Source organism: Streptomyces sp. NPDC111520 (genome assembly GCF_055635295.1).
In genome coordinates this window covers 108399-165287 of the sequence record NZ_JBVKBW010000011.1, presented here as the reverse complement: position 1 = coordinate 165287, position 56889 = coordinate 108399, and the positions used below count along the sequence as shown (strand labels likewise).

Below are 56889 nucleotides of genomic sequence, written 5' to 3'. Positions count from 1 at the left end.
GGGCGTCCCCGTCGCCCCGCCGATCATGCCCGGCTGGGACGGCTTCCCGGTCCGCGAGGCACTCAGCCAGGAACTGGGCTGCCCCGTCATGGTCGACAACGACGTGAACCTGATGGCCATGGGGGAGCAGCACGCCGGGGTCGCCCGCTCCGTCGGAGACTTCCTCTGTGTCAAGATCGGCACCGGCATCGGCTGCGGCATCGTCGTCGGCGGTGAGGTGCACCGCGGTGTGACGGGCAGCGCCGGCGACATCGGCCACATCCGGGTCGAGGCCGACGGACGTGCCTGCGCCTGCGGCAACAAGGGCTGCCTGGAAGCCCACTTCAGCGGCGCCGCGCTCGCCCAGGACGCCCTGGAGGCGGCCAGGGCGGGACGGTCCGCCGCCCTCGCCGCCCGCCTCGAGGCAGCCGGGCAGCTCTCCGCCGTCGACGTCGCCGCGGCGGCCGCGGTCGGCGACGCGGCCGCACTGGAACTCATCCGTGAGGGGGGCAACCGCGTCGGGCAGGTCATCGCCGGACTCGTCAGCTTCTTCAACCCCGCGCTGGTCGTGATCGGCGGCGGCGTCACCGGCCTCGGCCACACGCTGCTCGCCAGCATCCGCAGCCAGGTCTACCGCCAGTCGCTGCCGCTCGCGACCGGCAACCTGCCCATCGTCCTGGGTGAACTGGGCCCCACCGCCGGTGTGATCGGCGCGGCCCGGCTCATCAGCGACCACGTGTTCTCCCCGGCCTGATCCCCCCACCGGCCGCACGCTCCACCGGCACCACGGCACCACCGGCTCCACCTGCACGCTCCGCACGCGCACGTGTCACCCGCACCCGCCGAGGGGATCGTCATGGCACCTGAACCACCGGCACCGCCGCCGCCCCCGACAGCAGCGCCGCTGCTCACCATGTCCGGCATCACCAAGTCCTTCCCCGGCGTCCGCGCCCTGGACGGCGTCGACCTGGACGTCCAGGCCGGCGAGGTGCACTGCCTCCTCGGCCAGAACGGCGCGGGGAAGTCCACCCTGATCAAGGTGCTCGCCGGGGCCCACCAGCCCGACGGCGGCGAGATCACCTGGCGCGGGGAACCGGTGGCGCTGAAGTCGCCGATCGCCGCCATGCGGCTCGGCATCGCCACCATCTACCAGGAACTCGACCTGGTCGAAGGGCTGTCGGTGGCCGAGAACGTCTTCCTCGGCCACGAGCCGACCACCGCCGGGTTCGTCGTGCGCGGGGGTGACGCCCGCCGGGAGGCCGCCGTCCTGCTGCGCCGGCTCGGCCACGCCGAGATCGACCCGGCCCGCCACGTCGGCGACCTCTCGGCCGCCCAGCAGCAGATCGTCTCGATGGCCCGCGCGCTCTCCCACGACGTGCGCCTCATCGTCATGGACGAGCCGTCCGCCGCGCTCGACCCGGAGGAGACCGACAACCTGCTCCGCATCGTCGGGCAGCTGACCGCCGACGGCGTCGCGGTCGTCTACATCTCCCACCGGCTCGAGGAGATCCGCCGCGTCGGCGACCGGGTCACCGTCCTCAAGGACGGCCGCGCGGTCGCCGGGGGGCTCCCCGCCAAGTCCATGCCGACGCGGGACATCGTGGCGCTCATGACGGGCCGTGACGTCGAGTACGTCTTCCCGCCGCGCCCCGTGGGACCGCGCTCCGGCGACCCCGTCCTGCGGGTCGAAGGGCTCGCCAGGGACGGCGAGTTCGCCGCCGTCGACCTGGAGGTGCGCCCGGGCGAGATCGTCGGGCTCGCCGGACTCGTGGGCTCCGGACGCTCGGAGATCCTCGAGACGCTCTACGGCGCCCGGAAGCCCACCGCCGGCCGGGTCACCGTCGACGGCCGTCCGCTCAAGCCCGGCAGCGTCCGCTCGGCCGTCCGCGCCGGGCTGGGACTGGCACCCGAGGAGCGCAAGGCCCAGGCGCTGCTGATGCTGGAGTCCGTCACGCGCAACGTGTCGGTCTCCACCCTCGCCCGCTTCTCCCGGGCCGGCTGGCTGGACCGCAAGGAGGAACGGCGGGCCGCCCGGGAGTCCACCCGGTCGCTGTCGCTGCGGCCCGACAACCCCGACGCCCGGGTGCGCACCCTGTCCGGAGGCAACCAGCAGAAGGCCGTGCTGGCCCGCTGGCTGCTGCGCGGCTGCCGCGTCCTGCTGCTCGACGAGCCGACCCGCGGCGTCGACGTGGGCGCCCGCGCCGAGCTCTACGCGGTGATCCGCAGGCTCGCCGACGACGGCCTGGCCGTACTGCTCGTGTCCAGCGAGGTCCCCGAGGTCCTGGGGCTCGCGGACCGGGTGCTGGTGCTCCGCGAGGGACGCGTCGTGCACGCGGCGCCCGCGACGGAGCTGGACGAACACCGCGTACTCGACCTCGTCATGGAAGGGAGCCCGAGCCGATGACGCAGCCCGCCTCCGAGGCCCCGCAGGCACCGAAGCCGCCCGCGGAAGCGCCTCCCGTCACGAAGGGCGGCGACCGGCGCCCGGCGCTGGGGTTCCACGCCGACCTCCGGAACCTGTCCCTGCTCGGCGTCCTCGCCGCCCTCGTCCTCGTCGGGGGCATCACGCAGCCCGACAGCTTCCTGGACGTCTCCAACCTCCAACTGGTCCTCACCCAGGCGTCCGTCATCGGTGTCGTCACCGTCGGCATGACCTTCGTGATCACCAGCGGGGGCATCGACCTGTCCGTGGGCGCGATCGTCGCCCTCGCCTCCGTGTGGGCGACGACGCTCGCCACCCAGGAGTACGGCTTCACGGGCATCCTGTTCACCGCGGTCGTCGTCGGCGTCGGCTGCGGGCTGGTCAACGGGGTGCTCATCGCCTACGGCGGCATGGTGCCGTTCATCGCGACCCTGGCCATGCTCGCCTCGGCGCGCGGGCTCGCCCTGTACCTCACCGACGGCAAGACGCAGATCGTCACCGTGTCCTCGGTGCTCGACCTCGGCCTTCCCGACAGCTACGTCCTCGGCGTCCCACCGCTGGTGCTGGTCTTCGCCGCGGTCACCGTCGTCGGCTGGCTGGTGCTGAACCGGACGACCTTCGGACGCAGGACGGTGGCCGTCGGCGGCAACGCGGAGGCGGCCCGCCTGGCCGGCATCGACGTCCGCCGGCAGCGGCTCTACCTCTACCTGCTGTCCGGGCTGTGCTGCGGCATCGCGGCCTTCATGCTGATCATCCTGTCCGGCTCGGGCCAGAACACCAACGGCAACCTCTACGAACTCGACGCCATCGCCGCGGCGATCATCGGCGGCACGCTGCTCAGCGGCGGCCGCGGCACGATCGTCGGCTCCGTCCTGGGCGTGCTGGTGTTCATCACCATCCAGAACATCTTCGCCCTCAACAACCTGGAGAGCGCCGTCCAGCAGATCGCCAAGGGAGCGATCATCGTGGCCGCCGTCCTGGTCCAGCGCAGCACCGTGCGCAACGGCGACGGCTGACAAGGCCCGTCGCACCCCGCTCCACCCGACAACCCGCACGCGCCCCGCACCGCCCTATCCCGGAGGGTTTCACCGCCATGCCACGAATCCCGGTCACCAGCCGCAGAGGACTGCTCTTCGGCGCCGCCGCCGTCTCCGCCGGAGCGGCCCTCACCGCCTGCACCAGCAACGAGCCGAAGAAGGCCGGCACGGCAGCCACCACGGCGGCCGCCGCCGACGACAAGCCCGGCACGCCGGTCACGATCGGCTTCGCCGGTCCGCAGGCCGACCACGGCTGGCTCAACGCCATCAACCAGAACGCCAAGGACCGTGCCGCGAAGTACTCCGAGGTGACGCTGGAGATCACCGAGGGCTCCAACGACACCGCCGCCCAGATCGGGCAGATCCAGACCCTGATCAACAAGAAGGTCGACGTCCTGGTCATCCTGCCGGCCGACGGCAAGGCCCTCACCCAGGTGGGCCTGCAGGCCATGAAGGCCGGCATCCCGGTGATCAACCTGGACCGGATCTTCGCCTCCCCGCAGGCGTACCGCTGCTGGATCGGCGGCGACAACTACGGCATGGGACTCAACGCCGGCCGCTACATCGGCGAGCAGCTCAAGGACAAGCCGGACGCCAAGGTCGTCGAGCTCGCAGGCATCGACAACCTGGAGCTCACCCGGCAGCGCACCCAGGGCTTCGACGACGCCCTGAAGAACTACCCCAACATCAAGAAGGTGGCCCGGCAGGCCGCCGAGTTCACCGTCGAGACCGGCCAGGCCAAGATGGCCCAGCTGCTGCAGGCGCAGAAGCAGTTCGACGCGCTGTGGAACCACGACGACGACCAGGGCGTCGGCGCCCTGCGCGCCATCGCGCAGGCGGGCCGCGACGACTTCTTCATGGTCGGCGGCGCCGGTTCCAAGGCGGCGATGGACGCCATCAAGGCCGACAACGGCGTGCTGAAGGCCACCGTCCTCTACCCGCCCACCATGGCCGCCTCCGCCATCGACCTGGCCCGCGCGCTCGGCCAGAAGAAGGGCGTCGGCGGGATGGCGGAGCTGGAGATCCCCGCGTCGATCACCCTGTACTCCGCCGTCGTCACCAAGGAGAACGTCGACGAGTACCTGCCGACGGGCTTCATTTAACGGATCCGCCCGCCCGTCCGAACCGAGCAACCGACGAGGAGCAACGGCATGGCTGATATGGCCGGCAACGAAGACAGTGAGGCAGGGGCCGCTTCGCCGGCGCTCGGCATCGGCATGGTCGGCTACGCCTTCATGGGCGCCACCCACTCCCACGCGTGGCGCACCGTGGGCCACGTGTTCGACCTGCCGATGAGGCCCGTCCTGGCCGCGATCGGCGGCCGGGACGAGGGGGCCGTCCGGGCCGCGGCCGCCCGGCACGGCTGGGCGGCCGCGGAGACGGACTGGCGGGCCCTGGTGGACCGGGACGACGTCCAGCTGGTGGACGTGTGCACCCCCGGTGACAGCCACGCCGAGATCGCCGTCGCGGCGCTCGAGGCGGGCAAGCACGTGCTGTGCGAGAAGCCGCTGGCCAATTCGGTCGCCGAGGCCGAGGTCATGGTGGCGGCGGCCGAACGGGCCGCCGCCCGCGGTCAGGTGGCCATGGTCGGCTTCAACTACCGGCGGGTGCCGGCGGTCGCCTACGCCCGCCGGCTCATCGCGGACGGGAGGGTCGGCGCGATCCGCCACGTGCGGGTGACCTACCTCCAGGACTGGCTGGTCGACCCGGACTTCCCGCTGACCTGGCGGCTGAAGCGCGAGTACGCGGGTTCGGGGGCGCTGGGGGACCTCGGCGCGCACGCCGTCGACCTGGCCCAGTACCTGGCGGGGGAGCTCCTGGTGGGCGTCTCGGCGCTCACCGAGACCTTCGTGCGGGACCGGCCCGAGCTGGACGGCGCCTCGTCGGGGCTGTCGGGTTCCGGGGGCGGACGGCGGGGGCCCGTGACGGTCGACGACGCGGCGCTGTTCACCGGGCGCCTCACCTCGGGGGCGCTCGCCTCGTTCGAGGCCACCCGGATGGCGTCGGGGCGCAAGAACGCCCTGCGGCTGGAGATCAACGGCGAGCGCGGCTCGCTCGCCTTCGACCTGGAGCGGCTGAACGAGCTGTCGTTCCACGACCACACCGAGCCCGCCGAATCGGCCGGCTTCCGGCGGATCCTGGTCACCGAGCCGGGCCATCCGTACCTGGAGGCCTGGTGGCCGCCCGGCCACGCGCTCGGCTACGAGCACACCTTCACCCACCAGGCGCGCGACCTCGTCGTCGGCATCGCGGAGGGGGTCGCCCCGGCGCCCTCCTTCGCCGACGGCCTGCAGGTGCAGCGCGTCCTGGCGGCGGTGGAGGAGAGTGCGGAGAAGAACGCCGTCTACACCCCCGTCCACACTCCTGTCCCGTCCTGACCACGCCCGCATCGAGGAGGTCCTCGCCGTGCCACGACCCTTCACCCTCTTCACCGGCCAGTGGGCCGACCTGCCCCTGGAGGAGGTCTGCCGGCTCGCCCGTGACTTCGGTTACGACGGGCTCGAACTCGCCTGCTGGGGCGACCACTTCGAGGTCGACAAGGCCCTCGCCGACCCCGCGTACCTGGACGGGCGGCGGGCACTGCTCGACAAGTACGGACTGAAGTGCTGGGCCGTCTCCAACCACCTGGTCGGCCAGGCCGTCTGCGACAACCCGATCGACGAGCGCCACAAGGGGATCCTGCCCGCCCGCATCTGGGGCGACGGTGAGCCGGAGGGCGTGCGGCAGCGCGCCGCGCGGGAGCTGGCCGACACCGCGCGCGCCGCGGCGGCCTTCGGGGTGCGCACCGTCATCGGCTTCACCGGATCGTCGATCTGGCACCTGGTCGCCATGTTCCCGCCGGTCCCGGAGCGGATGATCGAGCGCGGCTTCGAGGACTTCGCCGAGCGGTGGAACCCGGTCCTCGACGTCTTCGACGCCGAAGGGGTCCGCTTCGCCCACGAGGTCCACCCGGCCGAGATCGCCTACGACTACTGGACCACCCACCGCGCGCTGGAGGCCGTCGGCCACCGGCCGGCCTTCGGGCTGAACTTCGACCCGAGCCACTTCGTGTGGCAGGACCTCGACCCCGTCGGGTTCCTGTGGGACTTCAAGGACCGCATCTACCACGTCGACTGCAAGGAGGCCCGCAAGCGCCTCGACGGCCGCAACGGACGCATGGGCTCCCACCTGCCGTGGGGCGACCCGCGGCGCGGCTGGGACTTCGTCTCGGCCGGGCACGGCGACGTGCCGTGGGAGGACGTGTTCCGGATGCTGCGGTCGATCGGATACGACGGCCCGATCTCCGTCGAGTGGGAGGACGCCGGGATGGACCGCCTCGCCGGTGCGCCGGAAGCGCTTTCCCTCCTGAAGCGGTACGACTTCGACCCGCCGGCGGCTTCCTTCGACGCCGCGTTCGGAGGCAACGACTAGGGCGTCACCGCAGGTCACAGCAGACAGTCCACAGCCCGGCGGCTCACCGCCGCCGGGCCTGTCGGGCTGTCCGGACACCTCTTTGTCCTGAGCCTGGAGAAAGTTCAACTTATCTGCCGCACAAGGGCTTTCGGTCCCGGACGAACCCGGCTACCGTCCCTGAGGTGTACAGGACACGGGCCTGAAACACGAGGCCGGTCCTGACGTGGCACCCCCGACCAGCGTGACGGCGCACGCCGGTCCCCGGATCTTCCGCACGGCAGCTGCATCCGCCCGTACGACCTTCCCGGAGGACACACGTGCACAGAAAACGGCCCGGAGCACCCAGGACCCGATTCCGGCAGGGGCTCGCGCTCCTCACCGGCGGCCTCCTCGCGGCCACGTCCCTCGTCGTCTCCGCCCCCTTAGGCGCCTCGGCCCGACCTCTCGACACGGAGCCCGCGGCCGCGGCGGCGGAGGAGTTCCAGCAGGTCACCCTCGCCAAGGGGGAGCCCGAGACCGGCGAGCCCATGTCGCTCGCGGTCCTGCCCGACCGCAGCGTGCTGCACACCTCGCGGGACGGCGAGCTGCGCAGGACCGACGCCGCCGGCGACACCACCGTCATCGGCACCGTCCCCGTCTACACGCACGACGAGGAGGGCCTGCAGGGCGTCGGCATCGACCCGGACTTCGACGAGAACCGGGCGATCTTCCTCTACTACGCGCCCCCGCTCGACACCCCCGCGGGCGACGCCCCCGACCAGGGCACCGAGGCCGACTTCGCCAAGTTCGACGGTGTCAACCGCCTCTCGCGCTTCACGCTGAACGCCGACTGGACCCTCGACCTCGGCAGCGAGAAGAAGGTCCTCGACGTCTCCACCACCCGCGGCATCTGCTGCCACGTCGGCGGTGACATCGACTTCGACGCCCAGGGCAACCTGTACCTGTCGACCGGCGACGACTCCAACCCCTTCGCGTCCGACGGCTTCACGCCCATCGACGACCGTGCGGGCCGCAACCCCGCCTACGACGCCCGCCGCACCTCCGGCAACACCAACGACCTGCGCGGCAAGCTGCTGCGGATCAAGGTCGCCGACGACGGGTCGTACACCATCCCCGAGGGCAACCTCTTCGCCCCGGGCACCGAGAAGACCCGGCCCGAGATCTACGCCATGGGCTTCCGCAACCCGTTCCGCTTCAGCGTGGACAAGGCGACCGGCATCGCCTACGTCGGCGACTACGGTCCCGACGCCGGCGCGGCCGACCCCGGGCGCGGCCCCGGCGGCCAGGTCGAGTTCGCCCGCGTGACGGAGGCCGGCAACTTCGGCTGGCCGTTCTGCACCGGGGACAACGACCCGTACGTCGACTACGACTTCGCCACCGGGCAGTCCGGCGCGACCTTCGACTGCGCCGCCCCGAAGAACGACTCGCCGTACAACACGGGCCTGACCGACCTGCCGCCCGCGCAGGCCGCGTGGCTCCCCTACGACGGCGGCTCCGTGCCCGAGTTCGGCTCCGGCTCCGAGTCCCCGATGGGCGGCCCGGTCTACCGGTACGACCCCGAGCTGGACTCCCCGGTGAAGTTCCCCGAGGCCTACGACGGCGACTTCTTCGCCGGCGAGTTCGGGCGCCGCTGGATCAAGCGCATCGAGCAGGGCGGGGACGGCACCGTCCAGTCGATCAACGACGTCCCCTGGACCGGCACGCAGATCATGGACATGGCGTTCGGGCCGGACGGCGCGCTCTACGTGCTGGACTACGGCACCGCCTGGTTCGGCGGCGACGAGCACTCCGCCCTCTACCGGATCGAGAACGCCACCGACGGCCGCTCCCCGACCGCCGAGGCGTCCGCCAACAAGACCTCGGGCGTCGCACCGCTGAAGGTCACCTTCTCCTCGGCCGGCACCACCGACCCCGACGGCGACACGCTCGCCTACAGCTGGGACTTCGGTGACGGCGGCACCTCCGCCGCGGCGAACCCCGCCCACACCTACCGCAAGAACGGCACCTACACCGCGACCCTCACGGTGAAGGACCCGACCGGGCGCACCGCGACCGCGAGCGTCCAGGTCGTCGTCGGCAACACCGCGCCCAAGGTGACCCTGGACCTGCCCGCCGAGGGAGCGCTGTTCAGCTTCGGCGACGAGATCCCGTTCAAGGTGACCGTCACCGATCCCGAGGACGGCACCGTCGACTGCTCCAAGGTCAAGGTCACCTACGTCCTCGGCCACGACAGCCACGGCCACCCCGTGACGTCCGTCAACGGCTGCTCCGGCACCATCAAGACCTCCGCCGACGGCGGCCACGACCCCAACGCCAACATCTTCGGCGTCATCGACGCCGAGTACACCGACGGCGGGGGCGGCGGCCAGGAGGCGCTCGCCGGCCACGACCAGGCGCAGCTGCAGCCGCGCCACCGGCAGGCCGAGCACTTCACCTCCTCGTCCGGCGTGGACCTCTTCGACAAGGCCGAGGCCCACGGCGGCCGCACGGTCGGCAACATCGACAACGGCGACTGGATCTCCTTCACGCCGTACAACCTCACCGGCTCCGTCCGGCTGACCGCACGGGTCTCCTCCGGCGGCGCGGGCGGCTTCCTCGAGGTGCGCACCGGTTCGGCGACCGGCCCGATCCTGGGTTCCGCCCCCGTTCCGGTGACCGGCAGCTGGGAGACCTTCCAGGAGATCGACGTACCGCTGCGCGCCGTGCCGAAGAAGACCACCGAGCTCTTCCTGGTCTTCAAGGGCGGCTCCGGAGCGCTCTACGACATGGACGACTTCGAGCTCTCCGACGTCCCGGCCGACCGCGCCGCCAAGCGCGTGCTGGTCTTCTCCAGGACCGCCGGCTTCCGTCACGACGCCATCCCCACCGGGATCGCCGCGCTGAAGGAACTCGGCGCCACCGCCAACATCACCGTCGACGCCACCGAGGAACCGCGCCAGTTCACCAGCAACAACCTGGCGCGCTACGACGCGGTGGTCTTCCTGTCGACCACCGGTGACGTCCTCAACGCCGAGCAGCAGACGGCGTTCGAGAACTACGTCAAGGGCGGGGGCGCCTACATGGGTGTCCACGCCGCAGCCGACACCGAGTACGACTGGCCCTTCTACGGCGGCCTCGTCGGCGCCTACTTCCAGGGGCACCCGCAGATCCAGAAGGCCACCGTCCGCGCCGAGGACCACGACCACCCGGCCACCGCGCACCTCGACGAGGCCGGCTGGGAGCGCACCGACGAGTGGTACAACTACCGCACCAACCCGCGCGGTCAGGCCCGCGTCCTCGCCACCCTGGACGAGACCACCTACCAGGGCGGCACGATGAAGGGCGACCACCCCATCGCGTGGTGCCAGACCTACCAGTCCGGCCGCTCCTTCTACACCGGTCTCGGGCACACCAAGGAGTCCTACGCCGAGCCGGCCTTCCGCCAGCACCTCCTGGGCGGACTGCGCTACGCCGTCGGGCAGGTCAAGGCCGACTGCAAGCCGCAGACGGGCTACCGCGACCTGTTCAACGGGCACACCCTGGAGGGCTGGAAGCAGGCGGGCCCCGGCAAGTTCAACGTCGTCGACGGTGAACTGCGCACCGAGGGCGGCATGGGCCTGCTGTGGTACCAGGCCAAGCAGTTCGGTTCGTACTCGCTGACGCTCGACTGGAAGATGGACGGCGACGACAACTCCGGTGTCTTCGTGGGCTTCCCGGCCTCCGACGACCCGTGGTCCGCGGTCGACAAGGGCTACGAGATCCAGATCGACGCCTCGGACGCCCCCGACCGGACCACCGGCTCCGTCTACAGCTTCAAGTCGGCCAACCTCAAGGCCCGCGACCAGGTGCTGCGTCCGCCGGGTCAGTGGAACAGCTACGAGATCAAGGTCCAGGGTGAACGGCTCCAGGTCTTCCTCAACGGAGTGAAGATCAACGACTTCACCAACACCGACCCGGTCCGCAGTCTGAAGGACGGCTACATCGGCCTGCAGAACCACGGGGCCGCAGACCAGGTGTCCTTCCGGAACGTCAAGATCAAGGAACTGCCCTCCTCGTAGGGCGGGTCCTGCCGGCACCCACGAGCCGGCGGCGGGCGGGGAGACGCCGTGCCCCCGCCCGCCGCCCCCCACCACTCGCACCAGGGAGGCAGCCGTGACGAACCCGCCCGCCCCGGCACCGGCATCGGACAACCAGTCGCCCCCGCGCACCGGGGTGTGGCTGATCGGAGCCCGCGGCTCCGTCGCCACCACCGCCGTCGCGGGATGCGCGGCGGTCACCGCAGGGCTCCACCCGGCGACGGGCATGGTGAGCGAGACCGCGCCCTTCGCGGCGGCCGGGCTCCCACCGCTGCCCTCCCTGGTCTTCGGCGGCCACGACACGGCCGCCTGCCCGCTGGGCAAGCGGGCCGAACAACTCGCGGAGGGCGGTGTGCTGCCGCACGGCCTGCCGACCGCACTCCGCGCCGAACTCGCCGCCGCCGACCGGGAGATCCGTACCGGCGGCCCGCTCCCCGGCGACACCCGCGGCGACGCGGAACTGATCGCCGCGTTCGCGGCGGACATCACCGACTTCACCCGGCGCCACGGCCTGGCCCGGACCGTGGTCGTCAACGTCGCCTCCACCGAGCCCGTCCCCGGGCCCGGCAGCGACCGCATGCCCGCGAGCTCCCTCTACGCGGCGGCGGCCGTCGAGGCCGGATGCGCCTACGTGAACTTCACCCCCTCCACCGGGATGAGGACGCCGGCCCTCGCCGAGGCGGCCTCCGCCCGCGGCCTGCCCCACGCGGGACGGGACGGCAAGACGGGGCAGACCCTGCTGCGCTCCGTCCTCGCCCCGATGTTCGTGCAACGCGCCCTGACGGTACGGGCCTGGTCCGGCACCAACCTGCTCGGCGGCGGCGACGGGGCGGTCCTGGCCGACCCCGCGGCGGCCGCGGCGAAGAACGCCGGCAAGGAACGCGTCCTCGCCGACGCCCTCGGCGCCGCCCCCGAGGGCGAGGTCCACATCGACGACGTCCCGGCCCTCGGCGACTGGAAGACGGCCTGGGACCACATCGCCTTCGACGGCTTCCTCGGCACCCGGATGGTCCTGCAGACCACCTGGCAGGGCTGCGACTCCGCCCTTGCCGCGCCGCTCGTCATCGACCTCGCCCGCTTCGCGGCCCGCGCCCACGAGGTGGGTTTGAGCGGCCCCCTCCCGCAACTGGGCTTCTACTTCAAGGACCCCGACGCCGGCGCCCCCGCGGCGCTGTCCGAGCAGTACGGCGAGTTGCTCGACCTCGCCGCCAGGCTGGGGGAGTCCCGGTGAGCGTTCCGGGAGCACGTGGGCTGCGGGCCCTCGCCGTCGTGGCGGCTCTCGGAGTCCTGACCGCCTTCGCCACGCGCCGCCCACCGCGCGGTACGGCGCAGGACTGCGTCGCCCCGCCGGGCGGCGCGGGCGGCACCCGTCGGCCCGGGGCGGAGGAGGGGGCCGCTCCGGGGGCGCACGCCGACGCCGCCCCGGCCGGTGCCGCCGGCACGGGGGACGCCGTGGGCGCCGTGGGCTCCGCCGGGGCGCAACGGCCCGCGCCGGGCGCAAGGCTGTGGGACTGGGCCGAACTCCTCCGCGTCTCCGCGCTGTTCACCGTCCCGGGTGACGCGCTCGCGGGCGCCGCCGCGACCGGACGGGGCCCCGGTCGCGGCACCTTCCTCGCCATCGGCAGTTCGCTGTGCCTCTACCACGCGGGCATGGCCCTCAACGACTGGGCCGACCGCGACGAGGACGCCGTCGACCGCCCCCACCGCCCCCTGCCGTCGGGCCGGATCAGCCCGGCCGCCGCGCTGACAGCCGCCGCGGCGCTCACCGGGGCCGGTTTGTCGCTGGCCGCCCGCGCGGGCCGCGCCCCGCTCGCCCTCGCCACGACCCTCGCCGCGACGGTCTGGGCGTACGACCTGCGCCTGAAGCACACGGCGGCGGGCCCGGCCGCCATGGCGACGGCACGCGCCCTCGACCTCGTGCTCGGCGCGACGGCCACCCGCCCCCGGGCGGTCGCCGCCGCGCTGCCCCACGCAGCCCTGCTCGGCGCGCACACCTACGCGGTCACCATCGTCTCCCGCAACGAGACACAGGGCGGCTCCAGCACGGCACCGCTCGCCGCGCTGGTCACCACCACGGCGATCGCCGCCGTCACCGGCGACGCCGTCCGGACGCTGCGCCGGGCGCGCGCCTCCGCACGCCCGCCGTCGCCCACCGCCCGTCACGGGGCGGGCGGTGGCCGACGCGGGCGACCGGTCCCGGGCACCGAGCGTCCGGCGGCCCTGCCCCACGCCATGACGGCACTGGCCTCCGCCGCCTACGCGGGCACCGCGCTCACCCCCTTCCTCCACGCGGTCCTCAACCCGTCCCCACCGCTCACCCAGCGCGCGGTCGGCGGCGGGATCCGCGCCATGATCCCGCTGCAGGCCGCCCTGGCGGCCCGCTCCGGCTCCCCGGCGTCGGCGGTGGCAGTCCTCGCCCTCGGCCCCGTCGCCCGCCGGGTCGCCAGGAAGGTGAGCCCCACATGAGCCTGCGCCTCGGCTACGGAACCAACGGCCTCACCGACCTCCGCCTCGACGACGCCCTCGCCCTCCTGGCCGACCTCGGCTACGACGGCGTCGGACTCACCCTCGACCACATGCACCTCGACCCCCTCGCTCCCGACCTGGGCGCCCGTACCCGCCGCCTGGCGCAGCGGCTGTCCGCGCTCGGCCTCGAGGTCACCGTCGAGACCGGCGCCCGCTACGTCCTCGACCCGCGCCGCAAGCACGGACCCTCCCTCCTCGACCCGGACCCCGACGCCCGGGGCGCCCGCACCCGGCTCCTCGAACGCGCCGTCCAGGTGGCCGCCGACCTCGGCGCCCACGCCGTGCACTGCTTCAGCGGGATCACGCCCGCCGGCACGTCGCCCGCCACCGCCTGGCAGCGGCTCCAAGGCGCCCTCGCACCCGTCCTGGACGCCTCCTCCTCCGCGGGGGTCCCGCTCGCCGTCGAGCCCGAACCCGGTCACCTCCTCGCCTGCCTGGACGACTTCCACCACCTGCGCGGCCTGCTCGGCGACCCCGAATCCCTCGGACTCACCCTCGACATCGGCCACTGCCAGTGCCTGGAGCCGGCGCCTCCCGCCGACTGCGTCAAGCAGGCCGCTCCCTGGCTGCGCCACGTCCAGATCGAGGACATGCGCCGCGGCGTCCACGAACACCTCCCCTTCGGCGACGGGGAGATCGACTTCCCGCCCGTCCTGCGGGCCCTGGCGGAGACCGGCTACCAGGGCCTGACCGTCGTCGAACTTCCCCGCCACTCCCACGCCGGACCCGAACTGGCCCGCACCTCCCTCGACTTCCTGCGCTCCCACACCCCCACGAACGGAGCCATGGCATGACGACACCCACCCGCGAGGGCCTCCACGGCCTGCTGGGCGACGCCGCCCGCGCCTGGCTCGACGCGGCCCTCGCCGAAGCCGGAGCCGCCCCCGGCGCGGCCGCGGACGACGACACCCCCACCGCACCCTCCTCCCCTCCCGCCTGGGAACGGCACTTCGCCGCCGCCGGCCGCCACTGCGGACAGGAACACGCCGACGCCGCCCGCGTGCTGCTCCTGCGCGAGGCCCGTGCCGACGCCGACACCCTGACCCGGCTGTACCGGCAGGGCACCGCCGCCGAGCGCCGCGCCGTCCTCCTCGCCCTGCCCCACCTCGAGCCGGACCCCGCCGACGGGGTCGCCCTCGTCGAGGACGCCCTGCGCACCAACGACACACGGCTGGTCGCCGCCGCCGTCGGCCCCTACGCCGCGGCGCACCTCGACGCGCACACCTGGCGGCACGCCCTCCTCAAGTGCCTCTTCACCGGTGTGCCCGTGGACGCGGCCGCGCGGCTCGGACAGCGGGCGCACGGCGATGCCGAACTGGCCCGCATGCTCGGCGACTACGCCGCGGAACGCACCGCCGCGGGCCGGCCCGTCCCCGCGGACCTCCACCGCGTGCTCGCCCTGACGTCCCGGACGGAGGAGTCCTGATGCGCATCTTCGACCCCCACATCCACATGACCTCCCGCACCACGGACGACTACGAGGCCATGTACGCCGCCGGTGTCCGGGCCCTGGTCGAACCCTCCTTCTGGCTCGGTCAGCCCCGCACCTGCCCCGAGTCCTTCTTCGACTACTTCGACTCCCTCCTGGGCTGGGAACCCTTCCGCGCCGCGCAGTACGGCATCGCCCACCACTGCACCGTCGCCCTGAACCCCAAGGAGGCGAACGACCCGCGCTGCCTCCCCGTCCTCGACGAGCTGCCCCGCTTCCTCGTCAAGGACACCGTCGTCGCGGTCGGCGAGATCGGCTACGACTCGATGACCCCCGCCGAGGACACCGCACTCGCCACCCAGCTCCAGCTCGCCGCCGACCACGGACTGCCCGCCCTCGTCCACACCCCGCACCGCGACAAGCTCGCCGGGATGCGCCGCACCATCGACGTCGTCCGCGAGTCGGCGCTCGACCCCGAGCGCGTCCTGCTGGACCACCTGAACGAGACCACGGTCAAGGAAGCCGCCGACAGCGGCTGCTGGCTCGGCTTCTCGATCTACCCCGACACCAAGATGGACGAGGACCGCATGGTCGCCGTGCTCAAGGCCCACGGCACCGAGAAGATGCTGGTCAACTCCGCTGCCGACTGGGGGAAGAGCGACCCCCTCAAGACCCGCAGGACCGCCGACGCGATGCTCGCCGCCGGCTTCACCGCGGACGACGTCGACCAGGTCCTGTGGCGCAACCCCGTCGCCTTCTACGGCAGCAGCGGAAAGCTGCAGCTCGACGTCCCCGCACCGGGGGACCTGCACGAGGGCAACTCCATCCTCCGCGGCGGGGAATGAGGAGGCGGCACCCATGCGCTTCCGGCACGCCGACGGCTCGGTCGTCCACCTGGCCTACTGCACCAACGTCCATCCCGCGGAGACTCTCGAGGGAGTCCTCTCCCAGCTCCGCGACCACTGCGAACCGGTCCGCAAACGCCTCGGCCGGGACCGCCTCGGCATCGGGCTGTGGCTCGCCAAGGACGCCGCCCACGCCCTCCACACCGATCCGGCGGCGTTGCGGGGCCTGCGCACCGCACTGGACCGCCGCGGCCTGGAGGTCGTCACCCTCAACGGCTTCCCCTACCAGGGCTTCGGCGCCGCCGAGGTCAAGTACCGGGTCTACCGGCCGGACTGGACCGAACCGGAACGGCTCGCCTACACCAGCGGCCTCGCCGACCTCCTCGCCGCCCTGCTCCCCGCCGACGTCACCGAAGGGTCGATCTCCACCCTCCCGCTCGCCTGGCGCACCCTCTGGGACGACCGCGCCGCGCGGACCGCCAGGACCGCCCTGACCACCCTTGCCGGACGGCTCGACGCACTGGCCGAACTCACCGGCAAGTCCATCAGGATCGCCCTGGAACCCGAACCCGGCTGCATCGTCGAGACCACCGCGGACGCGATCGCGCCCCTCACCGCCATCGCCCACCCACGCATCGGCGTGTGCGTCGACACCTGCCACCTCGCCACCTCCTTCGAGGAACCCGCCACCGCGCTGGACGCGCTGACCGCGGCGGGCATCGCCATTCCCAAGGTCCAGCTCTCCGCCGCCCTGCACGCCGAACACCCGCACCTGCAGGACGTACGCGACGCGCTCGCCGCCTTCTCCGAACCCCGCTTCCTCCACCAGACGCGCGCCCGCACCGCCGACGGCCTGCACGGCACCGACGACCTCCACCAGGCGCTGACCGAGGGGCCGCTTCCCACCGGCGCCCCCTGGCGCGCCCACTTCCACGTGCCGCTGCACGCTCCGCCCGCGCCCCCGCTCACCTCCACCGTTCCCGTCCTGAAGGACGTCCTCGCCCGTCTCGTCGGCGGCCCGACCCCGCTCACCCACCACCTCGAGGTCGAGACCTACACCTGGCAGGCCCTCCCCGCCGCGCTGCGCCCGCGCACCCGAGCGCAGCTCGCCGACGGCATCGCCGCGGAACTCGGCCTCGCCCGCGACCTCCTCCACGACCTCGGCCTGAAGGAACTGCCATGACCGACACCGCCGGGCCGGCCCCCCTCCTCGTCCTCGACGTCGTCGGCCTCACCCCGCGGCTCCTGGAGCACATGCCGCGCCTGAAGCGGCTCGCCGACACCGGATCCCGGGCCCCGCTCGGCACCGTCCTGCCCGCGGTGACCTGCGCCGCCCAGTCCACCTTCCTCACCGGCGCCCCGCCCGCCGGGCACGGCATCGTCGGCAACGGCTGGTACTTCCGCGACCTCGGCGACGTCCTGCTGTGGCGTCAGCACAACGGTCTCGTCGCCGGCGACAAGCTCTGGGACGCCGCCCGCCGTGCGCACCCGGGCTACACCGTGGCCAACATCTGTTGGTGGTACGCCATGGGCGCCGACACCGATGTCACGGTCACCCCGCGCCCCGTCTACTACGCCGACGGCCGCAAGGAACCCGACTGCTACACCCGGCCCCCCGAGCTCCACGACGAGCTCACCGACCTCCTCGGAACCTTCCCCCTCTTCCGTTTCTGGGGCCCGGGCGCCGACATCGTCTCCAGCCGCTGGATCGTCGACGCCACCCGGCACATCCTGCGCACCCGTACACCCGACCTCGCCCTCTGCTACCTCCCGCACCTCGACTACGACCTCCAGCGCTTCGGCCCCGACGACCCCCGCTCCCGCCGTGCCGCCACCGACCTCGACGAGGCACTGGCGCCGCTCCTGGACGACGCACACCGGGAGGGCCGTACGGTCGTGGCGCTCTCCGAGTACGCCATCACCCCGGTCAGCCGGCCCGTCGACATCAACCGCGAGCTGCGGCGCGCCGGCCTGCTGGAGGTGCACACCCAGGACGGCATGGAGTACCTCGACCCGATGGCCTCCCGTGCGTTCGCGGTCGCCGACCACCAGGTCGCCCACGTGTACGTGCGCCGGCCCGAGGACCTCGAGGCCACCCGCAAGATCCTCGCCGCCCTGCCCGGCGTCGCCGAACTCCTCGACGACGAGGGCAAGAAGCGCCACGGCCTGGACCATCCGCGCTCCGGCGAACTCGTCGCCGTCGCGGACCCGGACGCCTGGTTCACGTACTACTACTGGCTCGACGACGACAGGGCACCCGACTTCGCCCGGCTCGTGGAGATCCACCGCAAGCCCGGTTACGACCCCGTCGAACTGTTCATGGACCCCGAGGACCCCTACGTCCGGGTCAAGGCCGCCACGGCCCTGGCCCGCAAGAAGCTCGGCATGCGCTACCGCATGGCGGTCGTGCCGCTCGATCCCTCGCCTATTCGCGGCAGCCACGGCCGCCTCCCGGCGAGCGACGAGGAAGGTCCGCTCATCATCTGCTCCGTCCCCCGTGCCGTCGGCGGCCGCGTCGCGGCCACCGAAGTGAAGTCCCTGCTCCTGCGCCTGGCAGGACTCCACTGAACCACACGTCACCGACGCCAAGGAGTTATCCACAGTGACCAGCACGCGTCGTAACAGCACCCCCGACCCGGAGCTCAGCCGCAAGCTCAGCAGAAGGGGCATGCTCGGTGTCGCCGCCGGGGCCACCGCCGCCGCGCTGCTCGGGGCGACCGCCCCCACCGCCGCCGCCCACGGCAAGTCCCACGACAAGCCGCACGGCAAGGGCCACGGCCGCCCCGTCCTGCCCCCCGGCCGCCTCGGCATCCAGCTGTACTCACTGCGCGACAAGGTCTCCACGCTCGGCTTCGCCCCCGTCTTCGCCGAACTCGAGAAGTACGGCTACGACGAGATCGAGTACGCCGGCTACACCCAGGGCTCCGCGGGCGCCATCACCCTCGCCCAGCTGCGCCGGCTCGCCCGCGACCACGGGCTGCGCGCCATCGGAAGCCACGTCGGCTACTACGACGACGGCAACCCGGGCGCCTACACCTTCGCCCAGAACCTGACGAAGGTCCTCGACGACGCCCAGGCCCTCGGGCTGAAGCACATCGGGACCGCGTCGGGTCCGTGGCGGTACGGGAGCACCGTCGACGGCTGGAAGCGCTGCGCGGAGGAGTTCAACGAGTACGGCGCCGCGGCCAAGGCCCGGGGCATGAAGTTCTACCAGCACAACCACGCGGAGGAGTTCTCCTTCGCGACCGACCGTCCGAACGTGCGGCTGTACGACGTCCTCCTCGCGGAGACCGACCCCGACCTGGTCTACCTGGAGATGGACATCTACTGGGCCTACGCCGGCCAGTTCCGCTTCTCCCAGCGGGCGGACGGCACCCCGGCGCCCTTCGACCCGCTGCGCTACGTCCTGAAGCAGCCCGACCGCTATCCCCTGTTCCACGTCAAGGACGGTGAGCACGACGAGACCAACCCCGACGGCTACCGCATGGTCGACGTCGGGGACGGCGACATCGACTACCAGCGGTTCATCTCGGCCGTGACGCGCACGCACGGCGGCCGGCTCGACCACCACTGGCAGACCGAGCACGACACGCCGCCGGACTCCCTCACCTTCGCCCGCAGGTCGAGCGCGTACCTGCACTCGCTGCGTGAGAAGGACTGCTGACGCCGTGTCGGCGGTCACCTGACGTTCCGTCCGGCACGCCGCTCGGCGTGCCGTCGGGGCCCCGTGCCCGCCGCTCGGGCGGGCCGGGGCCCTTCGTCTTCCCGAGAGGGGCCGGGCTTGCGCCACACGGTGACTTCGGGCAGTCCCCACGTCGCGGCGGCGTGCGAGGCCGTGACCAGGGCGGCAGCGGTTCCCCACGGCCCGGGACGTGCCGCCCGCGCGATGTCCCGGGGCCGTGCCGGGTCGAAGCCGGGCGCGGTCGGTGACGAGGATTCACCCATCGGGAGGCCCGGACGTGACGGTTCGTGATTACGGTCCGTGGTCGCACGGTTGAGGCCCCGTCGGACCCGTGATCTCAGGCCTTCGCCGTCCTGGGCCGGGTTCGGAGTCCACCGTTCGCCGTAGCTGACGCGTCGTCGTGTGACGGAGCGTGACGGGATTCCGTGGTGCGGCGTGGATGTCCTCGACGCAGGCTCTTCCTTGTCGGAACCCTGCGGTCACCGCCACGGTGCCCGCCGAGACAGGAGAGTCAGTATGCGCGTTTCCCGTTTTGTGGCCGCTGTCGGTGTGGCCTCTGTCGTTCTGTTGGGTGGTGCCACTGCTGCCGGCGCCGCCACCCCGGACCTCGCGAGCGCCAAGGGAACCCACGTCACGGGCGACCACGGTCGCGGCGGGTACGACCGCGGTCACGGCGGTCGCGGTCACCACCGTGACTCCTACCGCTTCGACCGCGGCTTCTTCGGCTCGTACCTGTTCGGGCCGTACCTCTTCGACCCCTTCTTCTTCGGCGGTCGCTTCCGCTGACCTCCGCCCGGCCCGAACGCTCCGCGCGTGACGGCCGTCGATTCCCGGGCCGCCACCCCCGCACGAGGGGTGGCGGCCCGGGCGCGTGCGGGAGGCGGTGCACGCCGCGGACCCGCAAGTGAACGGTGATAACAAGCCAGCGTTATCGGTGCTTGCGTTTCCGTCGATAACGTGGCACTGTTATCGGCGGAAGCGGGGCGACGGAAGGAGTCGCCCCCCTCGCATGAGGAGACCGCCATGACCGAGACCACCAACACCGCCCGCCGCGTCGCGATCGTCACGGGCGGTTCCCGCGGCATCGGCCGCGAGGTCGCGCTGCGCCTCGCCGCCGACGGCCAGGCGGTCGTCGTGGTCTACGCAGGCAACCAGGCCGACGCCGACGCGACCGTCGCGCAGATCGCCGCGGGCGGCGGTTCCGCGATAGCGGTGCGGGCCGACGTCGCCGACGAGAAGGCGGTCGAGGTGCTCTTCGACACCGCGGAGCAGGAGTTCGGCGGCGTGGACGTGGTGGTCAACTCGGCCGGCCTGATGATCCTGAACACCGTGGCGGACTTCGACCTCGACGCCCTGGACCGCATGCACCGCACCAACATCCGCGGCACCTTCGTGGTCAACCAACAGGCCGCCCGCAGGCTCCGCAACGGCGGTGCCGTGATCAACGTGTCCTCGTCCCAGACCCGGATCGCCACGCCCACCTACGCCGCGTACGCCGCGTCGAAGGGCGCGGTCGAGGCCATCAGCCTGATCCTGGCGCGGGAGCTGCGGGGCCGCGACATCACCGTGAACGCCGTCGCGCCCGGCCCCGTCGCCACCGACCTGTTCCTCAACGGCAAGGACGAGGAGACGATCGAGCGGTTCGCGAAGATGAACCCCCTCGAGCGCCTCGGGTCCCCGGAGGACATCTCCGCGGTCGTCTCCTTCCTGGCCGGCCCCGGTCGCTGGATCAACGGCCAGACGATCTTCGCCAACGGCGGAGTGGCCTGACCCACGTGCCGCGCCCCTCGCGCGGCCCCTCCGGGCACCGGGCCGCGGGCCCGCCTGCCGGACCCCGGCGCCCGGGCCCCTCGGCTCCTCTCTACCGCACCCACTCCGTACCTCGAGTCCGGCATCACCCTGCCCCGGGCAGATCCCGTACCTCGCGCCACCCATCCCATCCGGATCCGGACGCCACGCGCCGGCCTGGCCCCCGCAGTGCAAGGAGTTCCGTCATGTCCCCCGTGTCTTCCGTCGTCCTGGTCACCGGTGCGAGCTCCGGATTCGGCGCCCTGGCCGCCCACGCACTCGCCGCCGCGGGTCACACCGTCTACGCGAGCATGCGTGACATATCCGGCCGCAACGCCGAACGCGCCGCTGAGGTACGGGACCGGGCCGCTCGCGAGGGCATCGACCTGAGGGTCGTCGAACTCGACGTGCTGTCGCAGGACAGCGCGGACCGCGCCGTCGCCACCGTCCTGCGGGAGGCCGGCCGGCTGGACGTCCTGGTCCACAACGCGGGCCACATGGTGCTCGGCCCCACCGAGGCCTTCACCCCGGAGGAGATGGCCGCCGTCTACGACACCAATGTGCTGGGCACCCAGCGGGTGAACCGCGCCGCCCTGCCCCACCTGCGGGCCCAGGGACACGGTCTGCTGCTCTGGGTCGGTTCCAGCAGCACCCGCGGCGGCACCCCGCCCTACCTCGCCCCCTACTTCGCCGCGAAGGCGGCCATGGACGCGGTTGCCGTCAGCTACGCCGCCGAGGTCGCCCGCTTCGGCATCGACACCTCCATCGTCGTCCCCGGTGCCTTCACCTCCGGCACGAACCACTTCGTCAACGCGGGCCACCCCGCCGACACCGACACCGTCGCGGCCTACGAGACCCGCTACGCGGGCCTGACCGAGCAGGTGGGCCGGGCCCTGGCGGCCATCACCCCCGAGGACGCCGACGTCGCGGAGGTGGCGCGTGAGATCGTCCGCGTCGTCGGGATGCCCGCGGGCGAGCGGCCCTTCCGCACCCACATCGACCCCGCCGACGACGGCTCGGAGGCCGTCTCCGTGGTCGCCGACCGGATCCGTGAGGACTTCTACCACCGGATCGGTCTGGAAGACCTGCTCAGCCCACGCGCGGGAGTCTGACGGCGGCGGAGGCAGGCTGACCCCCGGCCGCCCGGTCCGTCCCGCCCACCACCCGGCACATCACCATCATCGGCCACGGCCACCGGCCTCCGGCCCGCGCGCACCGGTCCCTTCGGGGCCCGGTGCGCCGCCCGAAACCGACAAGGAGAACCGCCATGACCACTTCCGAGTTTCCCGAACTTCCCGAGCCGGTCCGCCGCGCCATCGCGGCGGCGAACGCCCATGACACCGAGGCGTTCCTGGACCAGTTCACCGAGCACGGCGCGGTGGACGACTGGGGCCGCCGCTTCGAGGGCCGCGAGGCCGTCGAGGGGTGGAGCCACCGGGAGTTCATCGGGGTCAAGGTCTCGCTGAAGGTCACCGGGGTGACCCGGCGCGCCGGCCAGGTGATCGTGTCCGCCCAGGTCGGGGGCAACGGGTTCAACGGCCCGTCGGACTTCGCCTTCACGGTCGAGGGTGACGGGATCGCCCTGATGAAGATCACCGGCTGACCGGCAGGTGCCGGGACGCCGGAACGCGGAAACGCCCGGTGGGGAACCGTCGTACGACGGTTCCCCACCGGGCGTTTCCGGTGTGCGGGGCCGTGGCCGCGCACACCGAAGGGCCCTCAGGCGGAGTGCGTGATGCGGTCCAGCAACTCGTTCAGCAGGATGCGTTCACCAGGCGTGAGGATCTCCCCGATCTCGGGGAGCACGGCCTTGAAGGCGACGGTACGGGTGATCGTCCGGCGCTCCTCCGCGGTGGCCTCCTCGGGCTCCGCGGTCGTGATGGCGGCGAGTACGGCCTCTCGCGTCCGCGGTGACAGCTCCGGGTCGCGGGCCTCCGGCAGCGTGGCGATCAGCGTCAGGACGACCCCGCAGCCCGCCGCGTGGATCATCAGCATGGCGCGTTCCACGTCCACGCTCAGCCGGCCGGCCTCCGCGACCCGGGTCACCAGGCCGCGGAGCACGTTGAAGGACTCCGTGACGGCCGCCGGTTCGACCCCGGGCTTGGGCTGACCGAACATCAGCTGGTATATCTCCGGGTTGGCCACGCCGAACTCGATGTGCAGATCCCAGCCCCAGCGCAGGTCCTCGACCGGATCCGCGGCCCGCGTCCGGTCGGTCTTGCGGTGCAGGTAGTCGGCGAAGCCCTCCGCCGCGACGGCGTCGAGCAGGCCCTGCATGTCGCCGAACTGCCGGTAGATGGTCGGCGGCTGGACGGCCGCCGCCTTGCTGACCGACCGGGTCGACACCGCGTCGCGGCCGCCCTCGGCGAGCAGGGTGGCGGCGGCGGACATGATCCGCTCTCTGGTGGTCGCCCTCTCATCCATGAATCAACGATAACAGAAATCTGTTACCAAGGGAAACTTTCCCGCCGGGGAGTCGTGAACAAGGAGGGGCGGCCGGGTGAACCCGCCGCCCCTTTTGCCCGGTGCGCCAGGGGCTCACTTGGCAGGGCCGGAATCCGCCCCGTGCAGTGCTTCGCGGAGCGCCGTGGTGACCTCGGCCACCGCCCTCTTGTTGGACTCCGTGTCGCGGAGGGCGTTGAGCATCATGAAGTCGTGCGTGATCTCGGGGTAGTGCGTCAACCGGACGGACACACCGGCCTCCCGGAGCTTCTCCGCGTACGCGGTGCCCTCGTCGTAGAGCACGTCCGAATCCGTGATCACCAGCGCCGGCGGGAGCCCGCGCACCTCGTCGACCGTGGCGCGCAGCGGGGCGGCCAGCGGGTTCTGCCGGTCCTTGGACTGCGGGGCGTAGGCGTCCCAAAACCACTTCATCGCGGGCTTGGCCAGCCAGCAGTTCTCCGCGAAGCGGTTGTACGAGTCGGTGTCGAAGTTCGCGTCGGTGACCGGGTACATCATCACCTGGTGCCGGAAGTCGGGTCCGCCGCGCTGCTTGGCCATCATCGTCACGGCGGCCGTCATGTCGCCGCCCACCGAGTCGCCGGCCACGGCCAGGCGAGAGGGGTCCACGCCGATCTGTCCGCCGTTGCCGGCGACCCACTTGGCCACGGCGTACGCCTGCTCGATCGCCACGGGGAACCGGGCCTCGGGCGAGGGCGTGTAGTCGACGAAGACCACCGCTGCCTGCGCGCCGTTGGCGATCTCGCGCACCAGGCGCTCGTGGGTCTTGAAGTTGCCCAGCACCCAGCCGCCGCCGTGGATGTAGACGATCCCGGGCAGGTCCCCCTTGGCGCCTTCGGGCCGTACGACGTGCACCGACACCGGGCCGGTCGGTCCGCCGGGCACGGTCCGCTCGCTGACCTGCGCCGGGAGCATGTCCACCGGTCCCGCCTGCAGCTTGTCCAGGACCTGGCGGGCGCCCGTGGGCGAGAGCGTGTACAGCGGCGGGCCGTCCGCTGCCGCCAGCTGGTCGAGGAAGTCCTGGGCCTGCGGGTCCAGCCGCACGGGCGGGTTGCCGCAGGGCACCTTCGGTGCGGGCGTGTCGGCGGGCACCGCGTTGTCGACGCGCATGGCGCTCGTCGTCCTCTCACCGCAGGCGGTGAGGCTCGCGGCGGCAGCGAGGAGGACTGCGACGGCGTAGCGCGCCTTGCGTCGCGTTATGGACCGGACGTGCGGACAGGTCATTGCGGTCTCCGAACCGTGGTCGGTCGTTGGCCCCCACGTGAGCAGCCTGCGGAGGCGGTACGGTCCGGACAACCGGGGATGGGCCGGGGGAGTGGCCCGCGGGCGGGGCGCCGCGCGGCCTTCCCGGGCCGGGATGGTCAGACGACGACGAGGTCCCAGGCCGTCATCGCGTCGGCGAGCCGCAGGTGGGGGGCGGCTTCGGCGAGCCGCCCCTGACGCTCGAGGGTGCGGCCGAGGAGGAGGTGCGCGTGCGCGTCCTGCGGCTCGGCACGCAGCAGGTCACGCAGTTCCGCCTCCGCCCGCGAGAGCTGCGCGGAGAAGTAGTACGACCTGGCCAGCAGCATGCGCACCGCCATGTTGCGGGGCGCCACGTCCACGATGGACGCGAGCGTCCGGGCCGCGGCGGCGTAGCGCTGCCGGTTGAAGAAGAGCACGGCGCGCTTGAACGTCTCCGTGGTCGGACTGCTCATGTCGGTGCCCACTGCTGCATCACCTCGGTGGAACGGGGAACTCCCTGATGGGGGCTTCAACCGGGGTAAGTGTCGGATTTGTTCCGCACCGCCCGGTAAATCTGATTGATTCCCCCCGCGTCCGTGCCGTCACCGAGCGTGCCGGCCGGGCCCGAACGCACGCCCCGCCGGGTTGCGCGCCTCACCCTCCTGGAGGAACGTGACTTCGAGGCCGTACGGCCGTTCCGCCCGAGGAAGCCTGCCGCCCCTCCGCTCCCGCCCCTCCGCTCCGCCCCTCCGTCTCTCCGCCGCTCGGCGGCCCCCGCCGGGACGCCGAGCGTCCTGCCCCCGCTCCCGCGACCGTCGCAGCGGCACTCCGGACCGCACCTCGTCCACGACCGCCACCACCCCGGCAGCGGCCAGGAAGGCAGACCGCGATGCCACTCCTCCGCAACCTCGCCCTGACCGTCGCCTCCGCCGCCCTCGCGACCGTCGTCGCGGCCGCCCCCGCCTCGGCGGGCGTCGGTGCCCCGGCGGCCGGGGCCGCCTCCGGCGCGACCGCCCCCACCTACGCCACGGTCCTGGTCACCTGTTTCGGCCGGGGACTCGTCATGCCCCCCGACTTCCTGCTGGCCTGCGGGGACGGGAACGACCGGCTGGGCGGTCTGTACTGGTCCCACTGGGGAAGCGACTCGGCCGAGGGGACCGGTTACGAGGAGGTCAACGACTGCGATCCGTACTGCGCGGCGGGACACTTCCACACCTTCCCGGTCAAGGTCAGGCTCTCCGAGAGCAAGCCCTGGCCCGGCGACCCGCACCTGCGGCACTTCACCAAGCTCACGATCACCTACCCCGACACCGAGCCGTCCTGGCCGCACGACCCCGTCCGCGAACTGTGGGACTGAGCGGCCCCCGGGTCGCGTGACGGCACCGCGGGCGTGTCCCGCACCGTCCCCGGTGCGGGACACGCCCGCGGCCCCCGCTTCACGGGGGCCGCTGTGTGTTTCTGTCGGGCTCGGTGTGGTGCCGTCACCGCCGCGGAAGGGCCGCTGCAGGCGCCCTGCCCGACCTCCTCACCGTGGGCCGTCACCGTCCGGGCCCGGGGGGACCGGGCGGTGACGGTCGCGGTGGGGACGTCATCGGGCGGGCCGGCACGTCACCGGTGCCGGCGCCGAGGCGTCAGCACTAGAAGCCTCCGTAGAAGCCGTAGAAGCCGGGGTAGTAGCCGTAGTAGCCGCCGTAACCTCCGTAGCCGCCGTAACCGCCCCAGCCGTAGCCGCCGTAACCGTAGCCGTTGCCCCAGCCCCAGCCGCCGTGGCCGCCGTGACCGCCGTGCCCGCCGCCCCAGCCGCCGCCGTGGTCGACGACGGACTGCGCGGTCGCGGGTGCTGTCTGTGGCGTCGCCGCGCTGGCCGCGGTGGCTCCGGCGAATGCGAGCAGGGGCGCCACCACGACAGCGGCGGCGATCCTGCGGATGGTAAGCCTTCGCATGACTCCCCCTTCGGGGATGTGGACTTCGGGTCTCGGTCCGCGCGGCGTCGACCACCTCCCGCGCGGGAACGTACGTGATCCCGGCGGGTTGGGGTGCGGACGACCGGGCGCGGAACGCACCTCACGGATGTGGAACGCCGGAACAGAGGTCTGTAGTTGAAGACGTCCCTATATGCACGGTAGGCATGTTTTGTGCCGCCCGTCAAAGGGATCCGGCAAAAAGTGCATATTGGTATCTTTTGCTCTGCTGTGACGCCCTGTCAACCGTGCGTGCCGCGAAGGTTCCGTTGCGTCAGCGGCGGCCCAACTGCAAGTCCGCGTGCGGGGGTTGACGTCGCGCAGCAACCCCTCCCGCACCCCTGACCGTGCGCCCGTAGAGGCTGGTGTGGCAAATGTGACGGAAGGGGTGTGAGGGTTCAACGGTGCCCAAAGGAGCATCCCGCCGGAATTCGGAAGCGGTGAATCCGCTTCGATGTCAAGCGCTTCCGTCCCGTGAGCGACGCCGCTGCGTCCGCACCCGGTCACTCCGGGCATCCGTCGCATGTCACGCACTCGTTGAGCGTCGGTAACACTTCAAAAATCGCTGGTCGGCAATTTGTTAACACCATTGACATATCTGCGCCCGCTGCATACGGTCCTGCGTCGAAGCGCTTCGACGCGTCGCATCGAAACCATTCGATGGGCGCCTCACTCGTTCGGCCCAGGTGGAGGTCACTTCAATGTTGAAGGTGCGCAGACCGCTGGCTCTCGCAGCAGCTGCCCTTGCGGGCGCCATGCTCATCACTTCGTGCGGAAGCTCGGACGGCGGTGCGGAGGGCGACGGCAAGACGCTGAAGCTCTGGCACTACGAAGCCCCGAACAGCGCCATGGGCATCGCCTGGAACCAGGCGATAGAGGAGTTCAAGAAGACGCACCCCGGCGTCAAGGTCGAGTTCGAGGCCAAGGGCTTCGAGCAGATCCAGAAGACCGCGTCGATGGTGCTGAACTCCAGCAACGCCCCCGACCTCATGGAGTACAACAAGGGCAACGCCACCGCCGGCCTGCTGGCCAAGCAGGGGCTGCTCACCGACCTCACCCCGCAGGTCACCAAGTACGGCTGGGACAAGTTGCTCAGCCCCAGCGTCACGACCACCAGCCGCTACGACGCCAAGGGCGTCATGGGCTCCGGCAACTGGTACGGCGTCCCGAACTTCGGCGAGTACACGATGGTGTACTACAACAAGGACCTCTTCGCGAAGAACGGCGTGAAGGTCCCGACCACCTTCGCCGAGTTCGAGCAGGCCCTCGCCGCCTTCAAGGCCAAGGGCATCACCCCGCTCGCCAACGGCGGCGCCGAGTACCCGGCCCACCAGTACCTGTACCAGCTGGCCCTGACCAAGGCCGACCGCAGCTGGGTCGACTCCTTCGAGCTGTACAAGGGCAAGGCGGACTTCCACGACGCCGCCTGGACGTACGCCGCGAACACCCTCTCGGACTGGGTGAAGAAGGGCTACATCGCCAAGACCAGCAGCGGCGCCAAGGCCGAGGACGCCGGCGTCTCCTTCATCGGCGCCAAGTCCCCGATCTTCTTCTCGGGCAGCTGGTGGTACGGCCGCTTCCGTGACGAGAACAAGTTCCAGTGGGGCTCGTTCCTCTTCCCCGAGTCGAAGATGACCCTCGGCTCCGGCGGCAACCTCTGGGTCGTCCCGAAGAACGCCAAGAACAAGCAGCTGGCCTACGACTTCATCAACATCACGATGAAGAAGGAGATCCAGAACACCCTCGGCAACAACGGCGGCGTGCCCGTCGCGGCCGAGCCCTCGGCGATCACCGACCCCAGCTCCAAGGAGCTGATCGAGAACTTCAACAAGGTCTCGTCCCAGGACGGTCTCGCCTTCTACCCGGACTGGCCGGTCCCCGGCTTCTACGACGTGCTGGTCTCGGCCACCCAGAAGCTGATCACCGGCAGCGCGAGCCCGGACGCCGTCCTCGACGAGCTGCAGAAGGCCTATGACGCGGGTGCGCCCACGTCATGAGCGCCCGACCCCTCCGGCTGCGCAATCCCTACGCGCTGTACCTGATCCCGGGTGTCATCGCCTTCACGGCCGTCGTCATCGTGCCGTTCGGGATGAACATCTACTTCAGCCTCACGCACTGGCAGGGCGTCGGCTCGCCCACCTGGGCCGGGCTGGAGAACTACCAGGAGCTGATGAAGGACTCGCGGTTCTGGGAGTCCTTCCGGCACAGCGTCGCCATGGTCCTGGCGATGGCGGTGATCCCCACCGCCGTCGGCCTCGTGGTGGCCGCGGCGCTGTTCGACTTCATCGGCAAGCACTTCGGTTCGAAGCTGGCCAGCGTGCTGCGTGCCTGCTTCTACCTCCCCCAGGTCCTGCCCATCACCGTTGCGGGCATCGTCTGGAGCTGGATCCTCGCCCCCGAGAACGGCTCGCTCAACGAGCTGCTGAAGGCGGTCGGCCTGGGTTCGCTCCAGCAGGACTGGCTGGGTGACCCGAAGTTCGCGCTGTACAGCGTGATGGCCGTCATGGTCTGGGTGCAGCTGGGCTTCCCCGTCGTGATCTTCATGGCGGGACTCCAGCGGGTCGATCCCTCGCTCTACGAGGCGGCCGAGCTGGACGGGACGAACTGGTGGCAGCGTTTCTGGCACGTGACGCTGCCCCAGATCCGCCCCGAGATCTACGTGGTGATGCTGTGGTGCACCATCGCGGCCCTGAAGGTCTTCGGCGCGGTCTACGTCCTCACCAAGGGCGGGCCGGCCGACGCCACCATCGTGCCGTCCTACTTCTCCTTCTCGACCTTCTTCGAGAAGACCGACGTCGGCTACGGCTCGGCGATCGCGACGGTCCTCACCCTGATCATCCTGGCGCTGACCACGGTCGGCCTGCGGTTCCAGACCCGATCGGAGGACGCACAGTGAAGGCGCTCAAGCGCTACCCGGTGCTGGTGGCGATGATCCTCGGCGCGATCTTCATGGTGCTGCCGCTCCTGATCGTGCTCATCAACGCGCTGAAGTCGCCCGCCGACTACTCCGCGCACGGCCCGCTGTCCCTGCCGCACGGCATCCACCTGGACGGCCTGACGGACTTCTGGACCCGGGTCAACTTCGGGCACACGCTGCTGAACTCGATCCTGATCTCGGGTTCGGTGGCCGTGTTCGGCGTCATCCTCTCGGTGCTGAACGCCTACGCGATCGGCATCGGGAGGATCAAGGGCAAGGCCTACTTCCTGGCGTTCTTCGTGCTGGCCAACGTGCTGCCGCAGGAGGCCCTGGTCTACCCGCTGTACTACCTGTCCAAGCAGGTGGGGCTGTACGACACCAGGCTGAGCCTGATCATCGTCTTCAGCGTCGTGCAGGCGGCCTTCGGCACGTACCTCCTCTCCTCCGTGCTCGGGGCCTTCCCGAAGGAGATCATCGAGGCGGCCAGGATCGACGGCGCCAACAGCTGGCAGATCCTGTGGCGGATGGTGGTCCCGGTCAGCCGGCCCACCCTCGGCGTCCTGCTCGTGTTCTTCTTCATCTGGACCTGGAACGAGTTCCTGCTCCCGCTGGTCATGTTGCCGTCGAACGACAACCAGACCGTCTCGGTGGCGCTCGGCGTGCTCCAGGGCCAGCGCCTCATGGACGCGACGATGACCAACGCGGCCGGCCTGCTCGGCGCACTCCCCGCCATCGTGTTCTTCCTGCTCTTCCAGCGGACGCTCACCCGGGGCATCGCCGTCGGCGCCGTGAAGTGACCGCCGCCCGGACGCCTGTGTCCGAGGCCCTCCACCCGGGCGGGTGACCACCCCGCCGACCCGCCCACGGCTCTGCCTCCCCCCGTCACGGGGCAGGAGGCAGGGCCACCCCCACCTGCTCCCACACGTACACGTACCGAGAACGCCGGTGGCCGCCCACCGGGAAAGGCATCGACCATGAAGTTCACCAACGGGTACTGGCTGCTGCGCGAAGGCGTCACGGCGGCGTATCCGGCCGAGGTCCTCGATGCCGTCCCGGGCCCCGGAACCCTGCGGGTGCACGCGCCCACGCAGCACATCCGGCACCGCGGCGACCTGCTCAAGGGCCCGCTGGTCACCGTCGACTGCACCGCGCCGATGCCCGGTGTGATCGGCGTGCGCATCACCCACTTCGAGGGCGAGGTCGAGACCGGCCCGAACTTCGAGCTGCACCACGAGCCGCACGAGCCCGTCGTGACCGTCGACGAGGAGCAGGCCGTCCTCACCTCCGGCGACCTGAGCGTCCGCTTCCGCCTCGACGGCGAGTGGCGGATGGAGTTCCAGGCCGACGGGCGCACCCTCACCAGCAGCGACGTCAAGGCGATGGCGCTGATGGAGACCGCCGAGGGCGAGCACCACGTCCGCGAGCAGCTCCGGCTGGCCGTCGGCACGTCCGTCTACGGTCTCGGCGAGCGCTTCGGCCCGCTGGTCAAGAACGGCCAGACCGTCGACATCTGGAACGCCGACGGCGGCACGAGCAGCGAGCAGTCCTACAAGAACATCCCGTTCTACCTGACCGACGCCGGCTACGGCGTCTTCGTCGACGACCCCGGCAAGGTCTCCTTCGAGGTCGCCTCCGAGCAGGTCTCGCGCGTCCAGTTCAGCGCCGAGCGCCAGCAGTTGCAGTACTACGTCATCCACGGCCCGACGCCGAAGGAGATCCTACGCAAGTACACCGCGCTCACCGGCCGGCCCGCGCTCCCGCCCGCCTGGTCGTTCGGGCTGTGGCTGACCACCTCCTTCACCACCTCCTACGACGAGCAGACCGTCACCGGGTTCGTCGACGGGATGGCCGAGCGCGACCTGCCGCTGTCGGCCTTCCACTTCGACTGCTTCTGGATGCGCGAGTTCAACTGGTGCGACTTCGAGTGGGACCCGCGTGTCTTCCCCGACCCCGAGGGGATGCTGCGCCGGCTCAAGGAGCGCGACCTGCACATCTGCGTGTGGATCAACCCGTACATCGCCCAGCGCTCCCCGCTCTTCGCCGAGGGCAAGGCCGCCGGTTACCTGCTCAAGCGCCCCGACGGCGGCGTCTGGCAGTGGGACCTGTGGCAGCCCGGCATGGCCCTGGTCGACTTCACCAACCCCGACGCCTGCGCCTGGTACGCGTCCAAGCTCGAGGCCCTCCTGGAGATGGGCGTCGACTGCTTCAAGACCGACTTCGGCGAGCGCGTCCCCACCGACGTCGCCTGGTTCGACGGCTCCGACCCGGAGCGCATGCACAACTACTACACGCAGCTGTACAACAAGACCGTCTTCGACGTGCTGCGCAAGCACCGCGGCGAGGGCGAGGCGGTGCTCTTCGCCCGCTCCGCGACGGCCGGCGGCCAGCAGTTCCCCGTGCACTGGGGCGGCGACTGCGAGTCCACGTACGAGTCGATGGCCGAGTCGCTGCGCGGCGGCCTCTCCCTCGGCCTGTCCGGCTTCGGCTACTGGAGCCACGACATCGGCGGCTTCGAGGGCCTGCCCGACGCCGGGCTGTTCAAGCGCTGGACCGCCTTCGGCATGCTCTCCTCGCACAGCCGCCTGCACGGTTCCTCCTCCTACCGCGTGCCGTGGCTGTTCGACGAGGAGGCGGTGGACGTCCTCCGCCACTTCACGAAGCTCAAGCTGAGCCTCATGCCCTACCTCTACGGTGCCGCGCACCAGGCGCACACCGAGGGCGTCCCGATGATGCGCGCCATGGTGCTGGAGTTCCCGGACGACCCGGGCTGCGCCTCGCTGGAGCGCCAGTACATGCTCGGCGGTGACCTGCTGGTCGCGCCGGTGTTCTCCGAGGACGGCGAGGTGTCGTACTACGTGCCCGAGGGCACCTGGACCCACTTCACGACCGGCGAGCAGGTCACCGGACCGCGCTGGGTCCGCGAGACCCACGACTACCTCAGCGTCCCGCTGCTGGCCCGGCCCGGTTCCGCGATCCCGGTCGGCGCCGTCGACGACCGTCCCGACTACGTGTGGGCGGACGACGTGACGGTCCGGGTCTTCGAGCCGGCCGACGGCTCCCGCACCACCGTGCGGATCCCCCGCGAGGACGGCTCGGCCGCGGCCGAGATCACCGTCGTGCGCGAGGGCTCCACGCTGCGGGCCGAGACCTCCGACGCGTCCCTGCCGTGGGGCGTCGAGGTCGCCGGCGGTCCCTCCGCTCGTGCCGCGGCCGGTACCGCCGTCCTCACCCTGGAGCTCGCCGGCTCCTGAGGACGGCACGGCACAGCACGCACGTACGGGAAGGGAGTTGCATGGTCAAGATCACTGACGTCGCGCGGCACGCCAACGTGTCGCCGAGCACCGTCAGCTACGCCCTCAGCGGCAAGCGGCCGATCTCCCCGGAGACCCGGCGGCGCATCGAGGACAGCATCCGTGAACTGGGCTACCGGCCGCACGCCGGGGCCCGGTCCCTGGCCAGCAGCAGGTCACGGGTGATCGGCCTGGTGCTGCCCCTCCGGAAGGGCATCCACGTGCCCGTGGTCATGCAGTTCGCCACCTCCGTGCTGACCGCCGCCCGGGAGCACGACCACGATGTCCTCCTCCTCACGCAGAACGAGGGGGAGGAGGGCATCAACCGGGTCGCCCAGAGCGCGATGGCGGACGCCTTCATCATCATGGACGTCGAGATGGACGACCGGCGGCTGCCGTTGCTGCGCGCCCTGGACCGGCCGTCCGTGCTCATCGGTTTCCCCTCCGACCCGGCCGGGCTGACCTGCGTCGACCTGGACTTCGCGGGCGCCGGCGAGGCATGTGTCGAGCACCTCGCCGCGCTCGGCCACCACACCGTCGCCCTCGTCGGCTCGCCGCCCGAGGTCTACGTCCGCGGCACCGGCTTCGCGCGCCGGGTCGCCGCGGGCTTCACGGCGGCCGCCGACCGCCTCGGCCTGCGCTCGTCCGTCCACCCGTGCCCGGAGACCCCGGCTGCCGCGCGGGACATGGCGGAGCAACTGCTGCGCGAGCAGCCGGGACTGTCCGGCGTCGTCGTCCACAACGAGCCGATCACCCAGCCCCTGATCGCGGCCTTCCAGGCCATGGGACTGCGCGTCCCGGACGACCTGTCGGTGGCCGCGATCTGCCCCGACGAGACCGCCGAGCAGGCGCCCGTGCCCATCACGTCGGTCTCGATACCCTCCGCCGAGATCGGCACCCGCGCGGTCCAGCTCCTGATGGCCAAGCTCGCCGACCGCGACGACGTCCCGGAGACGACCGTGCTGTCCGCGGTCCTGACCCGCCGGGCCACCACCGCCCCACCGGCCCGGCACTGACAGGGTGACGCGGAGGTGGGCTGGAGCGCCCGCTCAAGGCATCCCGGATGGGGACACACGGCGAGGATTCCCTCGGTCGATCGTGAACACCACGCTGCTCCCCGTCTGCAGCGGTGTGGTGAAGATGGCATGGGCGGCGACCTGACCGAATGCGTCGGGGTACGTGCGGCCGTGTTGCGTCAGGCCCCCGGTGCCGAGCCTGGTGAGTCCTGACACCTGAGTGTTGAGGATCTGGGCGCCGATGCCCTGTCCTACGGTCAGCCGGTACTCGGCGTCCAGTACGGGTCTGAACGTGTACGCCTGCACCCGGATCTCACGGTCGGTTCCCAGGTACTTGCGTGTGACGACGTTGAACTCAACGGAACGGAAGCCGTGATGGTGACGAGGTTCCGGCAACACGAAACGGTATTCGACCGCCGGTGAGCCTCGCAGTTCGGTCTGGCGCGGGGAAGTCTGCGACAACTGCTGCCCGTCGACGCGAACGTGATCGACGCGGAAGCAGTCGCCATCGGTCAGCGACAGTCCCTCGTCGATCTGCCAGCGGAAGACGTATCGGTTGTCGCTGGCGAGGATGCCGAAGGGCTCGTCGCTGAGGGAAGAGACGCAGATGAATCGCAGTTCCCTGGGTAATTCCGGTACGTGGTAGGAGATGCGCATTGCTTGGACCGCATAACCGTCGGAGCCGAGATGGTCCAAGTGACAGTCCCACCTGTAGCGCGCCAGGGCACCGGCAAAGAGGTTTTCACGAATGGGCTCGAGTATCTCTCGGAGCGCGTGGTCGATGGCTTGATCGACCTGAAGCGTCGTGTCACGGATGGTGATCTGCCCGAAGATGAAACTGACCATGGCTGCGGAGACAAGGGTGGTGCCCACTATCTCCGACGTCTTGGCGAGAACGTCTTCGTGCGCTCGGTTCACCGACACGATCAGCGCAACCGTTCCGACAACGAGGACGAGCAGGTTGTAGATGCGGACCGTCCGCCGTACTTCCGAGATCACGCCGCGCTGATCGGCCATCGCCCATCACCGACCTTGTCAGAGGGTTTCGTCGGCGAGGCGCCAGATGTCGGCGATGCAATCGCCGATTTGGATGTTCACGAGCGCCGTGTCTTCTTGCCGGTCCGTGAGAAAAACGGCGATCAAGTCGATGTGGCGTCCGTACAGGATGCCCGCATCATGTGCGAGGCCACTGAGACTTCCGGTCTTGTGGGCGACCGGCAGTTGGTCGGGAAGTCGAAGCGGCAGGCGGAAGTTCCGCATACTGTTGCGAAGGGCTGTGAGGAGTGGGCGGAGCCGCGGCGTGGTCGCCACGTATCGCAGCATGCATGCCGTGTCGTCCGCGGTTGTGACGCTGTCCCGTGCGGTCGCGTTGAGTTCGCCGTCAGTAAAACCCACCCGCATGAATGTCTGCTGGGCACCTGCCCGGGCGGCCGTCGCTGTTACGGCGTCCATGCCGACGAGGTCGGTGAGGAAAGTTCCGATGGGGTTGTCACTGGTGGCGAGCATGAGGCCGCACAATTCGGCCAGAGTGAATTGATGCCGCGGCTCGAAGACCTCCAGAAGAGACGGGTAGTCCGTGCGGCCCAGATCCGATCGGGTCACGACACGGCGTGGATCCGACTGCTCCATCACGGTGACCGCTAGTGCCAGCTTCATCAGGCTTGCTGCGGGGAACACCCGGTCGGCATTCCGACCGACTCTGATGTCAGTACCGCGAAGGGACTGCAGTACGACGGCTCTGGAGTCGTCGTCGCCTACGAAATCGTTGACGCGGCCGACGATGTTCATGTGAACCCCCTGCCCCCCGAGAGGGTACGAAGACCCTCCGTCGCGCACGACCCGTTCAGGTTAAGCGTGAGGTTTGCCGGTGTCCACTGCACTTCGGGCGAATTGCCAGGTGTTCCCTGTGGCATCCGGATGTGTCCGAGGCCGGTTCTCCAACTGCCGGACGCCGCCGCGCGTCACTCCGTGCGCAGGCCGTCCGGGCGCACCGTGCGGCCAGGGCGGGAAGGCTGAGACGGGTCACCAGGAGGACGACGGCCATGTTGACGCCGGTCGTGGCGGCAACGTCGCGCCAGTCGACGGTCACGGCCGCCCCGACCATGCGCAGCAGTACCGCCCCAGGGTCAGGCCGACCACGCAGGCGAGGGCGAGGACGAGGCCGACGAGGATCGCGGTCTGCCACAGCACCGACAGGCCGAGGGCGTTGCGGCGAGTGCCGAAGGCCACCACGGTTGACAGCAGCTTCCTGCGCTCTCGCAACTGCTTCAGTTGGGAGACGAGCAGGCTCGCGCTGTCAGCAACAGGACGCAGCAGATGCAGGCGAGGGCCTTGCCTGCGGCGACCCGGCGGGTGGTGGCCGTGTCCGCGCCGAGCCGGCGGTCGCGGCGGTCCGCCGAAACGGACGGCGGCGGACACCCCGACGGACAAGAGCAGCCCCACGAGGACGATGAGCACGAGCAGCGCCAGGACCGGGTCCCCCGTGCCGCCCCCGGTCGACGGAGCCGAAGGCGTGGATGCGTTCGACGCGGACGGTCTGCCCGGCCCCGGCGCCGGGGTGAGTCCCGTGGTGCCCGCGTAGTAGGCGAGGTTGTCCGGTGAGACCAGGCCGTCACGGCCGATGGTGCCGGTGACGCGGTACGGCAGCCGCTCACTCACCAGCGGGTCCCGCGCAGAGTTGAGCAGCCGCCGCAGGGCGGGGAAGGCCACCATCGTCCCGGGTGCGGACAGCCTGCCGACGCCGGGCGGCAGCGGTGCTTCCCGGCCCTTCGGCTTCAGTAGGCGACCGCGCACCTCCTGGCCGCGGTAGGCGGTGTCCACCGCGTTGATCAGCAGTGTGTCGTCGGCTCGGCCCTTGACGATCGAGGTGTACGTCATGTTGTCGCGGGCGTGTTCTCGGTCGTCACGCCTGGTCAGGGCCTTCGGCAGGGCGGCCGTGAGCGTCGGTGGTCTCCGGTAGGTACCGGGCCGGGTTGCCCCTGCTGCTGCTTCCTGGAGCAGCAGCAGGGGCAACCCCGAGGCCGGTCAGGAGGGTTCGCGCTCGGGCCTCGCGGCCGCCGGTGACGGCGAACCGGAAGTCCATCGCGAAGTCCTGGAAGCGGTTCCGGCGGGTGGCGAGGCGGGCGGCGCGGGGGATGTTGCCGGGCCTCATGCCACGCGCGCGGTGTCGCGGGCCTTCCCGTCGCGTACGACGACCTCGCGGTCGGAGTACGCGGCCACCCGCGTCTCGTGGGTGACCAGGACGACCGCGGCGTCGGTGAGCAGGCGCATCACCCGTTCGCCGTTGAGGGAGTCCAGCGCGCCGGTGGGTTCGTCGGCGAACACCACGCGGGGGCCGGTGACCAGGGCACGGGCGACGGCCACCCGTTGTCCCTGTCCTCCGGAGACCGCCCCCGGGCGTTGCCCCGCGACGTCGTCGACCTCCAGCCGGCGCAGCCATTCCAGGGCGGTGCGCGCGGCCTCCTTGCGGGAGGTGCCGCCCAGGCGCAGGGGCAGCGCGACGTTCTCCGCGCAGGTCAGTTCGGGCACGAGCTGCCCGAACTGGAAGACGAAGCCGAACTCGCCGCGCCGCAGCGCGCTGCGGCGGGCGTCGTTCATGGCGGACAGCTCGTCGCCGCGGTAGGTGATGGTGCCGGCGTCGGGGACGACGATCCCGGCGAGGCAGTGCAGCAGGGTGGACTTCCCGGAGCCGGAGGGGCCCAGCACGGCGACGACCTCACCGGCGTGCACGGAGAAGTCCGCCCCGTCGAGCGCCGTCGTCGGGCCGTAGCTCTTGTGCAGGCCTTCGGCGGTGAGCAGGGGCTCGGGGGCCGTCATGCGCCGACCTCCCGGGCCAGCCTGTCGAGGCGCGCCGCCGTCAGCTCCAGCCAGCGCACGTCGGCCTCCAGGTGGAAGAGGGCGTGGTCGCAGATCAGCTGGTCGGCGAGGTCCCCGGTGCGCTTGCGCTCGGTCAGGTCGCGCATCAGCCGCAGGTGCTCGGCGCGCTGCACGTCGAGGATGTCGGCGGCGTCCCGCTGGGTGAGGAGCGCGAGGACGACCTTGGTGTAGAGCGTCGACTGCAGGTACGGCTCCGGCTTCTCCGGCGTCGCGAGCCACTGCGCGACGTCGGTGACGCCCGCCTCCGTGATCGCGTAGCGCTTGCGCTCGGGGCCCTCGCCGGGCTCTATGGCCTCGACCTCGACCAGGCCGTGCTTCAGCAGCCGTGACATCGTGGAGTAGACCTGCCCGTAGTGCAGCGGGCGGTCGTGCCCGAATCGCTCGTCGAAGGCGCGCTTGAGGTCGTAGCCGTGGCGCGGTCCCGATTCGAGGAGACCCAGGAGGGTGTGGCCGATGGACATGCGCGTCAATATACACATGAGGTATACACGTCATGTAGACGGCGGGTCGCCGCGGGGTGGGCGGGGGTACCCCCGGTATGAATGACATGTATACCCCTTATGTATAGTCGCGACCATGCGATATGTCCGGCCTCGACGCCACCTGCCCGCCCGACCTGACGCCGCCCCCGCCCGGTTCGCCCGCAGATGGGCGGCGCTCCCCGTGGCCGCTCTCGCGATCGCCCTCGCGCTCACCGGGTGCACCCGCGTGGAGACCACCTCGCCCGGCACCGTGCGTCAGGAGGCCGGCAAGAACGGCACGGGCACCTTCGGCAGCGTCGACTGCCGCAAGGCCAAGTGCATCGCGCTCACCTTCGACGCGGGACCGAGCAAGAACACCGCGCAGCTGCTCGACGTCCTCAAGGACAAGCAGGTCCACGCCACGTTCTTCCTCCTCGGCAGGAACCACGTCGAGCGCTACCCGGACATGGTCAAGCGCATGGCGGCCGAGGGGCACGAGGTGGCCAGCCACACCTGGTCGCACAAGATCCTCACGGACATCGACCCCGCGGAGATCCGCGAGGAGTTGAGCCGGCCCGACGACGCGATCGAGCGGATAACGGGCCGCAAGCCCACCCTCATGCGCCCGCCGCAGGGGCGCACCAACGACACCGTCCAGGGGATCGCCCGCGAGATGGGCCTCTCCGAGGTGCTGTGGAGCGTCACGGCCAAGGACTACGAGACCAACGACCCCGCCCTGATCACCAAGCGCGTCCTGGACCAGGCCGACCGCGACGGCATCATCCTGCTCCACGACGTCGTCCCCGGCCCGGACGCCAAGGGCTACCGGGGCACCCTGCCGGCCGTGCCCGGGATCATCGACGCCCTCAAGCGGCGGGGCTTCACCTTTGTGACCGTTCCGCAGCTGCTCGCGCCGGGCACCCCGCAGCCAGGCGTCGTCTACCGCCCCTGACCGGATCCGAGGGCCATCCGGCCGGATGGCCGTGGTCCCCGTACCGCCGCCGGAGCGACCCTGGAGGGGCCCAAGCGGGAAGCGCGCGGCGGGAGCGAGACATGACAAACACCCACCCTTCCGGTGCGGCCGACCCGCCGGACGCCCCCGGGCCGGCCGGCGGGCGGCACGCGCGCCCGGACGGGGCCCCGCGCCACGGTGACGAGGGCGCGGTGGTCTGGCTGGTGGGGCTGCGTCATCGCGGCGGCTCGGGGGCGCTGGTCCACCACTACTACGTGGTCGCCGGGATGTCCGCCGGTGCCGACGCGCTGCACCGGGCCCACTGGTACGCGGCCCAGCCCGCGGAGCGGCTGCTGCGCGGCGACGCGATCGTCGACGGCACGTGGGCCGAGGTGCGCCGGCTGGTGCGGGACACCCTCGGCCGGTTCCGTCTCGCGGCGCGGCCTGGCTGACCGCTCGGTGCCCCCGCCCCTCACTCCGCGGGCCGCGGGCCGACGAGCAGCAGGGCGATGTCGTCCCGGCCCCCCGAGGTCCGCTGCGCCTCCCGCAGGAGTTCGTCGGCGAGGTCGTCCAGCGACCCGACGGGCGCGACGGAGAGCCGCTCGGCGAGTTCCCGCAGCGCCGTCTCCAGATCGGTGCCGGGACGTTCGATCAGCCCGTCGGTGAACAGGGCGAGCACGCTTCCGGGCGGCATCCGCACCTCCGCGGCCCGGTAGTCGGCGGCCACGTCCACCCCGAGCAGGAGCCCCGGCGGCACCTCGAGGATCTCCGTCCGGCCCGACGGGTGGCGCAGCAGCGCCGGCAGGTGGCCGGCGCTCGCCATCAGCGCGCGGTGCCCGGGCACGTCCAGCTGTGCGTACAGGCAACTGGTGAACAGGTCCGTGTCGAAGTCGCTGAACAGGCGGTTGATCCGGGTGAGGACGTCGTCCGGGGACGCGCCGGTGCTCGCGTGGGTGTGCACCGCCGTGCGGATCTGGCCCATCAGCGCCGCCGCGTTGACGCTGTGCCCCTGGACGTCGCCGATCACCGCGGCCGCGGCCCCGGAGCCGTCGAGGCGGATCAGGTCGTAGAAGTCGCCGCCGATGTCCATGCCGCTGGCGGCCGGGAGGTAGCGGGCGGCGACGCGCAGGCCGGGCACCTGCGGCAGGGAGTGCGGCAGCAGCGCGGTCTGGAGGGTGCGCGCGACCTGGCTCTTGGTGTCGTACAGCCGGGCGCGTTCCAGCGCCTGGGCGATCATGCCGGCCAGCGAGGTCAGGGCGGCGCGCTCGTCGGGCGGGAAGGCGCGGGGGAGCGCGAAGGCCAGGACGAGGCAGCCGATCGTGCGGCCCGAGGCGTTGAGCGGGAGGAAGGCCCAGGCGCCCATGCGCGTGTACGGGGTGACGAGGGGGAACGCCTGCCGTATCGCGTCGACGTCGCTGAAGAACATCGGAGTACCCGTGGCGACGGTGCGCGAGCCCGCCGTGTCGACCGTCAGCGACAGGCCCCGGAAGAAGTCCTTGTGGGCCGGCGGGAAGCCGCGGGAGGCGACGTCCTGGAACCGTCCCTCGTCCGTGACCAGCAACGACAGGCCGTCGGCCCCGAGGACGGGCATGATCTGCTCCATGACGGACGCGGCCACGTCCCGGACGCCGACCGCCTCGGTCAGGGACGAGGCGATGTAGAGCAGGTGGTACAGCGCGCCGGCGCGGGTCGGCGCCGTCCCGGAGGGAGTGCTGGGCGGGAGGCGGTTGCCCGCCGGTGCGGGGGCGGGCCGCAGGCGGATGCTGATCCCGGTGGTGTCCGGGTAGAGCCGGAAGGACAGCCAGTCGTCCGGAGGGCGCAGGGCGGTGAAGTCCGCGGGTAGGCGGCTGAACAGGGCGGCCAGGTACGGGTCCTCGTAGGCCGGGTCGATCAGCCAGGGAAGGCACTCCCAGAGGCGGTTGTGCATCAGCCGCTGTTTGTCCTGGCCCAGCAGCTCGGCCGCCTTGCCGTTCAGGAAGGTCACCCGTCCCTCCAGGTCGAGCGCGAGCACCCCCTCGTCCAGGCGCTCGGCCAGCTCCGCCGCGGCCTGGGCCTCGGCGGGCGGCAGGGGTGGCGGAGGGTCAGGCGCGAGCACCCGCGGTACGGGGCCCGGCCGCAGCGGCCGCCCCCGGGCGGCGGCCTGCGTCAGCAGCCCGTTCATCCGCTCGGCGGCGCGGGTGACCGCCGCCCGTTCGTCCGGGGAGAGGCGGTCGGGGCGCGTGTCGGGCCACAGCAGTTGCAGCACGCCCGACACGGTGGTGCCGGTGAGCAGCGGGACGACGTACATCGCCACCCGGTAGGGCAGGGCGAAGGCGGTCCGTGGGAACCGGCGGGCCAGTTCGTCGTGCCCGTGCACCCAGACCGGGTGACCGTCACGCGCCACCGTGGAGACGGGGGCCGGGGTGGCCAGCGCCAGCCGCGACCACGGCCGCACCACACCGGCGGACAGGCCCGTCACCACCGCCAGCCGCAACGCCTGGGCGTGCGGCACCAGCAAGAAGACGCCGGCGGCATGGGACCCGGTGGTTCTCGCCACCTCCGCCAGAGCCTGGTCGAGTGCGGCCTCCTCCTGCGGCGCGGCGCCTGGCGCTGCGCTCCCGCCCATCACCCACCGGCCCCGCGCGGTGCCCAACGGGCCGGTCGCCGCCGGGGAACGCCGTTCCGTCCGGGGCGGGGCGCTCCCATATGTGGACCATAGTCCCCGCCGACACGTGGGGGCATCTCGGCCGGGCACGGCCCCGGCCGGTGCCGGAGCGGCGGCGTCTGGTTTAAAATTGAAACCACCCAACCGGAGGAGAACCCCCGCATGCAGTCGGCCGCACCGGACGCACCCGTGACCGTCGCGCTCCCGGAAGCGTTCCCGGGCACCCCCTCGGAGGTCCCGGCGGAGGCCCCTTCGGTCACGTCGTCGCGGCGCGCGCACGCCGCCGGCGGCAACGGCGGAGCCGCCCGGCGGGCGACCCGCATCGGGCTGATGTCGGTGTCCCTCGGCACGGCGGGGCTCGGCGGGCTCTGGCAGTCGGCGGCGGCCACGGTGTCCGCGCCGATCGGGGTCAGCGACGTCCTGTTCGTGGTCAGCGGCCTGGTGTGGGTGGTGCTGCTGGCGCAGTACCTGCGGCACGGCGGAACCCGCCGGCGCAACGTCCTGGACGATCTCCACCACCCCCGTCAGGGCTTCGCCCTCGCGTACGTCCCGATCATCGGCATGCTCGCCACCGGCCACTTCGCCCGCTTCGGCGTCGAGGCCGCCCGCTGGCCCTACGCGCTGTTCGCCCTCGCCTCCGCCGTGATCGCCGCCCGGCTGCTCGCCCACTGGGTGACGGGCGGCCTCGGTTCCGCGCCGCTCCACCCCGGCTACCTGCTGCCGGTGGTCTCCGGGCCCTTCATCGCCGCCACCACCGGCTCCGCGGTCCGGCTCCCGGCCGCGGCCGAGGCCGCCTTCGCGGTCGGGGTCGTGTACTGGCTCGCCTTCGGTGCCGTCGTCCTCGGCGGCCTCGTCACGAACGGCCTGCCCGCTCCCGCCCGTCCTACGCTGACCGTCCTCACGATCCCGCCCGCCGTGGGCGGCCTCGCCTGGACCGCCGCACACGGCGGACGGGTCGACGCCGTGGGCCAGGGCTTCGCCGGGCTGGTGCTCTTCACCGTCCTGATCGTGCTCTTCCTGGTGCCGCACGTCCGCCAGGACGGTTTCCACCTCGGCTACTGGGTCTTCTCCTTCCCGGCCGCCGCCAGCGGCAACTTCCTCGTGCGCTGGCTGCACGGCGCCGCCGTCCCGGGCGGGCGGGTGCTGGCCTGGCTGATCGTCGCCCTGGTCAGCGCGGCGTTCCTCGCCCTCTGCACGGCGACCGTCCGCTACGCCGTCCGCGCCGCCGGCCGGCACCGGGCGGTCGCCGAGGCGTAGCCGCGGCCGAAGGCGCCGGGTCCGTCGGACCTCAGGTGAAGGGCGGCTCGCTGTCCAGGAAGCGTGCGACGTGGGCGCAGAAGAGCCGGGGGTACTGGAACAGCGCCCCGTGGCCCGAGTCCGGGTAGATGACGAGCTGCGCGTGCGGGATGGTCCGCGCGAGGATCCATGAGTTGACGGTCGGGACCATGATGTCGTCGCTGCCGTTGACCACGAGCGTGGGCTGCGTGACGCGTCGCAGCTCCGAGAACCGCTCGCCCCGCGGGGTGTTCCAGTCCGCCCGTACCGCCTGCTGTGCCCGTACGCTCTCCGGTCCCGACTCGGCGTCGGCGTCCACGGTCCGTTCGTGACGGCGCGTCCAGAACTCCCGGCCCGCCCGCCGGCCGCCGGGGGAGTCGTCGAAGAAGAGGTACAGGTAGTCCTCCTCCGTCAGGACCTCGTGGGCGGCCACCTCCGCGACGCGTTCGCCGACGCCCGCCGTCTCACCCGCGCGCGGCTTCGTCCCGGCCAGGACCAGGCGGCGCACCAGTTCGGGACGGGCCAGGACGAGCGCCTGGGCCACGTAGCCGCCCAGCGAGAAGCCCAGCAGGTCGACGCATGTGACGTCCAGGGCCCGCAGGAAGGCCGCGGTGTTCGTGGCGAAGCCCTCCGCCGATTCCGGCGTCCGGCCGCCGGAGTTCCCCACCCCGGCGTTGTCGAAGAGGATCACCGGCCGGTCCGCGGCGAGACCGTCCGTGACGAGCGGGTCCCAGTGGTCCATGCCCGCGCGGAAGTGCGGCAGCATCAGCAGAGGCGTGCCGCTCCCGGCGCCGAACCGGCGGTGGGCGTACCGCTCCCCGTCCACCTCGACGTACCGGGTCGGTGCCGTGGTGTGCACGAACGAAGGCATGACGCCCTCCCGTGGTCGGTGGGCCCCGCTGCCGCCGGTGCGGTGACCGCGTCCTGCCGACATTGTCCGGCAATGAGCGGTTCGCCTCAAAAGACGCCGGCGACGGCGGGGCCCCACCGGCTCACCTGACGGTGGCCAGCACCTCGTTGAAGGCCTCGGTCGAGCTCGGGTGCGTGTAGATCGCGTCGCGCAGCTCGGTCGCCGTGACCCCGTGCCGTATAGCCAGCGCGACGGTGTTGATCAGCTCCTGGGAGTCCACGCTGAACAGGGCCGCGCCGAGCACCCGGTCCGTCGCCGCGTCCAGGACGAACTTCATCACCCCCCGCGTCTCCCCGACGATCTTCGCCCGGGGCATCGCGGCGATCTCGGCGACCGCCTTCTCGGCGATCGCGACCGCGTAGCCCTGCTCGCGCGCCTGCTGCTCCGTGAGCCCGACGCGGGACAGCGGGGGCGTGGTGAAGAGGGTGTACGGCACGGCCTCGCGGTCCCGGGTGGTGCGCGTGCCGGCGCCGGCCAGCTGGTCGTGGACGATCCGGCTGTCGTCGAGCGAGATGTAGGTGAACTGGGGCCCGCCGTTGACGTCACCGACGGCGAAGACGTGCGGCTGGCTGGAGCGCAGGTACTCGTCCACGGCGACGGCACCCGACGCCGTGGTCAGGATGCCGGCCTCCTCGAGGCCGAGCCCCGCGGTGGCGGGCCTGCGCCCGGCCGCGACCAGCACGGCGTCGACGTCGGCCGTCCGTTCCTGCCCGTCGACGCGGTAGTGCACGGTGGCGTGGTCCGCCGCGTCCGTGACGCCCGTGACCGTCGCCCCCGTCACGATGGTGACGCCCTCATCGGTCAGGACGGACGCCACGGCGCCCGCGACGTCCTCGTCCTCACGCGGCAGCACGCGCGCACCCGCTTCCAGGACGGTCACCTCGGTGCCGAACGCGCGGTACATCCCGGCGAACTCCAGTCCCAGGTAGCCCGCGCCGAGGATCAGCATGCGGGCCGGACGCCGCGGGTCGCGCACCAGGTCGGTGCTGGTCCTGGTGTACGCGCTGGTGCGCAGCCCCGGGACGTCGGGGACGACCGGCTCGGCGCCGGTGTTGACGACGACGGTGTCCGCGGTGACGAGCAGCCGGTCGGCGCCGGCGCTGACCTCTACCGTCTTCGCGTCCACGAACCGGGCCCGGCCCGTGACGACCGTGACGGAGTCGACGGTGTCGAGCATCTCGAAGTTCTTCGCGCGGAGGGCGTCCGTCAGCCGGGTCGTGCTGTGCACGGCGTCACGGAAGCCCTCCTCCGGCGGATCGTCCGGGCGGCGCTCGCCGGCCCGGTGGATCAGTGCCTTGGTCGGTACGCACCCCACGTTGATGCAGGTGCCGCCGTACATCGAGTCCGACTGCTCGACGATCGCGACGCGCCGGCCGAGACGGCCCATCCGCCCCGCCAGGGTCTTGCCGCCCTTGCCGAATCCGATCACGAGGAGATCGACATGCATGTTTTCCATGGCGACCACCTTGCCGCCCGCCGGTCGAGATGCCAAGATCAGTGAGTACCGATTTCTATCGAGAAAGTCTCATGGACACCCTGAGTCGCGTGGTCCACCTCGCCCGGTTGCGGGGCAGCGTCGACATCCGCTGCCTGATCGCCGGGAGCCACACCATGGACAACCCCGCGGGCGGCACCGGCAGCTCCCCCTTCCACCTGCTGCTGGAAGGGGAGTGCACCCTCGAACTGCCCGACCGGAGCATCGACCTGCGGGCGGGCGACATGGTGCTCCTGCCGCGCGGCACGGCGCACAGCGTCCACACGCACGGCCCCGGCCCGGCCACCTCCGTCGAGCACCGCGACGTCGGCCCGTACGCCCTGCTGAGCGGGACCGGACCGGTCGGCGACGTGGTGCCCGTCGACCTCTTCTGCGGCCACTACACGTGGGAGCGGGGCGCGGGCCAGGTGCTCATGGGCATGCTGCCCGAGGTGCTGCACGTGCCGCTCGGCGCCGGGCCGGGCAGCCCCCTGGCGCTGCTCAGCGCCTTCATGCGCGACGAGGCCCGCACGGCGGGGCCGGGCACCGAGGCCGTCCTCGACTCCCTCTGCGACGTGCTGCTGACGCTGGCCCTGCGCGGGGTGTCCGGCGTGGGCCGGGTGGCGTGGCTCGCCTCCACCCGCGGCGTCGTACGGACCGTCACCGACGCCGTCCTGCGCGACCCCGCCCACGACTGGGGCATCGAGAAGTTCGCCGCGCTCAACTCCATGTCGCGGGCCACCTTCATCCGGCACTTCGGCCGGGAGACCGGGATGAACGCCGGGGAGTTCCTGATGCGGCTGCGCATGCTCCTCGCCGCGGAACTCCTCACGGAGACCGAGCAACCGGTCTCCGCCGTCGCCGCCTCCGTGGGCTACGCCTCCGAGTCCGCCTTCGGCCGCTCCTTCCGGCTCGCGGCGGGCGACACCCCCGCCCGGCTCCGCCGGGCGGCCCGCCAGGGCGTACCCGGCGAAGGCGTCTCCGTCCTGCGTTTGCGCGACGCCGACGGCGGGGCGGCGCAGGGGCCGTGACCGGTCAGCGGCGGCGCCGCAGGCGGCGGGCCCACCCGCGCGGGCCCCGCGCGGAGCGGGTGGCCGGGCGGGCCGCGAGGGTCGCCCGGGCAGGGCGCCACGGGTCGTCCGGCGACTCCACGGGCAGCTTGCGTGCGGCCTGGGTGCGGATCTCCTGGTGCGCCTCGTAGGACGTGACGCGGAACGCCTCCTCGTAGGAGGCGAGCGCGGCGGTCACCGCGTGCCCGGCGACTCCGCGGCGCCGGATCACCTGCGCGAGCCAGGCGAACGCGCCCATGACCACGGCCAGTACGGCGGCGAGGGCCAGGCAGCCCAGGAGGTCGTCCACGGGCCACAGCCTACGTCGGCCGCCCTCACCGGCGCGTCGGTCACGGCCGGTTGTTTTATCGGCCGATAAAGTGCGTCGAAGCCGGGAAGGAACGGGCCGGCGGGCGGACGGACACGCGGAAGGAGGACCGGGGATGCTGGCGGTGGACGTACGGCAGGCGCTGCGCGACGGGCGTACCGTCGAGGAGAGCGCGGCCCGGGCGTGGCGCTTCTCGGCCCGGACGGTCGCCCAGCACGGGGACTTCCTGCTGGCGTTCGTCGACGGCGGGGTCTGCGTGGGCGCGTTCGAGATCCGCGGCAGCCGCTCCGACGACCGGAGCGGGGGCAGGTACGTCTTCGACCTGGCACCCGCACGGCGCTTCCGCTGGGCCCTCGGCCGCAGGCTGCCCCTGCCCCCGGGGCGCAACCCGGCCCGTATCCTCACGGGGCAGCACCTGCGCGAGTTCCTCGACGCGGAACCCCACCGCGCCGCCGGAACCGGCCGGGACTGAAGCAGCGAAGGAGCCCACCGCCGCATGGCCAGCACGTCCGATCCCGTCGACGCCCTCCTGAAGTCGGGGCCGCGGCGGACCCGCCTGCCCGAGCCCGCCGAACGCGCCCGGCTGCGCACCGAGTACGGCCTGACCCAGGCCGAGGTCGCCGAGGCGCTGGACGTGACCCGGACCACCGTGGCCGGGTGGGAGGCCGGCCGCAGCGAACCGCAGGGTGCCACTCGTGCGGCGTACGCCAAGCTGCTGGACGGCATCGCCGCGCAACTCGGGGCCCCGGAACCTGCCCCGGTTTCGGCTCCCGGCCCCGCGCCTGCGCCCTCCCCAGCGCCCGTGCCGGACCCCGCCCCTGCCCCCGCGCCCGTGCAGGCTCCCGCGCCCGTGCGGCCGGCGCCGGCCCGCGCCCGCAGGGAAGCGGCGCCCGAACCCGCCGCGCCGGATCCGCGTTTCGCCCACGGCCCGCTCGCCGTGCTGGACGGCGACGGCACCGCCCACTGCGCGGGCGGCCTCCTGCTGCCGTGCCCGGCGACCGACCTCCCGTCGCTCGTCACCTGGACGCTCGCCGAGGCGAAGCTCGGCGCGCCGCGGCTGCACCGCAACGGCAAGGACGCCGACCCGCTGGTCGTCCTGACGGCCCAGGCCGCCGAACGCCTCGGCCTGCCCGCCGTCCTGGAGGACCGCCGGGCCCTGCGCCTGCCCGCCGACCACAAGGTCGTCCGCCAGATCACCCGGTCCAAATGGCAGCTCACCCGCCGCGGATTCGGCCCCTGGGCCCGCGTCTACCGCCCGGCGCAGGACGGCACGCGCCAGTGCGTGCAGTTCGCCGTCCTCCCCTGGGGCGCCCTCGACAGCCGCTCCTGGGGCGACGCGGAACACCTGCCGCCCCCCGAACTGGCACAGCTGCTCACGGACTACGCGCACCGCGTCATCACCCCCAGGGGCTCCACCGCCGTGAGCGGCCTGGAGCTCATGACGGCCCTGCGCCCGCCGACCCGGGCCGTCAGGGACCAGTCCACCGGCGCCTGGGTCTCCGGACGGAACCCCGGCGCGCTGGCGGAGCCCGTCGACCCGGCACCCCCCGAGGCCCCCGACGAACACCCGGTCGTCGCCTCGCGGTTCGCGCGCGGGTACCGCCGCACCCCGGAGGAGGTCCTCGACGAGGAGGCCTTCGAGTGGATCCGGGACCCGCAACTGCTCACCGACGACGAGTGCGCCCGGAAGTACGCGGTCGGGATCGACGTCAACATGGCGTTCGCCGCGGCCGCGAACCGGCTGAACGTCGGCCTGGGCGCCGCCGTCCACGTACCCGCCCCGGCGTTCGACACGTCGCTGCCCGGCTCCTGGCTCGTCGACCTCTCGCACATCGACGTCGACCCGCGGCTGCCGAACCCGTTCACCCCGGCCGGCACCCGCCCCGAGGGCCCGGCCTGGTACGCCACCCCGACCGTGGCCTACGCCGTCGAACTCGGGCACGAGGTGCGTCCGGCCGAGGCGTACGTCCGCCCCGAACACGGCGCCTACCTCGACGCCTGGTACGGCCGGCTGCGCGACGCCTACCTGGCCACGATGGCCGAACTCGGCGTCGTCGCCGGCATGCCGGAGGCCGACTTCCTCGCCGCGATGGAACACCACAAGGAGACCGATCCGACCCGCGCCGCCCTCCTCTCGGCCGTCAAGGCCACCGTCAAGGGCGGCATCGGCAAGCTCCGCGAGCGCCCCCAGGGCGCCGGTTACCGTCCGGGGGAGCGCTGGCCCGCCCTCGACCGGCCCACGTGGCGTCCCGACATCCGCGCCGCCGTCATCGCGACCGCGCGCGTCAACATGCACCGCAAGATGGTGCGGTTCGCCGCCGCGGGCCTCTTCCCGGTCGCCGTGCTGTCCGACTGCGCCGTGTACCTGTCCGACGGCCCGGGACCGCTGGACTTCCTGCCGCGCACACCGGAGGACAAGCCGCTGCCGGGCGGTTTCCGCCTCGGCGTCTCACCCGGCATGGTCAAGCACGAGGGCACCCAGTCCCTGATGTGGGCCGTGGAACTGCTCGAGGACGGCCACAACCCCGCCCGCCACATCAAGGGCGGCGACGCCGCACTCGACGGAGAGTAGGAGAGCCCGGTGGGCATGCTCGGCGACGGCCTCGACAAGGCCACGGCGAAGACCCTCACGCGGCCCGTGCCCAAGTCGGCGCAGGCCCAGATGCGTTTCCTGGTCAAGCAGGAGAAGGGCACCAGGGCCGTGGCCGCGCTGCTCGGCGTCTCGCAGCGCACCGTCGAGCGCTACCTGACCGGCCAGATCAAACGACCGCGCAAGGACCTCGCCGCCCGCCTCGAGGCGGAGGTCCGCAGGCGGTGGCAGCCCCGCGTCCGCGAGCGCGCGCGGCAGCGGGCGGCCACCACCGGCGGCATCGTCATCGAGACCCGCGCCCGCTTCGGCTTCACGGCCGCCCCGGGCTCCACCGACGACGCCCGCATCCGCCTCGTCACCCAGGCCCTGCCCCCCGACTACGCCGCCCGCCTCTTCGACGCCCAGTCCGCGGGTGCCGGCGAGGACCGGCTGCGCGCCATCGCGGCCGAGGGCCTCCAGGAGATCTACTTCAAGGACCGCGGCCGCCGCGCCCAGGGCCTGCAGGTCGACTTCACCGACATCGACTACGTCGAGTTCGAGTTCTGAGCCGCACCGGCGGGGCCGGGCGTGCGGCGGGGCCGGGCGAATCAGGGTGCGGCCCCTCCGACGTCACTGACCCACACGGGGACGGGCGCCGCCTCCGGCCGGCCGGTCGTGCCCGGATCCTCGTCGCGCAGGAAGCCCTCGACCACACGACCGAGATCGCGGGTGGGCGCGTAGTGGCTGCCGAACGGCAGCTCGTCCGCGGCCACCGACCCGGTCGAGCACCGCAACTGGCCGGCCTGCTCGTCATGCCAGACGTAGAACGTCGCCACCCCGGCGTAACCTGTCGCGCGGATACGGCGCCGCACACGGCCGGCGACGCGCTCGAAGGCGGCGACCACTTCGGACACGGACAGCGACCGCCGGTCCGCCTCCTCCGCGCCCAGCCACCAGGTGTTCGCCTCCCACTCCGCACGCCGGTCGGCCGGCTCCAGCACCAACGGCTCGTGCGCGATCTCCGAGATCGCTGTCAACAGCACTCCGGCAGTATCCGGCACGCCCTGCCACGAGTGCCGGTGGCTCGACTTCCTCGTCGACTCAGTTGCCGACGGACTCCGCGATCCGCCGGGCTGCCTGGGCGGGCGTCAGGTGCGTGGTGTCGACGACCTCGGCCGCGCTGTGCAGCCAGGTACGGGCCGCCTCGGCGTAGGGCTCGAGGTACTCGCGGCGGAAGGAGGAGGGACCGAGCACGGTGTCGCCCTCGATGCGCGCGCTGAGGGTCTCCTGGTCGGCGTGGAGGACGAAGTGCCGTACCGGGATGGCATGGTCGGCGAGCCCGGCGCTGATCTCGCGCCAGTACTCCTCGACCAGGACCGTCATGGGCATCACCAAGGTGCCCCCCGCGTAGTCGAGCACCCGGCGGGCGGTCTCGACGACGAGCGGCCGCCATGGCGGCCAGTGCTGGAAGTTGCCCATCTCGGGCAGTCCCGGCGTGATGTCCATGAGCGTCTCGCCGACCTTCTCGGCGTCGAACACGCGTGAATCCGGGATGAGCCGCTGCACGAGCGCGCTGGTCGTCGTCTTGCCCGCGCCGTGGGTTCCGTTGAGCCATACGATCATGGACCCCGAGGCTAGCGCCGTGCGGCCGGCGGGGACAGGTGCACCAGGCGCGTCATCTCCGCCACCGGCAGCGACGGGTTGGCGGCCGCGGCGCCGGCCACCTGCCAGTCGTCGTCCGCGAGCAGTTCGGCGATCACCGCGGGTGGCAGCGCCGGATGGCCGGCGGCGATGAGCCGTGCCCGGCGGTCGTCCAGGCAGGCGACCAGCGCCGCGGCCGTCGCCTGCGGGTGCCGGGCGATCTCGCGCAGTGCCTTGCGTGCCGGGGGCCGCCGGCGGGCCAGCCGCTCCAGCAGGGCCGCGGTCGCGCCGGGGTTCGCCGCCACGGCGGCGGCGACGCGCACGCCGTGCCGGTCGACCATCGCCGCCAACCGGTCCTCGGTCAGGCCCGGATGGGACGCGACGGCGGCCAGCACCTTGGCGTCGCGGTCGCGGGCCAGCGCGTCGCGGATGCCGTCCGGCAGATCGCTGCGCCGGGCCGCGAGCATCCGTACGGCGGGGTCCGGCGAGGCGGCCAACTCCGCGAGCTCGGCGGGGGAGGCGGAGGCGACGCGCGGCAGCGGGACGGAACCGGTCCGCACGCCGGCGGCGAGGCGGCACAGGACGTCCAGCGGGACGGCCGGGTTGTGCGCCGTCCGTTGCCGGACGCCATCGTCGTCGTCCGCGGCCAGTGTGCGGATCAGTGCATCGCCGATCGCCGGGTTGTCCGCGAGCCGCGCCCTGATCCGGGGGTCGGTGTCGGCGGCGAGCCGCGTGTACGCCTGCGGCGGCAGGCCGGTCCGGGCCGCCAGTTCCCGGCGCAGCAGCCAGGAGGGGTGGCCGGCGAAGGCCGCGGCGGCCGCCGCGGGCGTGGCCGGGTTGCCCAGTGCGGCGTACCGCATCGCGTGGACGGTGGACTCGTGCGCTCCCTCGCAGTGTTCCCAGGGCGGGACCGGCTCGCCCTCGCACGCCCGGCAGGACCGGGCCGGCGGCAGCGCGTCACCGTCGAGGAGGGCCGCCAGCACCTCCGGTGGGGTCGCCTGGTTGACCGCGACCGCGCGGCGCACCCCCGCGTGCGGATGCTCCGCCAGGCGGCCGAGCAGCCCGGATGTCGTCCGGAGCGCGAGTTCCGCGACCACCCGGACCTCCGGGTCGGCCGCGAGGGTACATGCGACGTCCTCCGGCAGATCGGGGCACTCGGCCAGCTTCTCCCGGTGCTCGACGGACCTTGCGCGGGCGAGCAGACGCGTCCACTCCGGTGGTCCCGCGCGCTCGCCGAGCAGGGCGAGCGCGACGAGCGGTTGGGTGACGGGATCGACGTCGGCAGGGGCAAGACGTCCCGCGTACGCCAGGTGCAGCGCCGCCTCCTCGTCGCGGGCGGCGAGCACCGCCACCTGCGCCGGGGTGAGGTCGGGCCGGCCGGCGAGCGCATCGGCGAGTTCACCGCCCGCGGTCGCGATCAGCCGGTCGACCAACTCGCGCGGCAGCGAAGGGTTGCCGGCCAGGTCGTGCAGGACGTGACTCATGGGCGACCATCGTGCCGGAACCCCTGCCCGGCCGCGCCTCGATTTCGTACGGCTGCGCGGTTCGGCCCCGCCCTGCGACGCACGCTGTTCCACGCGCGCGGCACCAGGGCGATCCTCGGCGAACTCGTCGTTCCCCACCCGCGAGGCTCGACACCGCCGCCGGACCCGCTGTGACAGGGCGGCCGAGCCCGGTGGGTCGGAGCACCACCCCTAGCCCCTCGACGCCCGGCCCGGCGGGCCGCAGCGCCGACGGCGACAGCGGCCCCACACCGCAGGGCTTCGAGCCGTCCTGACCGGCGGCGCCGTGCGCCGGGGCGTCAGGCCGTCATGGAGAAGCGCCGGCACACATGCACCCGGCTGAACTCGGCGCGCATGCGGGCCTCGTCCTCCAGTCCGGCGTGCAGGAACGCGGCCATGAGGCGCAGGCCGGGGCGGGGGGTGAGGATCGCGCGGTCCGGTTCGGCGGGATCGGTGTACCGGTGGGCGTAGACGTGCAGGTAGTGGTCGCTCTCGGCGAAGCCCACGGCCCGGTACCAGGCGAGGGTGGCCGGGTCGTCGCGGGTCCAGGCGTCGAGGGTGGACGCGCCGCGCGCCCGGACCTCGGCTCGGGTGCGGTACAGGAGGGCGCGGCCGAGGCCGCGGTGCTGGTGGTCGGGGTGGACGGCGACGGTGTCGATGGTCGCCAGCCCGGCGTCGACGGCGGTGTCCATGATGCCGACGACCGTCCCCGCCCCGTCGACGGCGACGAGTTCCAGCCCCGGCGCCGGGACGGGCGGCTTGGCGCGGTCGACGTCGTCGTAGTAGGCGGTGCCCAGGAACGAGAGCACCCTGCAGCGCAGCCAGGAGATCTCGTCGGCCGGGGTGTACTCACGCAGCGTGTAGGTCACGTCCCAGAACCTCGTGTGCCGGCGGCGGATGACGGACGCGATGCTCCTCGCGTCGTGCGGCGCCGCGCAACGTGGTTTCCGCGTACCGCACCGTGCCCGCGACGAGCCGTCCCCGCCGCACGACGGTGCGACGGGACGGCGACGGGACGGACGCGCGGGACCGGGGCGGGCGGCTCCGGTCCGCGTTACGGCGGTCAGGCGCGGTGGTACTGAACCGGGGTGTTGACCTCCCCGCCCAGCGCCGCCGCCGCGTGACGCGCCCAGTACGGGTCGCGCAGCAGCTCGCGGCCGAGGAGGACGGCGTCGGCCTTGCCGGAGCCGACGATGGCCTGCGCCTGGTCGGGCTCGGTGATGAGACCGACCGCGGCGACCGGCATTCCGGTCTCGTTGCGGACGCGCTCGGCGAACGGCACCTGGTAGTCGGGGGCCGCGACGATCTTCGCGTTGGGGGCGTTGCCCCCGGTGGAGACGTCCATCAGGTCGACGCCGCGGGCCTGCAGCTCCTTGGCGAGGCGCACGGTGTCGTCGCCGGTCCAGCCCTCGCGGTCGTCGTCGGCGTTCTCGCTCAGCCAGTCGGTCGCGGAGATCCGGAAGAAGACCGGCAGGTCCTGCGGCCACACGGCGCGGACGGCCTCGACGACCTCCAGGGCGAAGCGGGTGCGGCCCTCGAAGTCCCCGCCGTATCCGTCGGTGCGGCGGTTGCTGTGCGGGGAAAGGAACTGGTTGATGAGGTATCCGTGGGCCCCGTGGATCTCGGCGACCTGGAACCCCGCGTCAAGGGCGCGCCGGGCGGCGTCGGCGAAGTCCGCGACGATCCGGCCGATCTGCTCGGTGCTGAGCTCCTCCGGCGTGGTGGAGCCGGTGTCGAACGGGACGGCGCTGGGGCCGGCCGGCGTCCAGCCGTGCCGCTCGCCCGGGGGGAGGGGGGCGCCGCGGTCGACCCAGGTCCGCTCCGTGGAGGCCTTGCGTCCGGCGTGCGCGAGCTGGATGCCGGGCACGGTGCCCTGGGACTTCAGGAACGCGGTGATCCGCCGGAAGGCCTCGACCTGGGTGTCGTTCCAGATGCCGAGGTCGTACGGGCTGATCCTGCCCTCGGGGCTGACGGCCGTGGCCTCGGTGATGATCAGGCCGGTGCCGCCCGCCGCCCGTGCAGCGAGGTGCGTGAAGTGCCAGTCGTTCGGCACGCCCGCCTGCTCGCCGTCCGGGGCCGCGCTGTACTGGCACATGGCTGCCATCCAGATCCGGTTCGGGACGGTCAGCGACCGGAGGGTGAAGGGCTCGAACAGGGTGGTGGTCACGAAGCTGTCTCCTCGGGAGGCGGTCGGGGCCGGGTCGCGCGGCGACGACTCGGTACATCGTTCATGCGCCTGCGCCCTACAGGCTCAATCAATAATTGCACACGCCGATTAATTCCCGTACGCCGGCCAACGGGCGACATTCGGACCGCGCAGGTATCGCGCGTTTGCATTAGTCGGCGCCTGCAAGTAATGTCGGATCCCGTCAGGCGCCGGACGTGGTGCACGCCCCGTCCGGTCGCGCTCCCGGCGAACGCCCGGCCTCCGGGCACCCGGAGGCGATCCCCTCACAACCCCGGCCCCCGCGGTGGAGCACCCCGCGCCCCGCGCACGGCCGCCGAAAGGCACACCATGTCGCTCAAGGAACTCATCCCCGGCCGCCTCGGCTTCGGCACCGCCCCCCTCGGCAACATGTTCCGCGCCATTCCCGAGGAGGAGGTGAACGCGACCCTGGAAGCCGCCTGGGACCAGGGCATCCGCTTCTACGACACCGCCCCCTTCTACGGCGCGGGCCTCGCCGAACTGCGGCTCGGCGAGCTGCTCTCGCAGCGGCCCCGCGACGAGTACGTGCTGGCCAGCAAGGTCGGGCGGGTCATCCTGGACGAGCCCGAGCCGGGCGCCCGCGACCTCGGGGAGAAGGGCGGGCTGTTCGAGCACGGCCGTCCGAACGCGATGCTGCACGAGTGGACCGCCGACGCGACCGAGCGGTCGATCGAGGGCAGCCTGAAGCGACTCGGCGTGGACCGCCTGGACATCGTCTGGGTGCACGACATCGCCCAGGACTTCCACGGCGACCTCTGGCTGAGCAAGTTCGAGGAGGCCCGCACCGGCGCCTTCCGCGTGCTGTCCCGGCTCCGCGACGAGGGCGTCATCAAGGCCTGGGGCCTCGGCGTGAACCGGGTCGAGCCCATCGAGCTGACGCTCGACCTGGACGAGCCGCAGCCCGACGGGTTCCTGCTCGCGGGCCGCTACACCCTGCTGGACCACGCGCGCCCGCTGGAGCGGCTGCTGCCCAAGGCGCAGGAACAGGGCGTCGGCATGGTCGTCGGCGGCCCCTACAGCTCCGGGGTCCTCGCCGGCGGCACCCACTTCGAGTACCAGGACGCGCCCCCGGAGGTCGTCGAGCGCGTACGGCGCATCAAGGAGATCACGGCCCGCCACGGGGTGAGCGTCAAGGCCGCGGCGCTGCAGTTCTCCCTGGCGCACCCGGTGGCCGTCGCCGCCGTCCCCGGTGCCACCAAGCCGGGCCGCATCGCCGAGGACATCGCCGCGCTCCACGAGGACGTCCCGGCCGCGTTCTGGACCGAACTCCGCGCCTCCGGCCTCGTCAGCCCCGCCGCTCCGCTCCCGAACGGCGCCTGAAGCGCTCCCGCCCGACCCCGCAAGCCAAGGAGAGAAGACCCATGGCCTCCACCTCGGTCAGTCGTGTCGTACCCGCGTCGCCCGAACGCGTCTGGAACCTGATCGGCGGCTTCCACGCGCTGCCCGACTGGCTCCCGTTCATCCCCGAGAGCACCCCGCTGGAGGGCGGGCGGGCCCGCAGGCTCCGCACCCCTGAGGGGGACGTGATCGTCGAGCGCATGGTGGCCTTCAGCGAAGCCGAGCGGCACTACGCGTACGCGATCGTGGAGGCGCCCTTCCCCGTGACCGGGTACGTCTCCGACCTGCGGGTCCACGCCGTACCCGGGCAGCCGGAGGTCGCCGAGGTCGTGTGGAGCGGCCGGTTCGTCCCGGAGGGGGCCGGCGAGGCGGAGGTGGTCGAGCTGTTCACCGGCATCTACCGCGACGGACTCGAAGCCCTCCACGGCGCGCTGGCGGGCTGAGCCCGCGTGCCGGCGCTCTCCCGTCACGTCCGCCGGCGGGGGAGCGCCGGTCCTCCGCGTCCCGTGCGCACGCCATGATCGTTATCCTGTGGGGGCAGGGGCGCCGTCCCTCTGGGCGGGCCCGGTCCGGCCGTCGGCCCCCCGGCGCCCCGGACGTGAGGTGAGCGAAGCCATGGGTGACATCCCCGCCGACAGCCGGC

General features: G+C 72.2%; 52 protein-coding genes and 1 pseudogene (2 of these 53 running past the window's edge). 35 read left to right on the top strand and 18 right to left on the bottom strand.

Annotated features, from left to right (window positions below; all coding sequences use genetic code 11):
* The 19 genes from ACZ7MY_RS26245 to ACZ7MY_RS26155 all read left to right on the top strand — a co-directional run.
* A protein-coding gene (locus tag ACZ7MY_RS26245) for an ROK family protein (RefSeq protein WP_499605328.1) crosses the window boundary here: on the top strand, positions 1-733 show its 3' portion. 449 nt of this gene lie to the left of the window's left edge; the window shows 733 of its 1182 coding nt (coding positions 450-1182); its start codon lies beyond the left edge, outside the window; its stop codon occupies positions 731-733.
* 102 nt (positions 734-835) lie between these two features.
* Positions 836-2383, top strand: coding sequence for a sugar ABC transporter ATP-binding protein (locus ACZ7MY_RS26240; protein WP_499605326.1), 1548 nt, complete (start codon positions 836-838; stop codon positions 2381-2383).
* Positions 2380-3417, top strand: a complete 1038-nt coding sequence (locus tag ACZ7MY_RS26235; RefSeq protein ID WP_499605324.1) for an ABC transporter permease — start codon at positions 2380-2382, stop codon at positions 3415-3417. Before ACZ7MY_RS26240 ends, ACZ7MY_RS26235 begins: the two co-directional genes overlap by 4 nt.
* Positions 3418-3494: 77 nt before the next feature.
* Positions 3495-4541, top strand: a complete 1047-nt coding sequence (locus ACZ7MY_RS26230; protein ID WP_499605322.1) for a substrate-binding domain-containing protein — start codon at positions 3495-3497, stop codon at positions 4539-4541.
* A gap of 57 nt (positions 4542-4598) precedes the next feature.
* Positions 4599-5816 carry a Gfo/Idh/MocA family protein gene (locus ACZ7MY_RS26225; RefSeq protein ID WP_499605604.1) on the top strand — a complete coding sequence of 406 codons (1218 nt, stop codon included), beginning with the start codon at positions 4599-4601 and terminating at the stop codon, positions 5814-5816.
* Between the two features lie 28 nt (positions 5817-5844).
* Positions 5845-6849, top strand: coding sequence for a sugar phosphate isomerase/epimerase family protein (locus ACZ7MY_RS26220; RefSeq protein ID WP_499605321.1), 1005 nt, complete (start codon positions 5845-5847; stop codon positions 6847-6849).
* Positions 6850-7148: 299 nt separating this feature from the next.
* Positions 7149-10868 (top strand): ThuA domain-containing protein, encoded by a 3720-nt coding sequence (locus tag ACZ7MY_RS26215; RefSeq protein WP_499605319.1) that lies wholly within the window; start codon positions 7149-7151, stop codon positions 10866-10868.
* 94 nt (positions 10869-10962) lie between these two features.
* A complete protein-coding gene (locus ACZ7MY_RS26210) occupies positions 10963-12117 on the top strand; it encodes an inositol-3-phosphate synthase (protein WP_499605317.1) in 1155 nt (384 codons plus the stop codon).
* Complete coding sequence (locus tag ACZ7MY_RS26205; RefSeq protein ID WP_499605315.1) at positions 12114-13352, top strand: SCO3242 family prenyltransferase; 1239 nt, start codon at positions 12114-12116, stop codon at positions 13350-13352. Before ACZ7MY_RS26210 ends, ACZ7MY_RS26205 begins: the two co-directional genes overlap by 4 nt.
* Positions 13349-14206: a sugar phosphate isomerase/epimerase family protein gene (locus ACZ7MY_RS26200; RefSeq protein WP_499605313.1), complete on the top strand. Its 858-nt coding sequence runs from the start codon at positions 13349-13351 to the stop codon at positions 14204-14206. Before ACZ7MY_RS26205 ends, ACZ7MY_RS26200 begins: the two co-directional genes overlap by 4 nt.
* Positions 14203-14838 (top strand): EboA domain-containing protein, encoded by a 636-nt coding sequence (locus ACZ7MY_RS26195; RefSeq protein WP_499605312.1) that lies wholly within the window; start codon positions 14203-14205, stop codon positions 14836-14838. The genes ACZ7MY_RS26200 and ACZ7MY_RS26195 overlap by 4 nt, the downstream gene beginning before the upstream one ends.
* Positions 14838-15686: a TatD family hydrolase gene (locus ACZ7MY_RS26190; protein ID WP_499605310.1), complete on the top strand. Its 849-nt coding sequence runs from the start codon at positions 14838-14840 to the stop codon at positions 15684-15686. Before ACZ7MY_RS26195 ends, ACZ7MY_RS26190 begins: the two co-directional genes overlap by 1 nt.
* A gap of 13 nt (positions 15687-15699) precedes the next feature.
* Complete coding sequence (gene eboE / locus ACZ7MY_RS26185) at positions 15700-16869, top strand: metabolite traffic protein EboE (protein ID WP_499605308.1); 1170 nt, start codon at positions 15700-15702, stop codon at positions 16867-16869.
* Positions 16866-18254, top strand: a complete 1389-nt coding sequence (locus ACZ7MY_RS26180; protein ID WP_499605306.1) for an alkaline phosphatase family protein — start codon at positions 16866-16868, stop codon at positions 18252-18254. Before eboE ends, ACZ7MY_RS26180 begins: the two co-directional genes overlap by 4 nt.
* Positions 18255-18354: 100 nt before the next feature.
* Positions 18355-19350, top strand: a complete 996-nt coding sequence (locus ACZ7MY_RS26175; protein ID WP_499605602.1) for a sugar phosphate isomerase/epimerase family protein — start codon at positions 18355-18357, stop codon at positions 19348-19350.
* A gap of 567 nt (positions 19351-19917) precedes the next feature.
* Positions 19918-20154 (top strand): hypothetical protein, encoded by a 237-nt coding sequence (locus ACZ7MY_RS26170; protein ID WP_499605304.1) that lies wholly within the window; start codon positions 19918-19920, stop codon positions 20152-20154.
* Between the two features lie 237 nt (positions 20155-20391).
* A complete protein-coding gene (locus ACZ7MY_RS26165) occupies positions 20392-21138 on the top strand; it encodes an SDR family oxidoreductase (RefSeq protein ID WP_499605303.1) in 747 nt (248 codons plus the stop codon).
* A 224-nt stretch (positions 21139-21362) separates the two neighbouring features.
* The gene (locus tag ACZ7MY_RS26160) at positions 21363-22268 is read left to right on the top strand and encodes an SDR family NAD(P)-dependent oxidoreductase (RefSeq protein WP_499605301.1); all 906 of its coding nucleotides are present in this window, start codon (positions 21363-21365) and stop codon (positions 22266-22268) included.
* Between the two features lie 155 nt (positions 22269-22423).
* Entirely contained in the window at positions 22424-22759 is a 336-nt protein-coding gene (locus tag ACZ7MY_RS26155; RefSeq protein ID WP_499605299.1) for a nuclear transport factor 2 family protein, read from the top strand.
* A 116-nt stretch (positions 22760-22875) separates the two neighbouring features.
* Here the strand turns inward: ACZ7MY_RS26155 and ACZ7MY_RS26150 are convergent, their stop codons facing one another.
* The 3 genes from ACZ7MY_RS26150 to ACZ7MY_RS26140 form a co-directional block, all read right to left on the bottom strand.
* Positions 22876-23580, bottom strand: a complete 705-nt coding sequence (locus ACZ7MY_RS26150) for a TetR/AcrR family transcriptional regulator (protein ID WP_499605297.1) — start codon at positions 23578-23580, stop codon at positions 22876-22878.
* Positions 23581-23694: 114 nt separating this feature from the next.
* Entirely contained in the window at positions 23695-24726 is a 1032-nt protein-coding gene (locus tag ACZ7MY_RS26145; protein WP_499605295.1) for an alpha/beta hydrolase, read from the bottom strand.
* A 251-nt stretch (positions 24727-24977) separates the two neighbouring features.
* Positions 24978-25310: a tetratricopeptide repeat protein gene (locus tag ACZ7MY_RS26140; RefSeq protein WP_179279764.1), complete on the bottom strand. Its 333-nt coding sequence runs from the start codon at positions 25308-25310 to the stop codon at positions 24978-24980.
* Between the two features lie 416 nt (positions 25311-25726).
* On the opposite strand from ACZ7MY_RS26140, the gene ACZ7MY_RS26135 reads away from it, so the two are divergent.
* Positions 25727-26194 (top strand): hypothetical protein, encoded by a 468-nt coding sequence (locus ACZ7MY_RS26135; protein ID WP_499605293.1) that lies wholly within the window; start codon positions 25727-25729, stop codon positions 26192-26194.
* A gap of 280 nt (positions 26195-26474) precedes the next feature.
* Here the strand turns inward: ACZ7MY_RS26135 and ACZ7MY_RS26130 are convergent, their stop codons facing one another.
* Positions 26475-26780 (bottom strand): hypothetical protein, encoded by a 306-nt coding sequence (locus ACZ7MY_RS26130; RefSeq protein ID WP_499605291.1) that lies wholly within the window; start codon positions 26778-26780, stop codon positions 26475-26477.
* 719 nt (positions 26781-27499) lie between these two features.
* On the opposite strand from ACZ7MY_RS26130, the gene ACZ7MY_RS26125 reads away from it, so the two are divergent.
* The 5 genes from ACZ7MY_RS26125 (at position 27500) to ACZ7MY_RS26105 (ending at position 34021) form a co-directional block, all read left to right on the top strand.
* Positions 27500-28795, top strand: coding sequence for an ABC transporter substrate-binding protein (locus ACZ7MY_RS26125; protein ID WP_499605289.1), 1296 nt, complete (start codon positions 27500-27502; stop codon positions 28793-28795).
* Positions 28792-29694 carry a carbohydrate ABC transporter permease gene (locus ACZ7MY_RS26120; protein WP_499605287.1) on the top strand — a complete coding sequence of 301 codons (903 nt, stop codon included), beginning with the start codon at positions 28792-28794 and terminating at the stop codon, positions 29692-29694. The genes ACZ7MY_RS26125 and ACZ7MY_RS26120 overlap by 4 nt, the downstream gene beginning before the upstream one ends.
* A 32-nt stretch (positions 29695-29726) precedes the next feature.
* Positions 29727-30512, top strand: coding sequence for a carbohydrate ABC transporter permease (locus ACZ7MY_RS26115; protein ID WP_499605600.1), 786 nt, complete (start codon positions 29727-29729; stop codon positions 30510-30512).
* Positions 30513-30689: 177 nt separating this feature from the next.
* The gene (gene yicI, locus ACZ7MY_RS26110) at positions 30690-32966 is read left to right on the top strand and encodes an alpha-xylosidase (RefSeq protein ID WP_499605285.1); all 2277 of its coding nucleotides are present in this window, start codon (positions 30690-30692) and stop codon (positions 32964-32966) included.
* Between the two features lie 41 nt (positions 32967-33007).
* Positions 33008-34021: a LacI family DNA-binding transcriptional regulator gene (locus tag ACZ7MY_RS26105; protein WP_499605284.1), complete on the top strand. Its 1014-nt coding sequence runs from the start codon at positions 33008-33010 to the stop codon at positions 34019-34021.
* A gap of 33 nt (positions 34022-34054) precedes the next feature.
* On the opposite strand, the gene ACZ7MY_RS26100 is transcribed toward ACZ7MY_RS26105, so the two are convergent.
* The 5 genes and pseudogenes from ACZ7MY_RS26100 to ACZ7MY_RS26080 form a co-directional block, all read right to left on the bottom strand.
* On the bottom strand, positions 34055-35038 hold the full coding sequence (locus tag ACZ7MY_RS26100) for a hypothetical protein (protein ID WP_499605282.1): 984 nt from the start codon (positions 35036-35038) through the stop codon (positions 34055-34057).
* A gap of 18 nt (positions 35039-35056) precedes the next feature.
* Positions 35057-35809, bottom strand: coding sequence for a serine hydrolase (locus tag ACZ7MY_RS26095; protein WP_499605281.1), 753 nt, complete (start codon positions 35807-35809; stop codon positions 35057-35059).
* A gap of 173 nt (positions 35810-35982) precedes the next feature.
* Positions 35983-36313: pseudogene (locus tag ACZ7MY_RS26090) on the bottom strand (FtsX-like permease family protein); the annotation flags it as partial.
* Between the two features lie 855 nt (positions 36314-37168).
* Complete coding sequence (locus ACZ7MY_RS26085) at positions 37169-37837, bottom strand: ABC transporter ATP-binding protein (RefSeq protein WP_499605279.1); 669 nt, start codon at positions 37835-37837, stop codon at positions 37169-37171.
* On the bottom strand, positions 37834-38358 hold the full coding sequence (locus ACZ7MY_RS26080; RefSeq protein ID WP_499605278.1) for a PadR family transcriptional regulator: 525 nt from the start codon (positions 38356-38358) through the stop codon (positions 37834-37836). Before ACZ7MY_RS26080 ends, ACZ7MY_RS26085 begins: the two co-directional genes overlap by 4 nt.
* Positions 38359-38473: 115 nt before the next feature.
* Between ACZ7MY_RS26080 and ACZ7MY_RS26075 the strand changes: the two genes are divergently transcribed.
* Together ACZ7MY_RS26075 and ACZ7MY_RS26070 are read left to right on the top strand one after the other, a co-directional pair.
* Positions 38474-39310 (top strand): polysaccharide deacetylase family protein, encoded by an 837-nt coding sequence (locus ACZ7MY_RS26075; RefSeq protein WP_499605277.1) that lies wholly within the window; start codon positions 38474-38476, stop codon positions 39308-39310.
* Between the two features lie 101 nt (positions 39311-39411).
* Positions 39412-39762, top strand: coding sequence for a hypothetical protein (locus ACZ7MY_RS26070; RefSeq protein WP_499605276.1), 351 nt, complete (start codon positions 39412-39414; stop codon positions 39760-39762).
* A 20-nt stretch (positions 39763-39782) separates the two neighbouring features.
* Here the strand turns inward: ACZ7MY_RS26070 and ACZ7MY_RS26065 are convergent, their stop codons facing one another.
* Complete coding sequence (locus ACZ7MY_RS26065; protein WP_499605274.1) at positions 39783-41915, bottom strand: SpoIIE family protein phosphatase; 2133 nt, start codon at positions 41913-41915, stop codon at positions 39783-39785.
* A 201-nt stretch (positions 41916-42116) separates the two neighbouring features.
* On the opposite strand from ACZ7MY_RS26065, the gene ACZ7MY_RS26060 reads away from it, so the two are divergent.
* Entirely contained in the window at positions 42117-43211 is a 1095-nt protein-coding gene (locus ACZ7MY_RS26060; protein ID WP_499605272.1) for a TDT family transporter, read from the top strand.
* Positions 43212-43242: 31 nt separating this feature from the next.
* On the opposite strand, the gene ACZ7MY_RS26055 is transcribed toward ACZ7MY_RS26060, so the two are convergent.
* Positions 43243-44100 carry an alpha/beta fold hydrolase gene (locus tag ACZ7MY_RS26055; RefSeq protein ID WP_499605271.1) on the bottom strand — a complete coding sequence of 286 codons (858 nt, stop codon included), beginning with the start codon at positions 44098-44100 and terminating at the stop codon, positions 43243-43245.
* Between the two features lie 121 nt (positions 44101-44221).
* On the bottom strand, positions 44222-45595 hold the full coding sequence (locus ACZ7MY_RS26050; RefSeq protein WP_499605269.1) for an FAD-dependent oxidoreductase: 1374 nt from the start codon (positions 45593-45595) through the stop codon (positions 44222-44224).
* Between the two features lie 71 nt (positions 45596-45666).
* Between ACZ7MY_RS26050 and ACZ7MY_RS26045 the strand changes: the two genes are divergently transcribed.
* Positions 45667-46644, top strand: coding sequence for an AraC family transcriptional regulator (locus ACZ7MY_RS26045; protein WP_499605267.1), 978 nt, complete (start codon positions 45667-45669; stop codon positions 46642-46644).
* 4 nt (positions 46645-46648) lie between these two features.
* On the opposite strand, the gene ACZ7MY_RS26040 is transcribed toward ACZ7MY_RS26045, so the two are convergent.
* The gene (locus tag ACZ7MY_RS26040; RefSeq protein WP_499605266.1) at positions 46649-46972 is read right to left on the bottom strand and encodes a hypothetical protein; all 324 of its coding nucleotides are present in this window, start codon (positions 46970-46972) and stop codon (positions 46649-46651) included.
* A 133-nt stretch (positions 46973-47105) separates the two neighbouring features.
* Between ACZ7MY_RS26040 and ACZ7MY_RS26035 the strand changes: the two genes are divergently transcribed.
* Genes ACZ7MY_RS26035 through tpg form a run of 3 tightly spaced genes read left to right on the top strand, consistent with a single transcriptional unit; the run spans position 47106 to position 50126 of the window.
* Positions 47106-47462: a hypothetical protein gene (locus tag ACZ7MY_RS26035; protein ID WP_499605264.1), complete on the top strand. Its 357-nt coding sequence runs from the start codon at positions 47106-47108 to the stop codon at positions 47460-47462.
* 24 nt (positions 47463-47486) lie between these two features.
* A complete protein-coding gene (tap, locus tag ACZ7MY_RS26030) occupies positions 47487-49562 on the top strand; it encodes a telomere-associated protein Tap (RefSeq protein ID WP_499605262.1) in 2076 nt (691 codons plus the stop codon).
* 15 nt (positions 49563-49577) lie between these two features.
* Positions 49578-50126, top strand: a complete 549-nt coding sequence (tpg, locus tag ACZ7MY_RS26025) for a telomere-protecting terminal protein Tpg (protein WP_499605598.1) — start codon at positions 49578-49580, stop codon at positions 50124-50126.
* A gap of 41 nt (positions 50127-50167) precedes the next feature.
* On the opposite strand, the gene ACZ7MY_RS26020 is transcribed toward tpg, so the two are convergent.
* The 5 genes from ACZ7MY_RS26020 to ACZ7MY_RS26000 form a co-directional block, all read right to left on the bottom strand.
* On the bottom strand, positions 50168-50602 hold the full coding sequence (locus tag ACZ7MY_RS26020; protein WP_499605260.1) for a hypothetical protein: 435 nt from the start codon (positions 50600-50602) through the stop codon (positions 50168-50170).
* A 58-nt stretch (positions 50603-50660) separates the two neighbouring features.
* Entirely contained in the window at positions 50661-51182 is a 522-nt protein-coding gene (locus ACZ7MY_RS26015; RefSeq protein WP_499605258.1) for an ATP-binding protein, read from the bottom strand.
* 11 nt (positions 51183-51193) lie between these two features.
* Positions 51194-52684 carry a hypothetical protein gene (locus ACZ7MY_RS26010; RefSeq protein WP_499605257.1) on the bottom strand — a complete coding sequence of 497 codons (1491 nt, stop codon included), beginning with the start codon at positions 52682-52684 and terminating at the stop codon, positions 51194-51196.
* A gap of 317 nt (positions 52685-53001) precedes the next feature.
* Entirely contained in the window at positions 53002-53571 is a 570-nt protein-coding gene (locus ACZ7MY_RS26005) for a GNAT family N-acetyltransferase (protein ID WP_499605256.1), read from the bottom strand.
* Between the two features lie 194 nt (positions 53572-53765).
* Positions 53766-54869 carry an NADH:flavin oxidoreductase/NADH oxidase gene (locus ACZ7MY_RS26000; RefSeq protein WP_499605254.1) on the bottom strand — a complete coding sequence of 368 codons (1104 nt, stop codon included), beginning with the start codon at positions 54867-54869 and terminating at the stop codon, positions 53766-53768.
* 348 nt (positions 54870-55217) lie between these two features.
* On the opposite strand from ACZ7MY_RS26000, the gene ACZ7MY_RS25995 reads away from it, so the two are divergent.
* From ACZ7MY_RS25995 to ACZ7MY_RS25985, 3 genes are all read left to right on the top strand, one after another.
* Positions 55218-56228, top strand: coding sequence for an aldo/keto reductase (locus ACZ7MY_RS25995; protein WP_499605252.1), 1011 nt, complete (start codon positions 55218-55220; stop codon positions 56226-56228).
* Positions 56229-56269: 41 nt separating this feature from the next.
* A complete protein-coding gene (locus ACZ7MY_RS25990; RefSeq protein WP_499605250.1) occupies positions 56270-56689 on the top strand; it encodes an SRPBCC family protein in 420 nt (139 codons plus the stop codon).
* Between the two features lie 172 nt (positions 56690-56861).
* Positions 56862-56889 carry the start of a putative quinol monooxygenase gene (locus ACZ7MY_RS25985; protein ID WP_499605249.1) on the top strand. Its footprint extends 311 nt past the window's final position, so only the first 28 of its 339 coding nucleotides appear in the window; it begins with the start codon at positions 56862-56864; its stop codon lies off the right edge, out of view.

Coding starts and splice junctions, on each gene's coding strand:
- ACZ7MY_RS25995 (WP_499605252.1), top strand. CDS start 55,218: ATGTCGCTCAAGGAACTCATCCCCGGCCGCCTCGGCTTCGGCACCGCC.
- ACZ7MY_RS26125 (WP_499605289.1), top strand. CDS start 27,500: ATGTTGAAGGTGCGCAGACCGCTGGCTCTCGCAGCAGCTGCCCTTGCG.
- ACZ7MY_RS26160 (WP_499605301.1), top strand. CDS start 21,363: ATGTCCCCCGTGTCTTCCGTCGTCCTGGTCACCGGTGCGAGCTCCGGA.
- tap (WP_499605262.1), top strand. CDS start 47,487: ATGGCCAGCACGTCCGATCCCGTCGACGCCCTCCTGAAGTCGGGGCCG.
- ACZ7MY_RS26060 (WP_499605272.1), top strand. CDS start 42,117: ATGCAGTCGGCCGCACCGGACGCACCCGTGACCGTCGCGCTCCCGGAA.
- ACZ7MY_RS26075 (WP_499605277.1), top strand. CDS start 38,474: ATGCGATATGTCCGGCCTCGACGCCACCTGCCCGCCCGACCTGACGCC.
- ACZ7MY_RS26085 (WP_499605279.1), bottom strand. CDS start 37,837: ATGACGGCCCCCGAGCCCCTGCTCACCGCCGAAGGCCTGCACAAGAGC.
- ACZ7MY_RS26115 (WP_499605600.1), top strand. CDS start 29,727: ATGATCCTCGGCGCGATCTTCATGGTGCTGCCGCTCCTGATCGTGCTC.
- ACZ7MY_RS26035 (WP_499605264.1), top strand. CDS start 47,106: ATGCTGGCGGTGGACGTACGGCAGGCGCTGCGCGACGGGCGTACCGTC.
- ACZ7MY_RS26165 (WP_499605303.1), top strand. CDS start 20,392: ATGACCGAGACCACCAACACCGCCCGCCGCGTCGCGATCGTCACGGGC.
- eboE (WP_499605308.1), top strand. CDS start 15,700: ATGCGCTTCCGGCACGCCGACGGCTCGGTCGTCCACCTGGCCTACTGC.
- ACZ7MY_RS26140 (WP_179279764.1), bottom strand. CDS start 25,310: ATGAGCAGTCCGACCACGGAGACGTTCAAGCGCGCCGTGCTCTTCTTC.
- ACZ7MY_RS26200 (WP_499605313.1), top strand. CDS start 13,349: ATGAGCCTGCGCCTCGGCTACGGAACCAACGGCCTCACCGACCTCCGC.
- ACZ7MY_RS26190 (WP_499605310.1), top strand. CDS start 14,838: ATGCGCATCTTCGACCCCCACATCCACATGACCTCCCGCACCACGGAC.
- ACZ7MY_RS26080 (WP_499605278.1), bottom strand. CDS start 38,358: ATGTCCATCGGCCACACCCTCCTGGGTCTCCTCGAATCGGGACCGCGC.
- ACZ7MY_RS25990 (WP_499605250.1), top strand. CDS start 56,270: ATGGCCTCCACCTCGGTCAGTCGTGTCGTACCCGCGTCGCCCGAACGC.
- ACZ7MY_RS26105 (WP_499605284.1), top strand. CDS start 33,008: ATGGTCAAGATCACTGACGTCGCGCGGCACGCCAACGTGTCGCCGAGC.
- ACZ7MY_RS26050 (WP_499605269.1), bottom strand. CDS start 45,595: ATGGAAAACATGCATGTCGATCTCCTCGTGATCGGATTCGGCAAGGGC.
- ACZ7MY_RS26145 (WP_499605295.1), bottom strand. CDS start 24,726: ATGCGCGTCGACAACGCGGTGCCCGCCGACACGCCCGCACCGAAGGTG.
- ACZ7MY_RS26235 (WP_499605324.1), top strand. CDS start 2,380: ATGACGCAGCCCGCCTCCGAGGCCCCGCAGGCACCGAAGCCGCCCGCG.
- ACZ7MY_RS26150 (WP_499605297.1), bottom strand. CDS start 23,580: ATGGATGAGAGGGCGACCACCAGAGAGCGGATCATGTCCGCCGCCGCC.
- ACZ7MY_RS26175 (WP_499605602.1), top strand. CDS start 18,355: ATGCTCGGTGTCGCCGCCGGGGCCACCGCCGCCGCGCTGCTCGGGGCG.
- ACZ7MY_RS26065 (WP_499605274.1), bottom strand. CDS start 41,915: ATGGGCGGGAGCGCAGCGCCAGGCGCCGCGCCGCAGGAGGAGGCCGCA.
- ACZ7MY_RS26155 (WP_499605299.1), top strand. CDS start 22,424: ATGACCACTTCCGAGTTTCCCGAACTTCCCGAGCCGGTCCGCCGCGCC.
- ACZ7MY_RS26095 (WP_499605281.1), bottom strand. CDS start 35,809: ATGAACATCGTCGGCCGCGTCAACGATTTCGTAGGCGACGACGACTCC.
- ACZ7MY_RS26240 (WP_499605326.1), top strand. CDS start 836: ATGGCACCTGAACCACCGGCACCGCCGCCGCCCCCGACAGCAGCGCCG.
- ACZ7MY_RS26135 (WP_499605293.1), top strand. CDS start 25,727: ATGCCACTCCTCCGCAACCTCGCCCTGACCGTCGCCTCCGCCGCCCTC.
- ACZ7MY_RS26195 (WP_499605312.1), top strand. CDS start 14,203: ATGACGACACCCACCCGCGAGGGCCTCCACGGCCTGCTGGGCGACGCC.
- tpg (WP_499605598.1), top strand. CDS start 49,578: ATGCTCGGCGACGGCCTCGACAAGGCCACGGCGAAGACCCTCACGCGG.
- ACZ7MY_RS26130 (WP_499605291.1), bottom strand. CDS start 26,780: ATGCGAAGGCTTACCATCCGCAGGATCGCCGCCGCTGTCGTGGTGGCG.
- ACZ7MY_RS26070 (WP_499605276.1), top strand. CDS start 39,412: ATGACAAACACCCACCCTTCCGGTGCGGCCGACCCGCCGGACGCCCCC.
- ACZ7MY_RS26120 (WP_499605287.1), top strand. CDS start 28,792: ATGAGCGCCCGACCCCTCCGGCTGCGCAATCCCTACGCGCTGTACCTG.
- ACZ7MY_RS26015 (WP_499605258.1), bottom strand. CDS start 51,182: ATGATCGTATGGCTCAACGGAACCCACGGCGCGGGCAAGACGACGACC.
- ACZ7MY_RS26045 (WP_499605267.1), top strand. CDS start 45,667: ATGGACACCCTGAGTCGCGTGGTCCACCTCGCCCGGTTGCGGGGCAGC.
- ACZ7MY_RS26225 (WP_499605604.1), top strand. CDS start 4,599: ATGGCCGGCAACGAAGACAGTGAGGCAGGGGCCGCTTCGCCGGCGCTC.
- ACZ7MY_RS26010 (WP_499605257.1), bottom strand. CDS start 52,684: ATGAGTCACGTCCTGCACGACCTGGCCGGCAACCCTTCGCTGCCGCGC.
- ACZ7MY_RS26100 (WP_499605282.1), bottom strand. CDS start 35,038: ATGGCCGATCAGCGCGGCGTGATCTCGGAAGTACGGCGGACGGTCCGC.
- ACZ7MY_RS26055 (WP_499605271.1), bottom strand. CDS start 44,100: ATGCCTTCGTTCGTGCACACCACGGCACCGACCCGGTACGTCGAGGTG.
- ACZ7MY_RS26230 (WP_499605322.1), top strand. CDS start 3,495: ATGCCACGAATCCCGGTCACCAGCCGCAGAGGACTGCTCTTCGGCGCC.
- ACZ7MY_RS26180 (WP_499605306.1), top strand. CDS start 16,866: ATGACCGACACCGCCGGGCCGGCCCCCCTCCTCGTCCTCGACGTCGTC.
- yicI (WP_499605285.1), top strand. CDS start 30,690: ATGAAGTTCACCAACGGGTACTGGCTGCTGCGCGAAGGCGTCACGGCG.